This window comes from Paenirhizobium selenitireducens ATCC BAA-1503 (assembly GCF_900492185.1).
Taxonomy (GTDB): Bacteria; Pseudomonadota; Alphaproteobacteria; order Rhizobiales; family Rhizobiaceae; genus Allorhizobium; species Allorhizobium selenitireducens_A.
Map to the genome: position 1 here is coordinate 120,865 of NZ_UEYP01000005.1, position 56,139 is coordinate 177,003.

Sequence of the window (56,139 nt, forward strand, 5' to 3'; positions counted from 1 at the left end):
CGACCCGCTCCAGCCAGCCGCCCCAGATCGCGGCGGACGAGCCGAGCAGGACGAAGAACAGCGTGTAGATCCAGCCGAGGTCGGCAACGCGCCAGTCGCAGCTGGTGGTGAACAGTGCCGACGCCAGCGTCAGATCGGGACAGGCCACGGACTGGCTGATACCCAGCGACTTGGTGAGCGGCAGCCAGAAGACCGAAAAGCCATAGGCCATGCCGATGCAGAGATGGATGGCAAGGGCGGCCGGCGGGACCAGCCAGCGATTGAAACCCGGTTTGGCAATGATGCGTTCGCGGTCGAGAAGGCCACCGCCTCCATAGCCGCCCGTCAATGTTTCTGTCGCAGCAGACATATTTGATATCCTCCCTCCCATCGGTCGTCGCCGATGGATCTTTTCCCCGACCCGGTCATCTGCGGTTGTCCGCGCCTTGTTGCTCCTTCGACAAGGCACACCGCGAGACCGGTCCAAACAAGAAGCGGCATATCGCCGTTTCCTCCCTGTTCCCGTCCGCATCCCGTCTCCAGGTTAAGCGTTGGGAACACGGACCCCTTTGCAACCACCGTGCCAACTCAAATTTACCATTTTTCAATAACTTAGTCGGGACGGCGGCACAAACACGGACAGAATGTCCGAACGCCACGGACATTCTGTCCATCAAGGCGTCAATCAGTCGGCTTCAGGAAGCCAGATGGAGAAGGTCGTGCCCTTGCCCGGTTCGCTCTCGACGGTGAGCGATCCGCCCTGCCGCCTCACAAGCGTCTGGCTGATCGACAGACCAAGACCGGTACCCTGGCGGCGTTTGGTGGTGAAGAATGGATCAAAAATCCGGGAAAGCACGTCGGGCGCCATGCCGATGCCGGTATCCACCACGTCGACGCGAATGCCGTCGCGGCCGTCACGTGTCTCGTCGCGGCTGATGAGGCGCAGCCTGCCGCCATCGGGCATGGCATGGATGGCATTGACAATCAGGTTGATGAGCACCTGCTGCAACTCGGTCCGGTTCATCAGAACCTGTCGGCTCGCGCCATCGTCCCTCTCAATGTCGATATCGGCCTTGCCAAGCAGATGCTGCACCAAAGGCAGGCAGTCCGAGATCACGTCGGCCACGCGATGGCGCTCGACATAGCCGGCATATTCCTCCGGCTTGGCGAATTGCAGCAGCTTGGTGACGATCTGGCTGACGCGATGGATTTGCTCGTCGATCAACCGGAGTTCGGTGGAAAGATCGCTCGCCCTGTCGCCAAGCACGCTGCGCACCACGTCGAGATTGCCCTGCATGACGGCGATCGGGTTATTGATTTCGTGTGCAACGCCCGCCGTGATCTCGCCGATCGCCGCCAGCTTTTCCGACATGACGAGTTGTTTGGTCGTCGCCTCCAACTGCCGGTTCGCCAGCTCAAGCTCGCGCGTGCGCTCGGCCACGCGATCATTGAGCTCGTCGTTCCAGCGCCTCAGATCCCGGTCGCGCTGCTGCAACTGGTCGAGCAGGCTGTCGAGATGGACGGCCACCCGGCCGATCTCGTCGCTGCCGTCGGTGAGACCCGAACGTGCGCCGAGATCGCCCTCTTCCACCCGTGCAATTGTGCCGGTCATCCGTTCCAGCGGCTTGAAGATCGCCCGCGCCCAACGCAGGAAGATCGGCACGCTGGCGGCCGTCACCACGAGGAAAGCGACGATGATGCCGATGATCGTCTCGGTCTTGGCACGGGCGAACGGCGCTTCGAGAAAACCGACATAGAGCATGCCGACCCGCTCGCCGAAGCTGTCGCTGATTGGCTCATAGGCGGAGACGTACCAGTCGTTGACGACGAAGGCGCTGTCGAGCCAGACGAGCCCATCGCCCAGCACCGTCTGGCGAACGGCCGCCGAGACACGCGTGCCGAGCGCCCGCTTGCCCTCGAACAGCCGGACATTGGTGCTGATCCGGACATCTTCGAGGAAGAGCGTCGCAGTGCCCTGACTGCCCTCCGGCAGGCTCGCGGCGCGATAGACGAGATCATTGATGGTGTCGATGAAGACGAGATTCTGGTTGAGCAGGATGCCGCCGACAAGAGCGGCGTCTCCCCCGTCCGGCAGCAAGGCAGGACTGGCCGAATGCACGACCATGCCGCGCGTTTCGCTGGCTCGGTCGGTCGCCACTGCATTCGGCGTCGGCACGAGTTCGAGTTGCGCCCGTGCGGCGAGTTCCGGCGAAATGGCCGCCAGCTCCTGCTTTGAGAAGATGTCGATCGCCGTCTTCGGCTTTCCCGCCAATGCGGCGTCGAGGACCGGCCAATCCGTTCGCAGCCCCCCTTGCCCCAAAGGCCCGACAGGCTTTGTCACCGACCCCTGCCGTTGCACCAGGAAGAGAAAGTCGAGCCCGAGGCGCTGCCGATTTTCATCCAGATAGGCTGCCAGTCCGGCCCCGCCGTCGCGCGTTGCCGCATCCCGGAAGGCGACGGAACCGGTCAGTGCCGCGAGATGCTCACCGGTATTCTCCAGGATCCGTGCCAGATATTGATGCGCGATGGTGAGGTCGGCATTGACCTTCGACGTCAGGAGCGCATCGAACTTCGTCTCCCAGCGTGCCATGGTGGCGACCAGCAGAAGTGGCAGGATGACGAGCGTCGGCAGAAGGGCGATGGCAAGGAGGCGGTAGCGGATCGATCGCCCGCGGCGCAGCCCCAGCTCGTGGGTCTCGGCCTCAGGCATTCCACGACACGAGCTTGCGGTCGATGGTCTTGCGCGAGATGCCGAGCCTTCGGGCCGTCTCCTCGCGATCCCCGCCGGTCTCTTCCAGCACCGCCAGGATATGGCGTCGTTCCACCTCCTCCAGCGTTCCCGACGGCGCGGCCACCGAAGCCGGCCGCTGGCCGCGGAAATCTTCCGGGAAGCCGCCCAGGATGAGCGAGCGCTCGATCAGGTTGCGTAGCTCGCGCACATTGCCCGGCCATGCATAGGCAGACAGTGCAGCCTTCGTTGCCTTGTCGATCGGCACGGGCGGCATGCCGAGCTGTTGCGACAGCTTGTGCATGAAGAGGCTGGCAAGTTCGAGAACATCGTCGCCCCGGTCGCGCAGCGGCGGCAGCTTCAGCTGCATGACATTGATGCGGTAGTAGAGATCCGGGCGGAAGCCGCCTTGCTGCACGAGCTTTTCCAGATTGGCATTGGTGGCGAAGACAAAGCGCAGGTCGACCGGCACTTCACGTTCCGCCCCGACCGGTCGCACCCGGCGATCCTCGATGACGCGCAGGAGCTTGCTCTGCGTGGCGAGCGGCATCTCGCCGATTTCGTCGAGGAAGAGCGTGCCGCCCTGGGCATGCAGGAAAAGGCCCTCACGCCCGGCTTCAGCCCCGGTGAAGGCGCCCCGAACATGACCGAACAGTTCGGATTCGATGACATCCGGCGGAATGGCCGCACAATTGACCGGCACGAAGGGTTTGGCCGAACGGTCGGAAAGGGCATGCAGCGAGCGGGCCGCGACCTCCTTGCCCGTGCCGGATTCACCGGTCAAAAGCACGGTCGTCGGCAGGGGCGCGACGCGCGCCAGCGTCTCGCGCACCTGCTGGATCGCAGCCGAACCGCCGATCAGCTTGTCGCGCAGCAGGATATGGTCGGCCGTCGCCCGGAGTTCGTAGCGCAGCACGAAGTTTTCCCGCTGCAAACGCATGCGGTCGAGGCAGCGCGCCACGGCGTTGAGGATCTGGTTGGAGCGGAACGGCTTCAGCACGAAATCGACGGCGCCGGCGCGCAAGGCACGGATCGCCGTTTCGAGATCCGCATAGGCGGTCATCAGGATTGCGTCGGCAAAGAATCCGATTGCCCGCTGCTCGATCAGCCAGTCGACGCCGTTCTTGCCCGGCATGATATTGTCGAGAATGACGACGTCGAAATGGTGCTGGTCGAGCTTGCGCGACGCCTCTTCGGCATCGGCCGCTTCCTCGATCCGCTTGCAGCGGGGACTGAGCGTGCGCACGAGAAAATTGCGCATGCCGGGCTCGTCATCGACGACGAGGATCGTCGCCTGCGCCAGCCAGGGACCGAACTCGGGATCCCTCTCGCCTGCCGGAGCCTTTCGTACCGTTTCCCCTCTCACCCTGTCGCCCGCCTCCCTCGCTCACGTCGGACCTTGATAGCAGAGGCGGTGCGAAACGCCAAAGCGAACCGGACGCCTCTGGCGTTCAGGCCGCGATCGGGCGCTTGATGACCCTGGATGCCTCCATCACCAGCGGCAGAAGCCCCTCGCCGCCCTTGTCGATATGCTCGAACAGCTCTCGGCGCATGCGCGGCTCCCAGAACTTGTTGATATGGTTCGCCACACCTTCGATGCGCACCGCTTCCGGCTGCGACAGGAAGAAGGTGGCGATCTGGTTCGCCATGCGGACGAGCTTCTCGGTGGTGTCATGCGACATGGGCGGTCACTCCGGAAATGATGCGATCGGGCCTGGTGAAGATTTCGAACTCGTCGCCCCTGGCAATGCCGACGAGGGTCATGCCGGCTTCATCGGCCGTGCGAATGGCAAGGGCCGTCGGCGCCGATACCGCGATGAGTATGGGGCATTTCAGCGCCGCCGTCTTCTGCACCATTTCAACCGACAGGCGGCTGGTGACGACGACGGCACCCTGGCGGCCAGAATAGCCGGCCCGGATCACCGCACCCGAAAGCTTGTCGAGCGCATTGTGGCGACCGACATCCTCGCGCAGCGCGACAAGACCCTGGCCGGGTACGAAGAATCCGGCGCCATGCACGGCGCGCGTTTCGCGGTTGAGGCTCTGCCCGTCCCCGAGCAGCTTCACGGCCTCGGCAATCTGCGCCGGCGTCAGGCAGAAATCGGCGGCCTCGACAGACGGAACCTGCCGCACCGCCTGCTCGATCGATTCGATGCCGCACAGGCCGCAGCCGACGGGACCGGCCATGTGACGGCGGCGCGAGGTCAGCGCCTCCGCGGTAACGTCCGCCAGGACGACTTGCACATCGATGCCGTCGCCGGCCATCACAGCTTCGATCGAGAGGATGTCGGCGGGTCCGGAAATAATGCCCTCAGACAGCGAGAAACCAAGGGCAAAATCCTCCAGATCGGCGGGCGTCGCCATCATCACCGCATGGGTCGAACCGCCATAGGAAAAGGCGATCGGCACTTCCTCCGGAACGATGCGGTTACCCGTAGCCAGAATGCCGTGGCGGTACTGCAGTTCGGGAATGGAGGTGGAGGTCTTCATGACGGGTAGCCTCTGCCCCTCACCCTGACCCTCTCTCCGCAGGCGGGGAGAGGGAACCGAGGCGTATCGACAAGCCACCTTCTCCCCGCAAGCGGGGAGAAGGTGCCGGCAGGCGGATGAGGGGCAGTATCGGCCATTTCCTACTCCGCCGCTTCCAGCTTGCCGGCGATGCGGCGCGACTGGCGCGACAGGTCCTCATAGTCCTGCTGCCATTCGGACGGGCCGTTGGACGGCGCGACCTGCACGGCGGTCACCTTGTATTCCGGGCAATTGGTCGCCCAGTCGGAGAAGTCCGTGGTGATGACGTTGGCCTGCGTCTCGGGATGATGGAAGGTCGTGTAGACGACGCCCGGCGAAACACGTTCGGTGATCTCCGCCCGAAGCGTCGTTTCCCCTGCCCGGCTGGCAAGACGCACCCAGTCGCCTTCCTTAATGCCGCGCTGCTCGGCATCGTGCGGATGGATTTCGAGACGATCCTCCGCATGCCAGGCGACGTTCTCGGTGCGACGCGTCTGGGCGCCGACATTGTATTGCGACAGGATGCGACCGGTGGTCAGAAGCAGCGGGAAGCGCGGGCCGGTGCGTTCGTCGGTCGCCACATATTCCGTGCGGATGAACTTGCCCTTGCCGCGCACGAAACCGTTGACGTGCATGATCGGCGAGCCTTCGGGGAACGTCTCGTTGCACGGCCACTGCACCGAACCCATCTTTTCCAGATAGTCATAAGTGACGCTGGCAAAGCTTGGCGTCGTGGCGGCGATCTCGGCCATGATCTCGGAGGGATGGCTGTAGTTCCACGGCAGGCCCATGGCCTGGGCAAGCTTCTGGGTGACCTCCCAGTCGGCAAAACCGTTCTTCGGGCTCATCACCTTGCGCACGCGGTTGATGCGGCGTTCGGCATTGGTGAAGGTGCCATCCTTTTCCAGGAAGGTCGAGCCCGGCAGGAAGACATGGGCATAATTGGCCGTCTCGTTGAGGAACAGGTCGTGCACCACCACGCATTCCATGGCGGCAAGGCCCGCCGAGACATGCTTGGTGTCCGGGTCGGACTGCAGGATGTCCTCGCCCTGGATGTAGATGCCCTTGAACGAACCGTCGACGGCAGCATCAAGCATGTTCGGAATGCGCAGGCCCGGCTCGCTGTCGAGCTTGACGCCCCAGAGCTTCTCGAACGTATCGCGCGTCGCGTCGTCGGAGACGTGGCGATAGCCCGGCAGTTCGTGCGGGAAGGACCCCATGTCGCACGAGCCCTGCACGTTGTTCTGGCCGCGCAGCGGGTTCACGCCGACGCCCGCGCGGCCGATATTGCCGGTTGCCATGGCAAGGTTGGCGATCGCCATGACGGTCGTCGAGCCCTGGCTATGCTCGGTGACGCCGAGGCCGTAATAGATCGCGCCATTGCCGCCCTTGGCATAGAGCCGGGCCGCGCCGCGCACGAGATCGGCCGCGACACCGGTGAACTTTTCCGTTTCTTCCGGGCTGTGCTGCGGCTCGGCGACGAAGGCGGCCCAGTCCTCGAACTCGGACCAGTCGCAGCGCTCGCGGATGAAGGCCTCGTTGAACAGGCCTTCGGTGACGATGACATGCGCCAACGCGGTGATGACGGCGACATTGGTGCCGGGCTTGAGCGGCAGGTGATAGTCCGCCTTGGCGTGAACCGAGGTAACCGTCTCGGTCTCGCGCGGGTCGAGCACGATCAGCTTGGCGCCCTGGCGAATGCGCTTCTTCATGCGCGAGGCGAAGACCGGGTGCGCCGCCGACGGATTGGCGCCGATGACCATGATGACGTCGGAATGTTCGACCGAATCGAAGTCCTGCGTGCCGGCCGAAGTGCCGAAGGCCTGGCCAAGGCCATAGCCGGTCGGCGAATGGCAGACGCGGGCGCAGGTATCGACATTGTTGTTGCCGAAGCCGGCGCGGATCAGCTTCTGCACCAGGAAGGTTTCCTCGTTGGTACAGCGCGACGAGGTGATGCCGCCGATCGAGTCCTTGCCGTATTGGTATTGGAGCCGGCGGAACTCGGACGCCACATGGGCCAGCGCCTCTTCCCAGGTCACTTCACGCCAGGGATCGGTGATCTTCTCGCGCACCATCGGATTGAGAATGCGGTCCTGGTGGGTGGCATAGCCATAGGCGAACCGCCCCTTGACGCAGGAATGGCCGCGATTGGCCTTGCCGTCCTTGAAAGGAACCATGCGCACCAGTTCCTCGCCACGCATTTCCGCCTTGAAAGAGCAGCCGACGCCGCAATAGGCGCAGGTCGTGACGGCCGAATGCTCCGGCTGGCCGATGGCGATCACCGACTTCTCGGTCAGCGTCGCGGTCGGGCAGGCCTGTACGCAGGCGCCGCAGGACACGCATTCGGAAGAGAGGAAATCCTCGTGCATGCCGGGCGATACCCGGCTGTCGAAACCGCGACCCTCGATCGTCAGCGCGAACGTGCCCTGCACTTCCTCGCAGGCCCGCACGCAGCGCGAACAGACGATACATTTCGACGGGTCGTAGGTGAAATAGGGATTGGACTCGTCCTTCGGCATCCACTTGGCGTTGATATCGCCGTCGTTGCGCGCCCTGACGTGATTGTCGCCCTCATAGCCGTAGCGCACGTCGCGCAGGCCGACGGCGCCCGCCATGTCCTGCAACTCGCAGTCGCCATTGGCGGCACAGGTCAGACAGTCGAGCGGATGGTCGGAGATATAGAGCTCCATCACCCCCTTGCGGATCTGCTTCAGCCGTTCCGTCTGGGTGTGGACCACCATGCCGGGCGCGCAAGGCGTCGTGCAGGAGGCCGGCGTGCCGTTGCGGCCCTCGACCTCGACGAGACAGAGGCGGCACGAACCGAAGGCATCCACCATGTCGGTGGCGCAGAGCTTGGGTACCTGGATGCCGGCCTCCATCGAGGCGCGCATCACCGAGGTGCCGGCCGGAACGGTGATCTGGCGGCCGTCGATGGTGAGCGTCACCGTCTCGGTGGATCGGGACGCCGGCGTACCGTAGTCGATTTCAGAAACGAGGGGCATGACGTGCCTCCAGGGCTGGGAGATTCATACTGAGAGCAAGCAAGGGCAGTGCGCGCCCCTCATCCGCCTGCCGGCACCTTCTCCCCGTGAACGGGGAGAAGGGACGAGGGGCACCGCCGTGGCCGTCCCCTCTCCCCGCTTGCGGGGAGAGGGGCAGGGTGAGGGGCAAACCTGCCAGGTAATGAACGCTCATTCCGCCGCCTCCACCATGGGTGCCGGGGCAAAATCCTCGGGGAAGTGATGGAGCGCGCTCATCACCGGATAGGGCGTGAAGCCGCCGAGCGCGCAGAGCGAGCCGAACTTCATGGTGTTGCAGAGGTCGGTGAGCAGCGCCCGGTTCTTCTCCGGCTCGATGCCGCGGGCGATCCGGTCGACCGTTTCCACGCCGCGTGTGGAACCGATGCGGCACGGCGTGCATTTGCCACAGCTCTCGATGGCGCAGAATTCCATGGCAAAGCGTGCCTGCTTCAGCATGTCGGCGGTGTCGTCGAACACGACGATGCCGGCATGGCCGATCAGGCCCTCCTTCGCGGCGAAGGCCTCGTAGTCGAAGACGGTGTCGAACAGCGACGGCGGGAAGTAGGCGCCGAGCGGGCCACCGACCTGCACGGCCTTGACGGGCCGGCCGCTCGCCGTACCGCCGCCGATGTCGTAGATGATCTCGCCCAGCGTCAGGCCAAAGGCGGTCTCGTAGAGACCCCCATGCTTGATATTGCCGGCTAGCTGGATCGGGATCGTGCCGTGCGAACGGCCGACGCCGTAATCGCGGTAGAAGCCCGCGCCGCGGTCGAGGATGACCGGCACGGAGGCGAGCGAAATCACGTTGTTGACCACGGTCGGCCGGCCGAACAGGCCCTGCAGCGCCGGAAGCGGCGGCTTCGCCCGGACGATGCCGCGCTTGCCCTCGAGCGAGTTGAGCAATGAGGTCTCCTCGCCGCAGACATAGGCGCCGGCGCCCATGCGCACCTCGATGTCGAAAGCATATGCGGAGCCTAGGACCGATGGCCCGAGAATGCCGGCGCCTCGGGCGACCTCGATCGCCGCACGCATGGTCTTGATGGCATGCGGATATTCAGAACGGGTGTAGACGTAGCCCTTGGTGGCGCCGGTGGCGATGCCGGCGATGATCATGCCTTCGATCAGAACGAAGGGATCGCCCTCCATGATCATCCGGTCGGAGAAGGTGCCGCTGTCGCCTTCGTCGGCATTGCAGACGATATATTTCTGTGCGCCCGGCGCGTCCGCGACGGTCTTCCATTTGACGCCGGTCGGAAAGCCCGCGCCGCCGCGACCACGCAGACCGCTGTCGGTCACGGTCCTGACGATATCGGCCGGATCCATGGCGACGGCCTTTTCAAGGCCTTTGAGCCCCTCATAGTGGCGATAGTCGGCGAGCGACAGGGGATCGGTCACGCCACAGCGCGAGAAGGTCAGCCGGGTCTGCCGAGCGAGATAGGGAATTTCCTTGGTGAGCCCGTGACAGAGCGGATGCGCGCCGCCGGCCAGGAAATCGGCCTCGAACAAGCCGGGCACATCGGCGACCGTGACCGGGCCATAGGCGATGCGGCCGCGACCAGTGCGCACCTCGATCAGGGGCTCGAGCCAGAGCAGTCCGCGCGATCCGTTGCGAACAATGGCAAGCTCGATGCCGCGCAAAGCAGCCTCGCGCTCGATCGCTTTGGCGACCTTGTCGGCGCCGACGGCAATCGCGGCGGCATCGCGGGGGATGAAGATCGTCGCACTCATCGGCGGGCCTCCGCGACGAGCGCCTCGAGACAGTCGGCATCAAGCCTTCCGTGCAGGTCATCGTCGAGCATGGCGGCCGGCGCGCAGGCGCAGAGACCGAGACAGTAGACCGGCTCGAGCGTCACGGCGCCATCCGGCGTCGTCTGATGAAAATCGATACCGAGCAATTGGCGCACCCGGTCGGCCAGAGCGTCGCCGCCGCGCGACTGGCAGGCCTCGGCGCGACAGAGCTTCAGCACATGGCGACCGGCGGGATGAGCGCGGAAATCATGATAGAAGCTGACGACACCATGCACCTCGGCGCGCGACAGGTTGAGTGCCTCGGCGAGCACCGGCTTGACCTCGTCCGGCACGTAGCCGAAGGCCTCCTGCACCGCATGCAGGATCGGCAGCAAGGGACCATCGAGCGCCTTGAACTCGGCGACGATCGCATTTGTGCGAGAAACAAAATCATCCGCAGACGATCGAATATTCATGATCAGCCCTCCCAAACCGACACGAACTGGCCCAAGAGGCCGACACGTGGAAAGCGAATGTCCAGTCGGTTTTTTAATTCAATGCGCCGACGCAGTCCGCTTTCCCGTCGAACTCTTTGACGTGGTGACAGAATGACCGCGCTCCCCGGGGGCGGTCAATAAAGCAGTCCCGTTCAACGATAGAAGAAATCTATTGAAATGCCTGGATATCGGCGAGCCGGCGAGCCTCGTGCAGAAGTGCGGAGACGAGCGGCGTAAACGGCTCCCGGTATTGCGCGACAAGCCCGACGGAATGCTCCGCTTCCGGCTCGCTGATCGGGATCAGCCGTATTTCCGCGGAGAAGCCGAAGGATTCGGCCACGTTGCGCGGCATGATCGAGGCCCAGCGGCCGGTGCGGATGTGGGAGAACAGCACGATCATCGAATTGGATTCGAGCGTCGGCTTCACGGAAACGCCGGCATCGGCCATGTGCTGATTGATGATGCGGCGGTTCTGCATGTCCGCAGTCAATAGACAAAGCCGAAGATCGGCAACCTCCCGCCACGTCACCTGCTCACGATCGCTGAGCGGCGTCCCCGCAGCGGCAATCAAATGATAGCGCTCGGCGTAGAGCGGCACCGAGGTGACGCGGCCGAGGGGTTCATTGTCGAGATAGGTGATCCCGGCATCGATCTCGAGATTTTCCAGAAGGCTCAGAACCTGTAGCGAGGTACGGGAACTGACGGAGAAGGTAACGTCGGGATGCTTCTCCTGGAACGGTCCGGTGATCCGCGGAACCATGGAGAGAGCCGTGGGTATGACCGCGAGGCGGATATGGCCGGCGAGGCCGCGTCGCGCCGCCCGCATCTCCTCGCGCATGGTGCGCGTATCGCCGACGATTCGCCGCGCCCATTCCAGCACGCGCTGGCCCTCGGGGGTCAGGCCCTGATAACGTGAGCCGCGATTGACCAACATCACGCCGAGCTGGTCTTCCAGTTGCCGTATCGCCGCGGACAGCGTTGGCTGGGTAATGCCACACTCCTCCGCCGCGCGGCCGAAATGCTGGGCACGGGCGAGCGCGATGAAGAATTCAAGCTTGTCGATCATGGGCGTTCCTCGTGCCCGAGACTAGGCCGAAAGCCACGCAAGCGCAAACCGGCGCAACGGCTGCCGCCCAGGGAAGGTTCAGAAAGACACCCGCAGCTCAATCGTCCGCGGAGGAATCCCTGATAACGAGCGGTGCCGCCTTGGGCCCGCAGAACATGTCGTAGAGAACCGACACCAGACCGGTCAGTGAAGGATCGGAAATTCTATAGTAGATCAGGCGACCCTCGCGTCGCGTCTCGACGATCTGCTCGAGCCGGAGCCGCGCCAACTGCTGCGAGACGACGGCCTGCTGCAGGCCGAGGATCGCCTCGATCTCACCGACGGTCTTTTCCCCCTGGCTGAGGATGCACAGAATGAGCAGGCGGGTTTCATGCGACAGGGCCTTGAGAAGCGTACTGGCGTCACGGGCTTTCGCCATGAAGCCTTCCAGTTGCTCCCTTTCCATTCCGGCCTTGATCTGCGGCATATCCATAAAACCATCCAGAAATCGCGCCACCGCATCGAAACATACATCTCTATTGCAGTGCAATTACGGCATAAGTGCCAATAGCGCGACCGCTGCCGCCGTCAAAGCGAAATCTTCATCGTCAGCGGGGGCGCACAAGCCCTGCCGGCGGCATTGACGGCCTCGGCGCTAGACCAGCTTCACGGACTCGACGCGCTCCTTGAGAAGGGCGGCACTGCGGCCGAGAGCGGCATGCTCCTCCGCATCGAGGTCGGGGAAGAGATCGGCCACCACTCCGGCAGCCCCGATGATCCGCGGAACCGACAACGCCACATCCTCGATATCGGCCACACGCGGGGTGACGATCGAAACCGACAGCACGTCCCTCTGGTCCTGCGCGATGGCCTTGACGATCCGCGCGAGCCCCGCGCCTATGCCGTAATAGGTCGCACCCTTGCCGTTGATGATCTTGTAGGCGGCATTGCGCACGCCATCGTCGATAGCCCGCCGATCATCCTCTGTCAGCGGCTTGCCGACCTGCTCGGCGAAGGAACGAAGGGCGACCGATCCGGCCCGCGCATTCGACCAGGCCAGCACCTCGCTGTCGCCATGCTCGCCCAGCACATAGGCATGCACCGACTGCGGCGCGATGCCGAGATGGCGGCCGACGAGGCTGCGGAACCTGGCCGTATCGAGAATGGTGCCCGAGCCGATCACCCGCTGCGGCGGAAGGCCGGACAGCCGCGTGGCGATCTGCGTCATGATGTCGACCGGATTGGAAGCGATCAGCAGGATCGCATCGGGAGAGGCGCGCAGAACTTCGGCCACCACCTCGCGAAACACGGCCGCATTGCGCTCCAGAAGTTCGAGCCGGCTTTCGCCGGGCTTCTGGCTGACGCCGGCCGCAATGATCACCACCCGCGTCCCGGCCAGCGCATCATAATCGCCGGCAATGACCGTCGTCGCCGACACGAAGGGAACGGCATGGGATATGTCCTCGGCCTGGGCAATGGCAAGCCCCGTATTCCTGTCGACGAACACGATGTCGCTGGCAATTCCCATCATGGCCAGCGCATAGCCGGCCGAGCTGCCGACCATGCCCGCTCCGACGATCCCGACCTTCATGCGCTCACCTCCGTTTGCGTTGCAGCATATCAGAGAGCACGAAGCTTTCAATTGTATGGCAGGGCGTCAAGCAGCCTTTGACCGCGCGGCAAAGGCGCATGGAATAGGGTCATGCGGCGGAGACACTGCAGGGAGGACAGCCACAAGGCACAAAAAAAGCGGCCTCGAAGGCCGCTCTTAGTCCGTCGGTATTTCTTGCGCCCGGCTCAGGCCGGAACCAGAACGCCGTTCAGATGGGTCAGCTCAGCGAGGTACTGTTCGAGACGCGTCTTGTGCTCGTGACCTTCGACGGCGTTCAATTCGGCGCGGGCCGCCTCGATGCGCTTGGTCAGCGTGTCGCGATTGAGTTCGCTGAGCGCCACGGCGGATTCGGCGAGCAGGGTGCAGCCGGTCGGAACGATATCGGCAAAGCCGCCGAACACGACATACTTGGTCACCTGGCCCGAGGCCAGCTTCACCGAAACCACGCCCGGCTTGATGGTCGTCATCGTCGGCGCGTGATGGGCCATGACGGTCATTTCGCCTTCGGTTGCCGGGATGACAACTTCGCTCACCTTTTCGGAAAGCAGCAGGCGCTCGGGCGAAACGAGTTCAAAATTGAAATTGTCGGCCATGGTTGTTCACTTCTTCGATAGAGGCGGGAACGGCGCGCGCCTCAAGCGCGCGCCAGGTCCGTCATCAGGCAGCTTCGGCAGCCAGCTTCTTGGCCTTCTCGACGGCTTCTTCCATCGAACCGACCATGTAGAAGGCGGCTTCCGGCAGATGGTCGTATTCGCCGTTGACCAGGCCCTTAAAGCCCTTGATCGTGTCTTCGAGCGCAACCAGCTTGCCCGGCGAACCGGTGAAGACTTCGGCGACGAAGAACGGCTGCGACAGGAAGCGCTCGATCTTGCGGGCGCGGGCAACCGCGATGCGGTCGTCTTCGGACAGCTCATCCATGCCGAGAATGGCGATGATGTCCTGGAGAGCCTTGTAGCGCTGCAGGGTCGACTGGACCTTACGGGCGACTTCATAGTGCTCTTCACCGACGACCAGCGGGTCGAGCATGCGCGAGGTGGAGTCGAGCGGGTCAACGGCCGGGTAGATGCCCTTTTCGGCGATCGAACGCGACAGAACGGTCGTTGCGTCCAGGTGGGCGAACGAGGTTGCCGGCGCCGGGTCGGTCAAGTCGTCGGCGGGGACGTAAATGGCCTGAACCGAGGTGATCGAACCCTTGGTCGTGGTGGTGATGCGTTCCTGCATCTGACCCATGTCGGTGGCGAGCGTCGGCTGATAACCAACGGCCGACGGGATACGGCCGAGAAGTGCGGACACTTCCGAACCGGCCTGGGTGAAGCGGAAGATGTTGTCGACGAAGAACAGAACGTCCTGGCCCTTGTCGCGGAAGTCTTCGGCGATCGTCAGACCGGTCAGAGCGACGCGAGCGCGGGCACCCGGCGGTTCGTTCATCTGACCGTAAACGAGAGCAGCCTTGGAGCCTTCGCCGCCGCCATGCTTGTTGACGCCCGACTCGATCATTTCGTGATAGAGGTCGTTGCCTTCGCGGGTACGTTCGCCAACACCGGCGAATACCGAGTAACCGCCGTGCGCCTTGGCGACGTTGTTGATGAGTTCCATGATGAGAACCGTCTTGCCGACGCCGGCGCCGCCGAACAGGCCGATCTTGCCGCCCTTGGCGTAAGGCGCGAGAAGGTCGACGACCTTGATGCCGGTGACGAGGATCTGCGCTTCGGTCGACTGCTCGACATAGGTCGGCGCTTCCTGGTGGATGGCGCGCTTGCCGGAAGTGACCAGCGGACCGGCTTCGTCGACGGGCTCGCCGATGACGTTCATGATGCGGCCGAGCGTTTCCGGGCCGACCGGAACGGTGATCGGGGCGCCGGTATCAGACACCGCCTGTCCGCGAACCAGACCTTCGGTCGAGTCCATGGCGATCGTGCGAACCTGGCTTTCGCCGAGGTGCTGGGCAACTTCGAGAACGAGGCGGTTGCCGCCGTTCATCGTTTCCAGCGCGTTCAGGATCGCAGGCAGCTCGCCGTCGAACGCAACGTCGACGACAGCACCGATGACCTGAGTAACCCGGCCTGCGGAGCCGGTTGCGACCTTCGCCGCGGTAGATTTCGGGGTAGCTGCCTTAGCCATGTTTCTTACCCTCTTTCCTTAACCTCAGAGCGCTTCCGCGCCCGAAATGATTTCAATGAGTTCCTTGGTGATCTGAGCCTGGCGCTGACGGTTGTACGAAAGCGTAAGCTTGTTGATCATCTCGCCAGCATTACGCGTCGCATTGTCCATCGCGCTCATCTTGGCGCCCATTTCACCGGCGACGTTTTCAAGCAGGGCCCGGAAGATCTGCACCGAGATGTTGCGCGGAATGAGATCCTCGAGGATCGCACCGGCATCGGGCTCATATTCGTAGACGGCCGACGCACCGGTTGTCGCAACCGCTTCCGGAGCCGCAGCCGGAATCAGCTGCTGTGCGGTCGGCACCTGGCTGATGACGGACTTGAATTCCGAATAGAACAGGGTCGCAACGTCAAACTCGCCCTTGTCGAACATCGAGATGACCTTGCGGCCGATCGTGTCGGCATTCTCGAAAGCGACGCGCTTGACTTCGCGGAGGTCGGTGCGCTCGACGATGTTGGCGGCGAACTCGCGACGCAGGCTGTCATAGCCCTTCTTGCCGACGCAGAAGATCTTGACGGTCTTGCCGGCCGCCAGAAGCTTGCGCGCGTGGTCGCGGGCAAAGCGGGCGATCTGCGAGTTGAAACCGCCGCAAAGGCCGCGCTCGGCGGTGCAGACGATGAGCAGATGCACATCGTCCTTGCCGGTCCCGGTCATCAGCCGGGGTGCGCTGTCGTCGCTGCCGACCGCCTGGGCGATATTGGCAAGGACGGCACCCATGCGCTGCGAATAGGGACGAGCGGCCTCGGCCGCCTCCTGCGCACGACGCAGCTTCGCCGCGGCGACCATTTTCATCGCCTTGGTGATTTTCTGCGTCGCCTTGACGGAGGCGATCCGGTTTTTCAGATCCTTAAGTGAAGGCATCCGTTATCCGTCCTTGGCTTGAGGCCCGATTACGCGAAAGACTTGGCGAACTGATCCAGAGCAGCCTTGAGCTTGCCCTTGGTATCGTCGCTGATGGCTTTCTCCGTGCGGATGGCGTCGAGAATGGCCTTGCCTTCCGAGCGAAGGTAGGAAAGCAGACCCTGCTCGAACTTGCCGATCTGGTTGACGGCGACCTTATCGAGGTAACCGTTGACGCCGGCGAAGATCACGGCAACCTGTTCTTCCGTCTTCAGCGGCGAGAACTGCGGCTGCTTGAGGAGTTCGGTCAGGCGTGCACCGCGGTTCAGCAGGCGCTGCGTCGACGCATCCAGGTCGGAACCGAACTGGGCGAAGGCGGCCATTTCGCGATACTGGGCAAGCTCGCCCTTGATCGAGCCGGCAACCTGCTTCATCGCCTTGATCTGTGCGGCCGAACCGACGCGCGAAACCGACAGACCGACGTTAACGGCCGGACGGATGCCCTGGTAGAACAGGTCGGTTTCGAGGAAGATCTGGCCGTCGGTGATCGAGATCACGTTGGTCGGAATGAAGGCCGAAACGTCGTTACCCTGGGTTTCGATGACCGGCAGAGCGGTCAGCGAGCCGGCGCCACGTTCGTCGGAGAGCTTTGCAGCACGCTCGAGCAGACGCGAATGCAGGTAGAAGACGTCGCCCGGATAGGCTTCGCGGCCCGGCGGACGGCGCAGCAGCAGCGACATCTGGCGGTAAGCGACGGCCTGCTTGGAAAGGTCGTCGTAGCCGATCAGCGCGTGCTGGCCGTTGTCACGGAAGTATTCGCCCATGGCGCAGCCGGCGAACGGCGCGATGTACTGCATCGGGGCCGGATCGGAAGCCGTTGCGGCAACGATGATCGAGTACTTGAGCGCGCCGCGCTCTTCGAGAACCTTGACGAACTGGGCAACCGTCGAACGCTTCTGGCCGATTGCGACGTAGACGCAATAGAGCTTTTCCGAGTCCGGGCCATTGTCGTGAATGGCCTTCTGGTTGAGGATCGTGTCGAGAATGATCGCGGTCTTGCCGGTCTGGCGGTCACCGATGACCAACTCGCGCTGGCCGCGGCCGACCGGGATCAGAGCGTCGATGGCCTTGAGGCCGGTCGACATAGGCTCATGAACCGACTTGCGCGGAATGATGCCCGGAGCCTTGACGTCGACACGCGAGCGCTTCGCAGCGTTGATCGGGCCCTTGCCGTCGATCGGATTGCCGAGCGCGTCGACGACGCGGCCGAGCAGTTCGGGACCGACCGGAACGTCGACGATGGCGCCGGTCCGCTTGACGGTGTCGCCTTCCTTGATGTCACGGTCCGAACCGAAGATAACGACGCCGACATTGTCGGCTTCGAGGTTCAGCGCCATACCCCGGATGCCACCGGGGAACTCGACCATTTCGCCGGCCTGGACATTGTCGAGGCCGTAGACACGGGCAATACCGTCACCGACGGAGAGCACCTGGCCGACTTCGGAGACTTCCGCCTCTTTGCCGAAGTTTTTGATTTGATCTTTCAGAATTGCGGAAATTTCCGCGGCGCGGATATCCATCAGCCAACCTCTTTCAGTGCAAGCTTAAGGGTGGAAAGTTTGGTGCGAAGAGACGTGTCGATCTGGCGCGAGCCGACCTTGACGATCAGGCCACCGAGAATGGACGGGTCGATCGAAACCGCGATCGCAACGTCCTTGCCGGTGACGCTCTTCAGCGCCGCCTTCAATTCGTTTTCCTGTTCGGTAGTAAGTGCGTGCGCCGACGTCACCTCAGCCGAGAGCTCACCGCGATGGCGGGCGGCGATCTGACGGAACGAGGCGATCATGCCGGAAATGACAAACAGACGGCGATTGCCGGCGACGACCTTCAGGAAGTTCGCCACAAGAGCACCGAGACCGGCCTTCTCACTGAGGGCAACAACCGCCTTGGTCTGATCCTCGGCCGAGAAAACCGGCGAGAGCACCAACCGCTTCAGGTCGTCGCTCGAATCGATCATCGCCTGGAAACGATTGAGATCGGCGCCGACCGCGTCGAGCGAGCCAGCCTCGAGGGCAAGCTCGAAAAGCGATGACGCATAGCGCTCCGCCACGCCTGAAATGACTTGGGATGTGTCTGCCACGGGCAAAATATTCCCTGCTTTTGACCCAGGATGCCCGCCACCCCTGAATGGGACAAACATCATCCTGAAATCGTTAGGTTTTTCTTGAAAAACACAAAGGTCGCCCGCTTGTGTTTTTCGAATTTCGCGGTCCGTCTAGCATAGGAACTGTGGACTCGCAACACGCGTAATAACGGAATAAGCCTTAAGGACAAGGCCTTGGCGCCAAAATTCTCCGAATCCGCGCCAAATTGGTGTGAGCATGCGGTGAAGGCATGGACTTTCTCTTCAGAGGAGTCCGAAAACGTAGGAAAGCGGCATTGCCGCAAGGATTACCTCTACTACCAGAAGTAGCAGATTGCGAAGGGTATTTCCTCGATCGGACATGATCGACAGGATCCGCCCGAACGCCGCGAGGGCCATTGCTGCCCCGAAGGCGAGATAGAGCGTCGGCTGGGCCAGCATGAGGGCCGTTCCGGAAAATCCGACGACCAGTCCGCCTGCGGCACGCACCGCGCCAAGTCCCTCCGGGCGCAGGTTCCGAGGTTCAAGGGCAAAGAATTTGAGGGTCAGACCCGGCGCGAACATCGCCAATGCACCGATCAGGGCGGCGACTGCCGCCGCGCCGAAGGCGAGCTGCTCGCCGAATTCCGTCGGAAAATAGAACTCCATCCTTGTTCCTCGTCTCAAAGCAAATCGAACGCGGCGCTTATCGCACAAAGCGGCGCCTGGAGATATTGCGGACCGGCATTTTCCGTCGCTTTCCGATGCGGTCGCAGCACCCCGTGGCGCGGCTCAAAGGAAGCTCTGCGGATCGACGTCGACCTGTACCTGGATCGAGCGGCGTTCCTTGGGGCCATTGGCAAGCATCGCCCGGACGAAACCCTGCATGTCGCTGCTGCGCCGGCCATGCACCAGAAGCCGGAAGCGGTGACGACCCCGGATCAGGGCGAGCGGCGCTTCCGCCGGGCCGAGAATGGCAATGTCGCGCTCGACCGGCGCCGTCTGGCGCAGCTGCCGCGCATGGGTTTCCGCTTCGGCGCGGCTGTCGGCGGAAACGATGATCGAGACCAGCCGGCCGAAGGGCGGAAGGGCCGCCCGCTCGCGCTCGGCGATCTCGCGCTCGTAGAAGGCCGAGGCATCGCCGGAGACCAGCGCCTGCATCACCGGATGCATCGGCTGGAAGGTCTGCAGCAAGCCATGGCTCTTGCGACCGGTGCGGCCAGCGCGGCCGGTCACCTGCGACAGAAGCTGGAAGGTGCGTTCAGCCGCGCGCGGGTCGCCATTGGCAAGGCCGATATCGGCGTCGACGATGCCGACCAGCGTCATCAGCGGGAAATTATGGCCCTTGGCGACGAGCTGGGTGCCGATGACGATATCCGCCTCGCCATTGGCGATCGCTTCGAGCTCGAGTCTGAGCCGTTTGACGCCCCCGAGGTCGGAGGAGAGCACCAGTGTGCGCGCATCGGGGAAATGCTTCTCCACCTCCTCGGCAATGCGCTCGACGCCGGGCCCACAGGCGACGAGATGGTCGAGCGTGCCACATTCCGGGCAGGCCTGCGGCGTCGGTTCGGAATAGCCGCATTGGTGGCACTGGATCTGGCCCCGGAAACGGTGTTCGACCAGCCAGCTCGAGCATTGCGGGCACTGGAACCGGTGACCGCAGACGCGGCAAAGGGTGAGCGGCGCATAGCCCCGTCGGTTGAGAAACAGCAGCGCCTGCTCCTTGCGCTCGATTGTCCTGCCGACGGCCCGGAGTAGCAGCGGCGAAAGAAAGCCGCCACGCTCCGGCGGATGGCGGCGCATGTCGATCAGATGCAGATCCGGCAGCGCTGCATCGGCAAAGCGCGTCGGCAGATGGATGCGTTTATAACGCCCGGCCTGGCAGTTCACCTGGCTCTCCACCGAAGGGGTCGCGGAAACCAGCACGACCGGGAAGCCGGCGATCCGCGCCCGCACCACCGCCATGTCGCGCGCATTGTAGAAGACACGATCTTCCTGCTTGAAGGCCGGGTCATGCTCTTCGTCGACGATGATCAGCCCCAGATCCTCGAACGGCAGGAAGAGCGCCGAGCGCGCCCCGGCAACGACGCGGATCTCGCCGGTCGCCGCTTGCCGCCAAACCTTTTCACGGGTGCGGGTCGCCAGATCCGAATGCCACTCGCCGGGCTTGGCGCCGAAGCGATCCTGAAAACGCTCGAGGAAATTGGCGGTGAGCGCGATTTCCGGCAGCAGGATCAGCACCTGGCGTCCCTGCCGCAACGTTTCGGCGATCGCCTCGAAATAGACCTCCGTCTTGCCCGAGCCCGTGACACCGTCGATCAGCGCCACAGAGAAGCCACCCTTGCGGATGCCGTCGAGAATCTCGTCCGCGGCCTCCTTCTGCGGCCCGGCGAGACGGTGTTCGGCAAAATCGGGGTCGGGTCTCGCCACCAGCGGCGGCGGCGGCAGGAAGACAGTCTCGAACACGCCCTGGGCGGCGAGACCGTCGATCACGCTGGTCGACACACCGCTCGCATGGGCAAGACCGCTCTTCGTCCAGGAAAGCCCGTCGCCGGCGAGATCGAGTACCTTGCGCCGGGCCGGCGTCATCCTTTCCGGCTCCATGCCGGAGAAGCGGAAGCCCTCGACCATCGGCTCAGGGTCCAGAGCGGCCGGCGCGCGCAGCGCCATGCGGGCCACATAGCCCGGCGGCGATAGCGTATAGGCGGCGACCCAGTCGAGAAAGGTTCGCATGGGCCCGTCGAGCGGCGGGCAGTCGAACACCTTGGTGATCGATCGCAGCTTCTTCGGATCGACGCTGCCGGCCTCCGGGCCATCCCAGACGACGCCGATTACCTGGCGCGGTCCGAGCGGCACCTGCACGACCGAACCCGGCTCCACGGGCATGCCATCGGGCACCGCATAGCTATAGGCGACGGGCGCCGGCATGGGCACCAGAACGGGCACGACACGGGAAGAGGGCAGCGGGCCGAACAGTCCGGGCGAATCGTCTTTCATGGGACGTCATGTTTGCCCCTCCCCGATCGTAAAGAAAACCGAAAAGGCTGGGGGCGAGCGACGAAGGGAGGCGAGTCCCGGGGAGCCGAAGTCTCAGCCGCCGAAACGGAACTGCGCATTGCCGTCGGCGGCGAGTGCGTGGACGGTATGCCGCTCCAACGCGGCCGTCACCTCGACCGGATCTCCGCCAAGACGGTCGGGTTCGATCAGGTTGCCGATGGTGAAGTCGAAGCGGTCACCCTTCTTGTTGAGCAGTTCGTAGAACACCGTCATGTCGCGAAGCTCGGTCGACCACTTGGCGAACCAGTAGAACAGGCCGGAATTGCGGGCCAACATGTTGACCGGCAGGATCGGCAGATTGTACTTGCGGGCGAGCCCCACGGCCGAGGTCTTCCACGGCCGCTCGTTCAAGCGTCCGTTCGCCCAGTAGGCGATGCGCCCGGAGGGGAAGAGCACGGTCGCCTTCTGCTCCTGCACGGCTCGCGTGGTAAGCTGAAGGGTTTCACGCGCCTTGAGCTTGGACTTGTGTTCCTCGCGCCATTCCACCGGGATGATGATCTCGGCGAAACGCGGATTGACGCGGATCGCATCGCGATTGGCGAAGAACATCATGTCGGGGCGGGTATTCTTCAAAAGATCGAACACGGCCACGCCGTCGGCGATGCCGGTCGGGTGGTTGCTGACCATGATGAAGCCGCCCTGGCCGGGGATGCGTTCGCCATAACGGACATTGATGTCGAGCTGGAGGATGCCGCTCAGATAGTCGAAGGCCTGGAAGCCCGGCATGTTGGCGATGTCGTTGGCGAACTCGATCGCCTTGGCATAACGCAGCAATGTGTAGAGAAACGGCCGCATGACCGGCCAGAGCGGGTTGTGAACGATCTTCTCGCCCCGCTCGGCGATCAAAGTATCGACGATATGGCCCGGCTTCCCCTGGGAGACCAGCGCGACCGCCTCGGCGAACTGCCCGAAGGTCGTCATCGAATCACGGCGCGTCATCTGGAACTCCGACTATTTTCGATCAATTTCTATTGCAGTCCAATGTGATCGAAGCATGACAGACAGAACCGCGTTAGCCATTCCCTAACGCTGGGGGTGCATGTTGGCGGAGCATTCAAAATAAGTAAAGGAAGCGGGTGTGGACGAGTTGTTGATCCTCGCGGCCGACGATCTGATGGCCGAACGCGGCGCCTGGCTTGCAAGCCTTGGCGGAGAACGGCGCCTTTCGGGCAATACGCTGGAGGCCTATGAGCGCGACACGCGCCAGTTCCTGCGCTTCCTCACCACCCATGTCGGCGGGCCTGCGACCATCAAGGACGTCTCTGCCCTTCGCCCGGCGGACCTGCGCGCCTTCCTTGCCTTCCGCCGCAAGCAGGGCGCGGGCGCCCGCTCGCTCGGCCGGCATCTGGCGGGCCTGCGCTCCTTCCTCAGGCACCTCGAGCGCAAGGGGCTGGTCAACGCCGCCGGTGCCGGCGCGATACGGTCACCGAAACAACCGAAGTCGCTTCCAAAACCCCTGAGCGGCACCCAGGCGATGAACGTGGTCAGCCAGGAAGCACAGATGAATGAGGAGCCTTGGATCGCCGCGCGCGACGCCGCCGTGCTGACCCTGCTCTACGGCTGCGGGCTGCGCATCTCCGAGGCGCTCGATCTCACCCCTTCGGCTTTCGCCGGCAATCCGACCTCGCTTCGCATCACCGGCAAGGGCGCGAAGACCCGGCTGGTCCCGTTGCTGCCGGTCGTCAACGAGGCGGTCGCGACCTATGTCAAACTCTGCCCCTACCATCTGGAGGCCGGTGAACCCCTGTTTCGCGGCGCGCGCGGCGGAAAGCTGCAGCCGGCGATCATCCAGCGCGAGATGCAGCGCCTGCGTTCGGCGCTCGGCCTGCCGGACTCGGCGACGCCCCACGCGCTGCGCCACTCCTTTGCCACTCACCTTCTCGGCAGCGGCGGAGATCTGCGCACCATCCAGGAACTGCTCGGCCATGCCAGCCTGTCGACCACCCAGGTCTATACCGGCGTGGACGCCGCACGGCTCCTCGACGTCTACGAACGCGCCCATCCTCGCGCCTGAGCACGGCGCCGTTAACCACATGCGTTAAGGGAACGTGAGTAGGCGGGCCACTAGATTGCCGCGATTGAAACGGACATCCCCATGATCGCGCACTCCTTCGACCGGCTTCGCCAGCGAATTCCTTTTTCCTCTGCCGGCGACGTCGCGCTCTGGCTGATCGCCGCGCTGCATGTGGCCCTGTTCATCGCCACCGCTTTCGTGCTGTTCTCCGTCTCCCCGGCGAGAGCGGCGGAACCACCGACCTGCACGGGCGAAGACCTGTTGCCCGCCCTGCAAAAGACCGATCCCGCGGCCTACGACAAGATCGTCGCCGAGGCAGCCAAGACGCCGAACGGCAAGGGCATATTCTGGAAGATCGAGAAGGCGGGCGTCCAACCTTCATACCTTCTTGGGACCATGCACGTCACCGACCCGCGCGTGCTGACCATGCCGGAAGCCGCGCGCAAAGCTGCGGCCGAAGCCTCGACCATCGTCATCGAATCCGACGAGATTCTCGACGAGAAGAAGGCTGCGGCGGCAATGCTGATGCATCCTGAACTGACCATGTTCACCGACGGCACGACGATCCGCGATCATCTGTCGAATGAAGATGCCGAAAAGCTGGAGAAGGGCCTCAAGGCCCGCGGCCTTTCCCTTGCCGCGGTCGCACGCATGAAGCCGTGGATCCTGTCGAGCTTCGTCGCCCTTCCCGCCTGCGAACTGGCTCGCAAGGCGGCGGGAGCTTCCTTCCTCGACAAGCAGATCGCCGAAGACGCGATCAAGGCGGGAAAGAGGGTCGCAGGCCTGGAGACCCTGGCCGAACAATTGCAGGCGATGGCCGACCTGCCGGTCGAGTTCCATCTGCAGGCGCTGATCGAAACGCTCGAACTCGGCGACAGGATGGACGACGTCATCGAGACCATGACCGCGCTCTATATCGCCGGCGACATCGGCATGACCATGCCCACGCTTGAGGCCGTTGCGCCCACTGAACTCGGCAAGGACGAAAGCGCCTATGCCGCCTTCGAGAAACGAATCGTCACCGACCGCAACAGGATCATGGCGGAACGTGCCGCGCCGATACTGTCGGAGGGCAACACCTTCATCGCTGTCGGGGCCCTGCACCTTCCGGGCGACGAGGGCCTGGTCGAACTCATCCGCCAACAGGGTTTCACGGTCAGCGTCATCGAGTGACGGCGCCGACCGCGTCGCTTGCAGTCTCAGCCCTTGGTCATGCGTTGGGCCACAGGCGTCTTCCAGACGAACTGGTGGACCAGAACCGCGCCGACATGCACGACGATCAGCACCCACATGACGAGCTTCATCGGGCCTGCATGCGGTCCGCCGGCAGCCTCCACGCCGCCGTAATAGGCCAGCGCACCGCTGATCGGCATGGCGAAGAACAGCAGATAGAAGGCGCCGTGGGCGACCTTGGCGGCAAGCCTTCCCAGCGGCGGCTCTTCGGCGAGGGCCTCCGGCGCGCCATGGGTGAGGCGCAGAACCACCCGGATGACAGCAAGACAGAGCACGGCGATGCCGACATAGGCATGGATATTGGCCGAGGCGATCATGTCGGGCGTGGGGGTCTGCCCCTCCTCGACCGCCTCGGAGAGCTCTTCCATGGCTTCGGCAAAGAGCAGGTTGAAAAGGATGAGACCGGCCATCAGCCAGTGAATGAGACGCTGCGGGATGGAATAGGACAAAACGAGGGAGGACGCCATTTTCTTGCCTTTCGTCAATCGGTTAAGGGCAATTGCGTCCGGATGATAAAGGCCGCGTCCTGCATGGCAAGACGCGGCCCGGAAGATGGAGAAGATTTAACCTTCAGATGGCCAATTACATATGGATCGGCTTGAAGAAGGTGGCAAGCGCCGCCTCCTTGACGGCCTCCGACATGGTCGGATGCGCATGGCAGGTGCGGCCGAGGTCTTCCGACGAACCGCCGAACTCCATCAGGACTGCGGCCTCGTGGATCATCTCGCCGGCGCCGAAGCCGACGATGTGGACGCCGAGAACCCGGTCGGTGTCCTTGTCGGCCAGAACCTTGACGAAGCCATCGGTCGCCTGCATGGCGCGGGCGCGGCCATTGGCGGTGAACGGGAACTTGCCGGCCTTGTAGGAAACGCCAGCCGCCTTCAGCTCTTCCTCGGTCTTGCCGACGGAGGCGACTTCCGGCTGGGTGTAGACGACCCCCGGGATGACGTCATAGTTCACATGACCGTGCTGGCCGGCCAGGATCTCGGCCAGCGCCACGCCTTCGTCCTCGGCCTTGTGGGCGAGCATCGGGCCCTTCACCACGTCGCCGATGGCATAGATGCCGGCGACATTGGTGCGGTAGTAGCCGTCGATCTCGACGCGACCGCGACCGTCGAGCGCAACGCCGGCTTCGGCCAGGCCAAGACCCTCGGTATAGGGCTTGCGACCGGTGGCGATCAGCACGACGTCGGCATCGATCGTCTGGGCTTCGCCACCCTTGACCGGTTCGAAGGTGACCTTCGCGCCGTTTTCGGCCTTCTGGACGCCGGTGACCTTGGCGCCGAGGTTGAATTCCATGCCCTGCTTGGCGAGCATCCGCTGGAACTGCTTGGAAACATCGCCGTCCATGCCGCCGAGGATGGTATCGAGATATTCGACGACGGTGACCTTGGCGCCGAGGCGCATCCAGACCGAGCCGAGCTCGAGGCCGATGACGCCGCCACCGACGACCACCATCTTGCCCGGAACCTTGTCGAGCGCGATGCCCCCTGTCGACGAGACGATCACCTTTTCATCAATCTCCACGGCAACGCCGGGAATGCCGGCGACGTCGGAGCCGGTGGCGATGACGATGTTCTTCGTCTCGAGGATCTGCTCTTCGCCCTTGTCATTGGTGACGGAAACCTTGCCGGCGGAAACGATCTTGCCGGTGCCCTGGATGCCGTCGATCTTGTTCTTCTTGAACAGGAAGGAGACACCCTCGACGTTCGACTTCACGGTCGCATCCTTGTGCGCCATCATCTTTTCAAGATTAAGCTTCGGTGCGGCAACCTCGACGCCCAGCGTGTCCATGCCGTGGGCGGCATGGTGGAACATCTCGGAGGCGTGCAGCAGCGCCTTGGACGGAATGCAGCCGACGTTCAGGCAGGTGCCGCCATAGGTGGCACGCTTTTCGACCACGGCCACCTTGAGGCCAAGCTGGGCCGCCTTGATCGCGCAGACATAACCGCCCGGACCACTTCCGATTACCACCACATCATAAGCCATCGTATCGTTCCTTCGACTGTTACAGTGCCGTCGCCCGTCAGGCCTTGGGCGAACATTGTTTGAATGAGAAAATATCCCAGGGCGTGGTCGTCATGGCCGCGCCAAAGGCAGATGCCGCGATCACCGGGCCGAAGCCCGGCAGGATGAGGCTGTCCGGCGCATCGGCGCCTTCATCAGGGATCAAATCGACCTGCCCGGTCGCCTTGTCGGCCGCGTAGATAATGCCCTTCCAGATGGTGCAGGCGGCGATGTCCGCGCCCGTCACGTCGCCCTCAGGGCAATTGTCGAGCGCCATCGCCACGGGCCGTTCGATCTCGGGGTCGTAGAGCACATGCCCATCGACCTTCATCTTCGCATTCGACGAAACGAGCGTGAATCGATGGCTGAGGGGCGTATTCTCGCCACTTGCATCGAAACGAAGCTCAACACCGGCTTCCGGTTCCGCATAGACGGCACGTTCAATCGGGCAATCAGCGGCGGCGGCCGGGAAAGCGCCGGCGACCCAAGCAGCAGCGATGGACGACGTCAGGCGCATCTTCATCTCAGTTGGCCCTTGCCGCCGCGAGCTTCAGGCCGAAGGCAATGAACACGAGGCCCGAAGCCCGGTTGATCCATTTGCTCATGCGAGCAAAGACCGAGCGCATGCGCGGCGTGGTCATGAAGAAGGAGACGCCGACGAACCAGGCAATCAGGCAGGTCGCCATGACCAGGCCATAGCCGAACTTCACCGTGCCCGGCGTCGAGGCGCTGACCAGGGCGGAGAAGATCGACAGGAAGAACAGGACCGGCTTCGGATTGAGCGCATTGGCAAGGAAGCCGAGGCCGAAAGCGCGAAAGGCGCTCTGACGCGGGGCTTCCACCTCGCCGGTTGCGGGATCGAGATCCGTTTTGCCCGCGCGCAAGGCCATGACGCCCATGTAGATCAGGTAGGCGGCACCCACCCACTTGATGATGGCGAAGAGCAGCAGCGATTGCGAAATGATGAGCCCGAGACCGAGGATCGTATAGGTCACATGAAACATCAGCGACGTGCCGATGCCCACGCTGGTCAGGATCGCCGCGCGCCGTCCGTGCACCATGGCCTGGCGCATGACCATGGCCGTATCGGCTCCCGGCGCGACGATCGCGAAGGAGAAGACGGCCATCAGCGAGGCGAGTTCCAGGAGATAGGCGTGCATCTTCGCTTTCCTTCCGACGTCGTCGCGGCCCTTGGACCGACACTATGCCGGATCGAACGGGAGGCCACCAGAGGCAGCCTCCCAGAGGTTCGGTCTTAGAGATCGAGAACCAGACGCTCCGGATCTTCCAGGCTTTCCTTGACGCGCACCAGGAAGGTGACGGCTTCCTTGCCGTCGACGATGCGGTGGTCGTAGGAGAGCGCGAGATACATCATCGGCCGGATGACCACCTGGCCGCCGATGGCGACCGGACGCTCCTGGATCTTGTGCATGCCGAGGATACCCGACTGCGGCGCATTCAGGATCGGCGAGGACATCAGCGAACCGTAGACGCCACCGTTGGAGATGGTGAAGGTGCCGCCCTGCATGTCGGCCATCGACAGCGCGCCGTCACGGGCGAGCTTGCCGAGGCGGCCGATATCCTTCTCGATTTCGGCGATCGACATCTGGTCGGCATCGCGCACGATCGGCACGACGAGGCCCTTGTCGGTGCCGACGGCAACGCCGATATGGCAGTAGTTCTTGTAGACGATGTCGGTGCCGTCGATCTCGGCGTTGACCGCCGGGAGTTCCTTGAGCGCGTGGGTCACGGCCTTGGTGAAGAAGCCCATGAAGCCGAGCTTCACGCCATGCTTCTTCTCGAAGATGTCCTTGTACTTGTTGCGCAGGCTCATGACCGCCGACATGTCCACCTCGTTATAGGTGGTCAGCATGGCCGCGGTGTTCTGGGCATCCTTGAGGCGCTTGGCGATCGTCTGGCGCAGGCGGGTCATCTTGACGCGCTCTTCGCGAACCGCATCGTCGGCGGCCGAGGGCGCGCGCGGAGCAACTGCCGGGGCCGGGGCGGCAGCCGTCGTCACACCCTTGGCGACGGCAGCGATCACGTCACCCTTGAGAACCTGGCCGCGCTTGCCGGTGCCTTCGACCTGATCGGCCGAAAGATTGTTCTCAGCCAGCATCTTGGCCGCGGCCGGAGCGGCCGGCATGGAGCCGGAGGCAGCAGCAGGAGCGGACGCTACCGGTGCAGCGGGGGCGGGGGCGGCAGCGGCCGCAGGTGCAGCCGGCTTCGCCGGTTCTGCGGAAACAGCGCCGGCGGCGCCTTCGGCGATCTGGCCGAGGAGAGCGCCGAGACCGACGGTTTCGCCGTTCTGGGCAACGATTTCCGTCAGGACGCCGGACGCCGGCGCGGGGACTTCGACGGTGACCTTGTCGGTTTCCAGCTCGACGAGCGGCTCGTCGGCCTTGACGACGTCGCCGACCTTCTTGAACCAGGTGCCGATGGTGGCTTCGCTGACGGATTCACCGAGGGTGGGTACGCGGATTTCTGTTGCCATGATCTCAATTCCGTTGATCAGAGAATGTTTCTGTCGATGGGTCTCGGCGGTGGGAGGCATCAGCCCCCCAGCGCATCCTCGAGGAAGGCTTCGAGCTGGGCGAGATGCTTCGACATCAGGCCCGTCGCCGGCGACGCTGCGGCCGGACGACCCGTATAGCGCACACGCTGGTACTTGGCGTCGATATGGGCGAGCACCCATTCGAGATAGGGGTCGATGAACGACCACGCGCCCATGTTCTTCGGCTCTTCCTGGCACCACACCATCTCGGCATTGCGGAACCGCGAAAGCTCGTTGATCAGTGCCTTGGCCGGGAACGGATAGAGCTGTTCGATGCGCAGCAGATAGACATCGTCGATGCCGCGCTTTTCGCGCTCTTCCAGAAGGTCATAGTAGACCTTGCCGGTGCACATCACGACGCGACGGATCTTGTTGTCCTTCTGCAGCTTGATCGGGCCGTCCTTGATGATCTCGGCATCGTCCCAGAGCAGGCGGTGGAACGAGCTCTCGCCGGCCATTTCCGAAAGGCTCGACACCGCACGCTTGTGGCGCAGCAGCGACTTCGGCGTCATCAGGATCAGCGGCTTGCGGAAGTCGCGCTTCACCTGCCGGCGCAGGATGTGGAAGTAGTTCGCCGGCGTCGTGACGTTGGCGACCTGCATATTGTCTTCGGCGCACATCTGCAGCCAGCGCTCGAGGCGGGCCGAGGAGTGTTCCGGACCCTGGCCCTCATAGCCGTGCGGCAGCAGGCAGACGAGACCGGACATGCGCAGCCACTTGCGCTCGCCAGACGAGATGAACTGGTCGAAAACGACCTGCGCACCATTGGCGAAGTCGCCGAACTGGGCTTCCCACAGCGTCAGCGCATTCGGGCGGGCCAGCGAATAACCGTATTCGAAGCCGAGCACGGCCTCTTCGGACAGCATCGAGTTGATGACCTCGTAGCGACCCTGGTTGGGCGCCAGATTGGCGAGCGGAATGTAGCGATCTTCGGTTTCCTGATCATAGAGCACCGAATGGCGCTGGCTGAAGGTGCCACGTTCGCAATCCTGGCCCGAGAGACGGATCTTGGTACCCTCGACGCAGAGCGAACCGAAGGCAAGAGCTTCGCCCATGGCCCAGTCGATCCCCTCGCCCGTCTCGACCATTTGCGCGCGATTGTCCATGAAGCGCTGGATCGTGCGGTGCGCCTTGAAGCCCTCGGGAATGGTCGACAGCTTGCGGCCGATCTCTTTCAGCTGCTTCATCGGCACGGCGGTCTTGCCGCGGCGCTGTTCGTCGGCATTGTCGGCGGTCCTGAGACCCGACCAGGCGCCGTCCAGCCAGTCGGCCTTGTTCGGCTTGTAGGCCTGTCCCGCCTCGAACTCCTGCTCGAGATGAGCACGCCAGTCGGCCTTCATCTTCTCGAATTCGCCTTCGGTGATCAGACCTTCGGCGATCAGACGCTCGGCATAGAGCTGAACGACGGTCTTGTGCGCCCGGATCGCCTTGTACATTTTCGGCTGGGTGAACGCGGGCTCGTCGCCTTCGTTATGGCCGAAGCGGCGATAGCAGAACATGTCGACCACGACCGGCTTGTGGAACTTCATCCGGTATTCGGTGGCGATCTTGGCGGCGTAGGTGACCGCTTCCGGATCGTCGCCGTTGACGTGGAAGATCGGCGCTTCGATCATCTTGGCGACGTCGGACGGATAGGGCGACGAACGCGAGAAGGCCGGATTGGTGGTGAAACCGATCTGGTTGTTGATGATGAAGTGCATGGTGCCGCCGACGCGGTGACCGCGCAGGCCGGAAAGGCCGAGGATCTCGGCCACGACGCCCTGGCCGGCAAAGGCGGCATCGCCATGAAGCAGCAGCGGCAGAACCTTGACGCGTTCCTTGAGCGGAATGATGTCGCCGTCCCAGACCTTGGCCAACTGGTCCTGCTTGGCGCGCGCCTTGCCCATGACGACCGGGTTGACGATTTCCAGGTGCGACGGGTTGGCCGTCAGCGACAGATGGACCTTGTTGCCGTCGAACTCGCGGTCCGAGGATGCTCCGAGGTGATACTTGACGTCGCCCGAGCCTTCGACTTCGTCGGGCTTGAACGAGCCGCCCTTGAATTCGTGGAACACGGCGCGATGCGGCTTGTGCATGACATTGGTCAGCACGTTCAGGCGGCCGCGATGGGCCATGCCGAGAACGATTTCCTCCAGGCCTTCCTGGCCGCCGCGCTTGATGATCTGCTCCAGCGCCGGGATCAGCGCTTCACCGCCGTCGAGGCCGAAACGCTTGGTGCCCTTGTATTTCACGTCGATGAATTGCTCGAAGCCCTCGGCCTCGATGAGCTTCGACAGAATGGCCTTCTTGCCATTCGGGGTAAACTCCACGCCCTTGTCGGGACCTTCGATACGCTCCTGGATCCAGGCCTTCTCTTCCGGATTGGAAATGTGCATGAACTCGACGCCGAGCGTCGAGCAATAGGTCCGCTTCAGGATGTCGAGCATTTCCGGAATGGTCGCGTATTCGAGACCAAGCACGTTGTCGATGAAAATCTTGCGGCTGTAATCGGCCTCGGTGAAGCCATAGGCGCTTGGCGAAAGCTCGTTGAAGTCCTCGACCGGAGCGGCGATGCCGAGCGGGTCGAGATTGGCATGAAGGTGACCGCGCATGCGGTAGGCCCGGATCATCATGATGGCGCGGACCGAATCGCGCGTCGCCTGCAGCACATCGACGTCGCTCGCCGGCGTGCCGGTTGCGGCGGCGGTAGCCTCGACCTTTGCCTTGACCTTGGTTTCGATGGCCTTTTCGACCACGCCCCAATTGCCGTCGAGCGCGGAGACGAGGTCGCCATTGGCGGCGATCGGCCAGTTCTTGCGCTGCCAGGAGGCACCGGCGGCGGCTTTCTTCACATCGGCCGGGTTTTCGGCCAGCGCCTTGAAGAAGGCCTGCCATTCGTCGGGGACGGATTTCGGATCGTCCTCGTAACGCGCGTGGAGGTGCTCGATATAGGCAGCGTTCGAACCGTCGAGGAACGACGTGATCTGGAACTGCTCGTTGGCTTCTTGCCTTGCCATGGTGTCTTGCGAGCCTTTGCGCCCGCCTCCCGACTTGAGGTGATGACCGGGGACCGGTCTGCCGCTTGCTTGGATCGCCCCGTGACGACCCAGTAGTTAAAACGCCAAATCAGGCAGGCGGACCCTAAGCATGGTCCCCCTGCCTGCTGTTGTTAAGTGGTCTCAGCCCTTGAGGACTTCAACCAGGGTCTTGCCCAGGCGTGCCGGCGAAGGCGAGACCTTGATGCCAGCCGCTTCCATGGCCTCGATCTTCGATTCCGCATCGCCCTTGCCGCCGGAGACGACCGCGCCTGCGTGACCCATGGTGCGGCCCTTCGGCGCCGTGCGACCGGCGATGAAGCCTGCCATCGGCTTCTTGCGACCCTTCTTGGCTTCGTCGATGAGGAACTGGGCCGCGTCTTCTTCAGCCGCACCACCGATTTCGCCGATCATGATGATCGAGGTGGTGGCCGGGTCGGCCAGGAACAGTTCCAGTACGTCGATGAATTCGGTGCCCTTGACCGGGTCGCCGCCGATACCAACGGCCGTGGTCTGGCCGAGGCCCTCGTTCGAGGTCTGGAAGACGGCCTCATAGGTCAGCGTGCCGGAGCGCGAGACGATACCGACCGAACCCTTGCGGAAGATCGAGCCCGGCATGATGCCGATCTTGCATTCTTCCGGGGTCAGGATGCCGGGGCAGTTGGGGCCCAGCAGGCGCGACTTGGACTTGTCGAGCTTGGCCTTCACCCGCACCATGTCCATGACGGGGATACCCTCGGTGATGCAGGTGATGAACGGGATCTCGGCTTCGATCGCCTCGATGATCGCATCCGCAGCACCTGCCGGCGGAACGTAGATCACGGTCGCGTCGGCGCCGGTCTTTTCCTTGCCTTCGGCGACGGTGGCGAAGATCGGCAGGCTTTCGCCCTTGGAACCGGTCCAGGTTTCGCCGCCCTTCTTCGGGTGGATACCGCCGACCATCTGCGTGCCGTAATAGGCGAGCGCCTGCTCGGTGTGGAAGCTACCGGTCTTGCCGGTCAGGCCCTGGACGAGGACCTTGGTGTTCTTGTTGACGAGAATCGACATTGTTTCCGGTCCTTCAAATTAGCCGTTGATCGCCGCGACGATCTTCTTCGCCGCGTCGTCCAGATCGTCAGCGGCAGTAATCGCCAGACCGGACTCGTTGAGGATCTTCTTGCCGAGCTCGACATTGGTGCCTTCCAGGCGCACGACGAGCGGAACCTTGAGACCAACTTCCTGGACGGCTGCGACAACGCCCTCGGCGATGACGTCGCACTTCATGATGCCGCCGAAGATGTTGACGAGGATGCCCTCGACCTTCGGGTCAGCGGTGATGATCTTGAAGGCAGCCGCGACCTTCTCCTTGCCGGCGCCGCCGCCGACGTCGCAGAAGTTCGCCGGCTCCTTGCCGTACAGCTTGATGATGTCCATCGTCGCCATGGCGAGACCGGCACCATTGACCATGCAGCCGATATTGCCGTCGAGGGCGACATAGGCGAGATCCCACTTGGAGGCCTCGATTTCCTTGGCGTCCTCTTCGGTCTCGTCGCGCAGCGCGCGCACGTCGTCATGGCGGAACAGCGCATTGCCGTCGAACGACATCTTGGCGTCGAGAACGCGCAGATGATCGTTCTTCATGACGATCAGCGGGTTGACTTCGAGGAGAGCCATGTCCTTTTCGACGAAGGCCTTGTAGAGCGCCGGGAAGAGCGACTTTGCGTCCTCGGCGGCAGCACCGGTCAGTTCGAGAGCCTTGGAAATGGCGGCAATGTCCGCGTCCGTCACGCCGGCTTCCGGGTCGATGGCGATAGTGTGGATCTTCTCGGGCGTGTCATGGGCGACGGCCTCGATGTCCATGCCGCCTTCGGTCGAAACGACGAAGGCGACGCGGCCGACGGAGCGGTCGACCAGCAGCGAGCAATAGAGTTCGCGAGCAATGTCGGCGCCGTCTTCGATGTAGAGACGGTTGACCTGCTTGCCGGCTTCGCCGGTCTGGGCCGTCACCAGCGTATTGCCGAACATTTCCTTGGCATGTGCCTTGACTTCGTCGATCGAGAAGGCGAGGCGAACGCCGCCCTTGGCGTCGGGGCCGAGTTCCTTGAACTTGCCCTTGCCGCGGCCGCCGGCATGGATCTGGCTCTTGACCACGTAGAGCGGGCCGGGAAGCTGCTTTGCAGCAGCTTCGGCTTCTTCGGCGGAAAAGATCGCCACGCCTTCGGCGACCGGTGCGCCGTAGCCCTTCAGAAGAGCCTTGGCCTGATATTCATGAATGTTCATCGTCTAGTCCCTAGTTCTGGGCCGAATGGCGTTTACTTGAGGGCGGGGGCGATATTGATGCAGGCTTCGCAGAGGCCGGCAACGGCGCCGACGGACTTCTGGAAGGCTTCTTCTTCGGCCTTGTTGAATTCGACTTCGATGATGCGCTCGACGCCGCCGGCGCCGATGATCGTCGGGACGCCGACATACATGTCCTTCACGCCGTACTGGCCCGAAAGATAAGCGGCGCAGGGCAGGACGCGCTTCTTGTCCTTGAGGAAGGACTCGGCCATTTCGATCGCCGAGGCGGCCGGTGCGTAGTAAGCCGAACCAGTCTTCAAGAGGCCAACGATTTCGGCGCCGCCGTCACGGGTGCGCTGGATGATTTCTTCGAGGCGTTCCTTGGTGACCCAGCCCATCTTGACGAGGTCGGTGAGCGGAATGCCGCCGACGGTCGAATAGCGGGCGAGCGGCACCATGGTGTCGCCGTGGCCGCCGAGAACGAAGGCGGTGACGTCCTGAACCGAAACCTTGAATTCCTCCGAGAGGAACAGGCGGAAGCGCGCGCTGTCGAGAACGCCCGCCATGCCGACGACCTTGTTGGTCGGCAGGCCGGAGAACTTCTGCAGCGCCCAGACCATGGCGTCGAGCGGATTGGTGATGCAGATCACGAAGGCGTTCGGGGCATACTTCTTGATGCCGGCGCCGACCTGTTCCATGACCTTGAGGTTGATGCCGAGCAGGTCGTCGCGGCTCATGCCCGGCTTGCGGGCGACGCCGGCGGTGACGATGCAGACGTCTGCGCCTTCGATGGCGGCATAGTCGCTGGCGCCGGTCAGCTTGGCATTGAAGCCCTCGACCGGGGAGGACTGAGCGATATCGAGGCCCTTGCCCTGCGGGATACCGTCGGCAATGTCGAACAGGACAATATCGCCCAGTTCCTTGAGGCCGGCGAGATGCGCCAGCGTTCCACCAATCATTCCAGAACCGATAAGAGCGATCTTGTTGCGCGCCATTGAAGTGCTTCCTTTTAGATCCAAAACCAAAGCTGACGGCCTCGTTTAGCCGGGCATTGTGAAAATTCGCATAACGACAGTTGAGAAAAACTGCAACCGATTAATTCAGAGGCAATATTTTCAATCGGTTAGATCATAAAAATCTTACGTAAACGTCAAAACTTATGACGCATAAGCGTCACACTTCAGCGCGCCGACCATCGTGAAGCGTCAGATAGTCGGCACTGCGCATCTCGAACAACCGAGAAACGGTCCGGTCGAATTCGAAACCTTCCGTGCCCTTCTTCTCGGTGAGAAGCGCCTCCGGCATCACCACGGCGGAGGCGAACAGGCGAACGGACGCGTCGTAGAGTGCATCGATCAGGATAATAAAGCGTTTCGTCTCGTTGCGCCGGGCTGGTCCGAGATGGGGGATCTGGTCGATGAAAACCACATCGAAACGCTTTGCGATCTCCAGATAGTCGGAAGCGCCGAGCGGCTTCTCGCACAACTGCGCAAACGTAAATCGCGCAGCTCGCCCAACGGCGCGCGGGACGGAGACGGACCGCCCCTTCATCTCGATCTCGGTCGGCACTTCGGGACGCCCTTGGGTGATCCGCTCCCAGGCCAGGTCCATCAGACGGGTCGCCTCCGCATCGAGCGGCGCCACGTAGACGGGCAGGCTTTCCAGCTTCTCCAACCGGTAGTCGGTCGGCGAATCGAGGGTGGTGACTTCGACATGGCGCTTGAGCAACTCGATGAAGGGGAGAAACAGGCCCCGGTTCAGACCGTCGCGATAGAGATTGCCGGGTTCGACATTCGACGTCGCGACCAGCGTGCAACCCCGCGCAAAGAGTTCGGTGAACAGTCGCGACAGGATCATCGCGTCGGCGATGTCGGTGACGGTGAACTCGTCAAAGCAGAGAAGTTCGGCCTCCTCGCGCAAGGCCGCGGCAACGGGAGGAACAGGGTCGGCCTGGCGCGTCTCGCCATTCTTCAGCTTGATGCGATGGGCGTGGATGCGGGCATGCACGTCAGCCATGAACTCGTGAAAATGGGCGCGCCGCTTCTTATCGACGGGCGCCATCCTGAAGAACAGGTCCATCAGCATGGTCTTGCCGCGACCGACGCTGCCATGCACGTAGAGCCCGCGCACCGGTTGCAGCGGCTTGCGCTTCTGCGCGAACATCCAGCCGAGCGCGCTCTTCTTGGCGGCCGGCCGGCGCTGCTTCATCTCATGAAGTATGCGGTCGAGTTGCACGGCCACGGCCATCTGGGCCTTGTCAGCCTGGAGTGTGCCGGCCTCTGTCATCGAGCGCAACTGCTCGGCGACGCTCATCGCATAGTCTGGGATGGGCTGCATGCGCAGGCTCCGCTTGGGCAGACGGGCGGGATCGCCGGGGCGATCACCGCGCAAAGGATGAGGGATGGTGTTTAGCGGCTGAGGCTGATCGGCTGGCCGGTGTTGGTGGTGCCGTCATAACGCGCATCGGCGGACTTGTAGAGGCGGCCGAGCACATTGCCGCTGCGGTCCTTCAGCACCACCTGCTTGCCGGCGACTTCCCACGACCCCATGGTTGTCAGCGGGCCGGCACAACCGCGCGTGCCGCCGCGCGAACCGCTGCCGAGATTGGTGAGCGTCAGGAACATGTCGCACGAGGCGCCGGCGTTGGAGACACGCCAGTTGCCGACCATGGATTCCTTGGTGATGTCGAGCGCCGTGGCAGGCGCGACATCGGTTGCAGCCGTCTGGGTGGCGGGGGCGGGAGCTGCCGGGAAGCCGGATGGCGAAGTGGCGCCGGGCGGCGGCAACTGTCCCGACTGGACGGAAGGAACGGGTTGCGCTTCAAGCGGCGGCAGGGCGGAGGAACTGGATTCCATCCCGCTGAACGATGTACGCTGGCAGCCCGCCAGAGACAGAAGGATCGCGACGCCCGTCGCCGCATGTTTCAACTTCATCATCACACTCCCGGTTGACCGCATTTGGCCGGTTGTCGTCCCGAAACAAGGCGGAATTATCGCGAAAGGGACGATCGAATCAAGTCACTAGCAGATACATGAAACGGCGGGACCTCCAAAGGAGATCCGCGCCGGTCAGCACTTACATGGGTCGCGACATCAGAAAGGCAACCTGCGGGCCGCCTATTTGACCGATCAGACGCGACGCTCGACCATCATCTTCTTGATCTCCGCGATCGCCTTGGCCGGGTTGAGACCCTTCGGGCAAGTCTGCGCACAGTTCATGATGGTGTGGCAGCGATAGAGCCGGAAGGGATCTTCCAGATTGTCGAGACGCTCGCCGGTCGCTTCGTCTCTGCTATCGATCAGCCAGCGATAGGCCTGCAGGAGGACGGCCGGACCGAGATAACGGTCGCCGTTCCACCAGTAGCTCGGACAGGAGGTCGAGCAGCAGGCGCACAGGATGCACTCGTAGAGGCCGTCCAGCTTCTGGCGGTCCTCGTGGCTCTGCTTCCATTCCTTGGCCGGCGGCGGCGAAACCGTCTTCAGCCAGGGCTCGATTGAGCGGTGCTGGGCGTAGAAGTTTGTCAGGTCCGGCACCAGGTCCTTGACCACCGGCAGATGCGGCAGCGGATAGACCTTTACGGTGCCGCCGATCTCTTCCATGCCCTTGGTGCAGGCGAGCGTATTGGTGCCGTCGATATTCATCGCGCAGGAGCCGCAAATGCCTTCGCGGCAGGAACGGCGCAGCGTCAGCGTCGGGTCGATATTGTTCTTGATGTAGAGAAGGCCATCGAGAACCATCGGGCCGCAATCGTCGACATCGATGTAATAGGTATCGATGCGGGGGTTCTGGCCATCGTCCGGGTTCCAGCGATAGATCCGGTATTCGCGGACGTTCTTGGCACCGGCCGGCTTCGGCCAGACCTTGCCTTCACTGATCTGCGAGTTCTTCGGAAGAGCGAGTTCAACCATATCCAGTTCCTCTCGAGATCAGTAGACGCGAGCCTTGGGCGCGATCTTGTAGGGATCGATGCCTTCGGCGATGAGGTCGGTGTGGACCGGACGATAGTCGAGCTTCACGTCGCCGGCCTCGGAAACCCAGGCGAGCGTATGCTTGCGCCAGTTCTCGTCGTCGCGACCGGCGAACGGGCCGCTCGTATAGTCTTCGCGCGCATGGCTGCCGCGGCTTTCCTTGCGCGCTTCGGCGCCGTAGACCGTGGTGATGGCGTTTGCCATCAGATTGTGCAGCTCGAGCGTTTCGACCAGGTCGGAGTTCCACACCAGGGACCGGTCGGTGACCTTGATGTCCGGCAGTTCCTTCCAGATTGCCGAAATGCGGCGGCAGCCGCTTTCCAGCGCTTCCTGGGTGCGGAACACGGCCGCGTCTTCCTGCATGGCGCGCTGCATCTTGTCGCGCAGAACGGCGGTCGGCGTCGAGCCGGAGGAGTTCCGCAGGCTGTCGAAGCGCTCCATGATCCTGTCGCAGGCGGCGATGTCGAGCGCCGGGACCGGTTCGGACTTGTCAATCACCTGGCCGGCGCGGATGGCGGCGGCGCGGCCGAAGACCACGAGGTCGATCAGCGAGTTGGAACCGAGACGGTTCGCACCGTGCACCGAGGCGCAACCGGCTTCGCCGACCGCCATCAGGCCGGGCGCGATGCGTTCCGGGTTCGCACCGTCGGCGTTCAGCACCTCACCCCAGTAGTTGGTCGGGATGCCGCCCATGTTGTAGTGGACGGTCGGCAGGACCGGGATCGGCTCGCGGGTCACATCGACGCCGGCAAAGATCTTCGCCGATTCCGAGATGCCCGGCAGGCGTTCGTGCAGAACCGCAGGATCGAGGTGGTCGAGATGCAGGTAGATGTGGTCCTTGTTCTTGCCGACGCCGCGGCCTTCGCGGATTTCCAGCGTCATGCAGCGCGAGACCACGTCACGCGAGGCAAGGTCCTTGGCCGACGGGGCATAGCGCTCCATGAAGCGCTCGCCTTCGGAGTTGACCAGATATCCGCCTTCGCCGCGCGCCCCTTCGGTGATCAGACAGCCGGCACCATAGATGCCGGTCGGATGGAACTGGACGAATTCCATGTCCTGCAGCGGCAGGCCGGCGCGGGCGATCATGCCGCCACCGTCACCGGTGCAGGTATGCGCCGAAGTTGCCGAGAAATAGGCGCGGCCGTAACCGCCGGTCGCCAGCACGACCATCTTGGCCGAGAAGCGATGGATCGTGCCGTCATCGAGGTTCCAGGCGACGACACCGGTGCAGCGGCCATCCGGCGCCATGATCAGGTCGAGGGCAAAGTACTCGATGAAGAATTCGGCGTTGTTGCGCAGCGACTGGCCGTAGAGCGTGTGCAGGATGGCGTGGCCGGTACGGTCGGCGGCAGCGCAGGTGCGCTGCACCGGCGGGCCTTCGCCGTAGTTCTGCATGTGTCCGCCGAACGGGCGCTGGTAAATCTTGCCTTCCTCGTTGCGCGAGAAGGGAACGCCGTAGTGCTCAAGCTCATAGACCGCTTTTGGCGCCTCCATGGCGAGATACTGCATGGCGTCGACGTCGCCGAGCCAGTCCGAACCCTTGACGGTGTCATAGAGGTGCCACTGCCAGCAGTCCGGCGTCATGTTGGTGAGCGAAGCAGCAATGCCACCCTGGGCCGCAACGGTGTGCGAGCGGGTCGGAAAGACCTTGGTGATGCAGGCGGTCTTGAAGCCCTGTTCGGCCATGCCGAGCGTGGCACGCAGGCCGGCGCCGCCGGCGCCGACGACGACCACGTCATAGGAGTGGTCGACATACTTGTAGGCCTTGCCGTTCTGGGCGGGGGAGTTGATCGGTGCCATGGGGATTATCCTACGAATGCGATCTTCAGAAGGGCGAAAAGACAGAGCCCGCCAATCAAGATCGCGAAGAACATGTTGAGCATCAAGAGCGCGATCTTGGTGAACTCCTGATGGACATAGTCCTCGATGATCACCTGCATGCCGAGCTTCATGTGAATGACGCCGGAGAGGACGACCAGGCCCATGACCACGGCGACGACCGGATTGGCCAGTGCGCCGACGACTTCCGCATAGGGTGCGCCGCCATAGCAGACCAGGAAGCCGATGAAGAAGAGGATGAGCGGAATATTGGCGACGGCCGTAACCCGCTGACGCCAGAAATGATCCGTGCCTTCCTTGGCCGAACCGAGACCGCGGACCTTACCGAGCGGAGTGCGCATATCCATGTTCGTGATCCTCAGCGTACGGCGTAGGCGATCGCCCACACGAGAACGGTCAGCACCACCGAACCGATGATGTTGGCCTTGGCGAGCTTGGTGGAGAAGTGCTTGTCGAAGCCGTAGCCGACATCCCACATCAGGTGGCGCAGGCCGCCGAGCATGTGGTGAAGCAGGGCCCAGGTGTAGCCGAACAGCACGAGCCGGCCGATGATCGTCCCCATGAACCAGCTGACCCAGTCGAAATAGGCTGCACCCGTCGAGGCGGCGATCAGCCACCAGGCGACCAGGATGGTGCCGAAATAGAGTGCGGCACCGGTGATGCGATGCAGGATCGACATCACCATGGTGGGGATCGGCTTGTAGATTTGCAGATGCGGCGACAAGGGCCGGTTATTTGTCAGATTCGCCATCAGAACCTCGCGGCGTTTCAATGCGTTCCGAGAACTCGGACATCCTCCGGGCAATGCCTTGATCCCACACGTGGGTGCATTGCATCAATCGCGACGTTTAATCGCCGAAATGACCGACGACAAGCCCATTCGCGCGCCGATTCGATTTTAATCGATTGGGATGAATAGAACTTTATGCCAACGGACGGCGATTGATCATGTCCTGCTAAAAAATCACGCGCACCAATGACTTTGCCGGGGAAATCGGGCATGGTGGTCTTAACCTTTTGTTAACCACCCCGATCCCGACGGAGAGGCATTCATGGTCACGCGTCTTGCCCGCACCGGACTGGTCATTGCCGGCACCCTATCGCTTTTTGTCGGTGCAACCCAGTTGAACGCCGGTGAATACAGCCATTCCCGACATCCGGACCGGAGTGGCTACGATCGTCATTATCAGCAAAGTGTGGTCGGCGGCGCGGGACTGCCCTCCGTCGTTCCCGGTATCGGCACCTTTGCCGGATCGATCTCCGCCGTGCGGGTCCGCGGTTCCGGGATCTACTTCGCGATCGAGGGTTCCCGCAGCGACGTCGTCACCTATCGGCCGCCGGTTGCCCGGATCATCGAGGTCGATGCGGAAATGGACGACAGCGCCTGCTCGTACGAGGCCGGCGTCTGCGTCATCCGCCATCGCTGAGGAGGCCGGTCAGCGGAAACGCCAGACCGTCGTCCGCTTGATTTCGCAGTCCTCGAGAACCCGCGTGACCGGCACTTCGTAGGTGGCGAGCGCCTCGAGCCGCTCGGTCGGGCGATAGCTGCGTCCGGGATCGCCAACCAGCACCCGCCTCCCGCCAGCGGCAAGATGTGCGAACCACTCGGATAGCGCGCTGGCAAAATCCCGGTCATAGAAAACGTCGCCGGCCAGCACGATGTCGGTATCGATGGATCTTCCGATCAGGTTATCGGCGGTGAAGCCGATCTCCACGCCATTCTCGCGAGCATTGAGCCGTACCGCCGTTCCGGCCCACGGGTCGATGTCGGCAGCGACCACCTCGGCGGCTCCGGCGAGCTTCGCCGCGATCGCCACCAGCCCGGAACCGCTGGCGAAATCGAGCACGCGCTTGCCGCGCACCTCTTGCGGATTATCGAGGATGTAGCGGGCGAGCCCCTGCCCGCCGGCCCAGGCAAAGGCCCAGAATGGCGGCGGCAGACCGATTTCCTCGAGGTCTTCTTCCGTCTTCAGCCAGAGGTCATGAACCTCGCTGGCCAGCCGCAATCGGATTTCCGGTACATGCGGCGGCGCCATCAGGCTGGTGTTTGCGCAAATGAACGTCTCGGGATCGGTGTTCAAGCCATCTCCCTCAGCGCGGCGGATTGTCGAGCCCGCCCATGCGGCAGACTTCGAGATATTCCTCTTCCGTCACCGGCTGGACGGAGAGCCGCATCGAGGTGACCAAGGCCATATTGGCGAGCTTCGGATTGGCCTTGACGTCCTTCAGCGAGACGGGCTTCGGCATGTCGCAGACGGCGCGGATATCGACGCAATCCCAACGGGCATCCCCCTCGGCGGTGGAATCCGGATGGGAAAGCGCGCAGACTTCCGCGATGCCGACGACCTCCAGCCCCTCGTTCGAGTGATAGAAGAAGCCCTTGTCGCCGATCTTCATGGCCCGCATGTTGTTGCGGGCCAGATAGTTGCGAACGCCGGTCCACTCGGTGCCCTTGTCGCCTGCATCCTTCTGCATCTGCCAGGACCACTTGAAAGGTTCGGACTTGTAGAGCCAGAAAGCCATCTGCCCTCAAGCCTCCGGATTGTTGAAGACCCAGTTATAGGGCTTGATCTCGACATTGGCGAAAAGGCCGGCCTTGGCATAGGGATCCTGCGCCGCGATCGCCTTGGCACCTTCCATGTCGTCGGCGGCGATCAGTAGCATGGAGCCGCAGGGCTTGCCGTCGGCATCGAGGAAGGGCCCACCGATCTTCAGCGTGCCGGCGGCATTGAGACCGTTCAGCCATTCGAGATGGGTCGGACGTGTCTCCATGCGCAGGTTGAGATGGGCGGGCTTGTCGGCGCAGATCACGGCAAACAGCATGTTTCGTCTCTCCTTGGTTTCTTGTGCCCGTCACTCGGTGGTGATCGGACGCGACATCAGTTGTTCGATGGCGGTGGGAATGTCGAGACTGCCCTCGATGATCGCCGCCACGGCATCGGTGATCGGCATGCTGACCGACAGCCCCTCGGCCAGGCGCGAGGCGACGGCGGCGGCAAAGGCACCCTCGACCAGTTGCCCGCGCGAAAAATCGATCGGCTCGCCGCGGCCCAGCGCGATACCGAAACGCAGGTTGCGCGACTGGTGGCTGGTGGCCGTCAGGACCAGGTCGCCGAGGCCGGACAGACCACGAACGGTGTCCGTTTTGCCGCCCATGGCCGCGACCAGTCGCGACATTTCAGCAAGCCCGCGCGAGATGAGCGCGGCGCGGGCTGAATCGCCAAGCCCCATGCCTTCGACGATGCCGCAGGCGATCGCCAGCACATTCTTCAGCGCCCCGCCGAGTTGCACACCGATGCGGTCATCGGAAGCGTAGAGACGGAAAGTTCGGCCGGAAATGGCTTGCGCCAGCCGCTCGGCAATGGCCAGGTCGGAGGCCGCGATCGCCATTGCCGTCGGCAGGCCACGGGCGATGTCGGCGGCAAAACCGGGTCCGGAAAGCGCGGCCACGGCATGATGCGGCAGCGCTTCTTCGAGAACATCCGTCAACAGCCGCGTGGTGTTGCGGTCAATGCCTTTGGCACAGGTCACCACAGCCGCCCCTTCGCGGAGATGGGGTCCGTATTGTGCGGCCGCGTCCGCCTGGGCCTGCGAGGGCATGGCGAAGAGGACGATGTCGGCTGCGGCGATCACGCCGGGATCGGCGGAGAACCCCAAGGCGTCTGGCAGGCGAATGCCGGGCAAGGCGGCCTCATGGACGCGTGTCGTGTGCAGATCGGCGATCAGCGCGGCATCCCGGCCGAGGAGCGTGGTCTCGATCCTGCCCTCGGCCGCCATGACGGCGGCAAGCGCCGTACCGAAAGCGCCTGAACCGATGACGACGATGCGGTCAGCCCCGCTCATGCCTTTGCTCCCCGCTTGCCATAGGAAAGCAAGGCCTGCGCATCCGCGTCGAGCGGCCAGCGCGACCGCGGCTGCACATCGAGCGGGTCGGCCGGCATGCCAAGCGCCATGCGCTCCAGCCCCGCCCAGGCGATCATCACCGCATTGTCGGTGCAGAGGTGGTGTGGCGGAGCGACGAAGCGGAAGCCGTGCCGGTCGCACAGCGATTGCAGGGTGCGACGCAACTCCTGGTTTGCCGCAACGCCGCCGGCGACCACCAGGGCAGGAAGGCCATCAGTCTGGGGGAACTCGGTCCGGAACCGCAGCAGCCCCCGCCCGATCCGGTCGTCGAGGGTGCGCGAAATCGCGCGCTGGAAGGAGGCGCAAATGTCGGCGATGTCCCGCTCGCTCACCGGCGCGATGCTTTCCGCCGCCTGGCGAACGGCCGTCTTCAGGCCGGAGAAGGAGAAGTCGAGCCGGGCTTCGCCGACCAGCGGTCGCGGAAAGGCGAAACGCTTTTCATCTCCCGTCGCCGCCGCCTTCTCGACTTCCGGGCCGCCGGGATAAGGCAGGCCGAGCAGTTTGGCCGTCTTGTCGAAGGCTTCGCCGAGCGCATCGTCAATGGTCGTGCCCCAGCGCTCGTAGGATCCCACGCCGCGCACCAGCACAAGCTGGGTGTGACCACCGGAGACGAGCAGCATCAGGTAGGGGAAGCTCAGATTGTCGGTCAGCCGCGCCGTCAGCGCGTGGCCTTCGAGATGGTTGATCGCATAGAGCGGCTTTCCGGTCGCCCGCGCGATCGCCTTGCCGGTCATCAACCCAACCAGAAGGCCGCCGATCAGTCCGGGACCAGCCGTTGCAGCAATGGCGTCGATGTCGGCGAGCTTCACCTGCGCCCGTGTGAGGGCCTCCTCGATCAGGCTGTCGAGCGCATCGACATGGGCTCGCGCCGCGATTTCCGGCACGACGCCGCCATAGGCGCTGTGCTCGTCGAGTTGGCTCAAGACCACGTTGGCCTCGATCCGGCCGGTGCCGTCATCGAGTCGGGAAACGACGGCCGCGGCCGTCTCGTCACAGCTGGTCTCGATGCCGAGAATGCGTAGTTTGGCGCCCATTTGCCCTGTTCATTGATTGCGATGACCGTCAAACCGGTCTAGGAGGTCTGTCGGTAACAACGGATCAGACCGGATGCAAACAAAACCTTTCCGCATCGGCACGCGCGGCAGCCCGCTGGCGCTCGCCCAGGCCTACGAGACCCGCGACCGCCTCATGGCTGCCCATGGTCTGGCAGAACCGATGTTCGAGATCGTCGTGCTTTCCACCCAGGGCGACCGGATCACCGACCGGCCGCTGGCGGAACTGGGCGGCAAGGGGCTGTTCACCGAGGAGATCGAAGCACAATTGCGCTCCGGCGATCTGGATCTGGCCGTTCACTCTTCAAAGGACATGCCGACCAAGCTGCCTGAAGGCTTGTTTCTCTCCGCCTTCCTGCCGCGCGAGGATGTCCGCGACGCCTTCATCGGCAAGACAGCGCCGAAGCTGACCGAACTGCCGCATGGCGCGACCGTCGGCTCCTCGTCGCTGCGCCGCCAGGCACTCATTCGGCGCTTGCGCCCCGACCTCAACGTCATCACCTTCCGCGGCCAGGTCGATACCCGGCTAAGGAAGCTTGCCGAGGGCCAGGCCGACGGCACGCTGCTCGCCTATGCCGGGCTCAGGCGCCTGGGCAAGCTGGACGTGCCGACCGAGCTGCTAGATCCGAAGGACTTCCCCCCGGCACCCGCCCAGGGCGCCATCTGCATCGAGAGCCGGACCGGCGACGATCGGATGAATTCACTGCTTGCGGCGATCAACGATCACCCGACCTATGATGCAGTCACCTGCGAGCGCGCTTTCCTCGCAGCGCTCGACGGCTCCTGTCGGACCCCGATTGCAGGATATGCGGTATGTGACGGCGATCGCCTTTCCTTCTCCGGCATGATCCTCACGCCCGACGGCTCCCGCTTCCATGAGATCGACCTGGAAGGGGCCTGCGGTGATGCAGCCGAGATCGGTCGCGCCGCCGGCGAGGCGATCCGCGCCAAGGCTGGCCCCGACTTCTTCTCCAGTTGGAGTTGAACCATGCGCGTTCTGGTGACGCGCCCGGAACCGGCGGCGAGCCGCACGGCAGCCGAACTCAGGCGGCGTGGCCATGAACCTCTGCTGTTGCCGCTGGCGGTCGCCGAACACGATGTCGAAACGTTGGCCGCCGCCCTCGCGCGTCCCCATGCTGCGATTGCCGTTACCAGTGCCGAGGCATTGCGGGCGCTGGAAGCAGTCCCCGACATGCCGACCTCCATTCTCGACCTGCCTTGCTTCGCGGTTGGAGAAAGCACGGCCCATGCGGCCTGGACCCTGGGTTTTCGCAAGGTGAGTGTCGGAGGCAACGACGGGACGGCCCTCGCCCGGATCATCGGGGATCAGAAGGACATTGGCTTCTCCCCCGACCGCTCCCTTCTCTATCTCGCCGGAAAGCCGCGTGCCTCGGGCTTCGAAACCGAGCTCGCCGCCCTGCATATCCCGGTCGAGATCTGCGAATGCTACCGCATGCGCGCCCTTGCCCCTTCGCCGTCCGAAACCGAACGGATCATCGGCGAAGATTCTGTCGATGCGGTCCTGCTTTATTCGAGCGAAAGTAGCAGACGCCTCTTCGATCTGCCCGTGTTGAAATCGGATGCGGCCACGCTGTCGAGCACCCGGTTTCTATGCCTGAGCGAGAAAATCGTCGCTGCAGTACCGGAGCCGTTCCGTTCGAGTTGCCAGGTCGCGCCGGCCCCGACCGAGGCATCGCTGCTGTCCCTACTCTAAGGTCGAGGGGCAAATTTGATCTTCGCCCTTTCTTTCCCCGCCCCGACTGACTAGTTTTAGCGGACCGCAGGGAAATGAAGAGGTTGACATGGTTTCCGGAAAGCCGCCCCGCCGCTCGAAGTCGCCGAACGACCCGGTCACCATCGACCTGACGGCCGATCCGGTGGCCGCTGACAGCACGGCACAGACCGAGCCGACCGACCGTTCCGAGACGATCGAAAGCGATGGCATCGCCGCGACCAGCGCACCGTCCGAAGCGGACCAGGTAAGCTGGAATGGACCGTCAGATCCAGCTCCGGATGAAACGGCCGATCTGTCCGCATCCGATGCCGAAACCCCGATCGAACCGGCAACGACGGCCGCCGCCGAGACGCCGCCAAGCGAACCGACGCCCGCGGCAAGATCAGGTCCGGCGCTGCCCGCACTCATCGCCGCCGGCATTTTCGGCGGCCTTGTCGCCCTCGCGGGCGCCGGCAGCATGCAATATGCCGGCTATCTGCCTGCCATCGGGCGAGAAACCACACCACCGGTGGACATGTCCGGCCTGTCCGCCGATGTCGAAGCGTTGAAGACGCAGCTTGCCGGCTTGGCCGATGCCCCGGCAGCCACCGCCGATCCGCGCCTTGAGGAGAGGCTGGCGGCGCTGGAGACCGCCGTCACCAACCAGGCCAGCACCGCGGCAGACACCGCGGCACTGGACGAATTGCGCCAGAGGCTCGCCCGGACCGACGAGGCGCTCGCCGCGCTCAAGGGCGAGACCGCCGGCAATGCCAGTGCGCTCACCGAGACCGAGACCCGCCTGACCGAACGCCTGGCGGCAGCAGAGAAGAAGCTCGAAGAACCCCGCACCGACGTCGAGATGGCCAAGGCGATCGCGCTCACTGCGTTGAAATCCGCGACCGAGCGCGGCGGCCCCTTCATGGCCGAGCTCGATGCGCTGGCCAGCATCACCCCCGACGATCCGGCGGTCGAGCGGCTTCGTCCGTACGCCGCGACCGGCGTTGCTTCTCGAGCAGAACTCGTGCGCAAGTTCGGCGATGTCGCCGACACCATCCTTTCGGCGATTCACCAGCCTGACCCCAACGAGGGTATCGGTCAGCGCCTGCTGTCGAGCGCGCTCTCCGTCGTCAAGGTTCGCCCCGTCGGCAATGTCGAGGGGACGACGCCGGAGGCGATCCTCGCGCGCATGGAAGACAAGCTGCAGAACGGCGATCTCAAGGGAGCCTCGCTCGAATGGGAAAGCCTGCCGGAGCAGGGCAAGGCGGTTTCGACCGACTATGTGTCGACGCTCAAGACCCGCATTGAGATCGAGACAGTGGTCGGCGACGCGCTCGCCACCGTCGTCGCCGGCAAGAAGGGCTGAGGTCGCAAATCCATGCTGATAATCCTGTTCTTCATCCTGACCATCCTCTCGCTCGGTTTTGGCTTTGCCTGGCTCGCCGATCGGCCCGGCTCGCTGTCGATCGTCTGGCAGGGCCAGTTGATCGAGATGAGCCTGATGGTCGCAGCCTCGGCCATGCTGGCGATCGTCGCCACCATCATGATCCTCTGGTGGTTCGTCCGCACGCTATGGACATCACCCCATTCCGTTCGCCGCTATTTCCGTGCCCGCACCCGCGACCGTGGCTACCAGGCGCTGTCGACCGGTTTGATCGCAGCCGGCGCCGGCAATGCGGCCCTTGCCCACAAGATGAGCACCCGCGCCCGCAGCCTGCTGCGGGCGGACCAGGAACCGCTCATTCTAGTCCTCGAAGCCCAGACTGCCGTGATCGAAGGTCGCCACGACGAGGCCCGCAGGCTCTACCAGCAAATGGCCGATGATCCGGAAACCCGAGAACTCGGCTTGCGCGGTCTTTACGTCGAGGCCGACCGGCTCGGCGCCCACGAGGCCGCCCGGCAATATGCCGAAACGGCGGCGGAAAGCGCGCCCTATCTGCCCTGGGCCGCCAAGGCGACGTTGGAACACCGCTGTCGCGTCGGCAATTGGGACGATTCGATCCGCCTGCTCGACCAGCAGCGTGTCGCCCATGTGCTCAACCGTGCCGAGGCCGACCGCTTGAAGGCCGTGCTTCTGACGGCCAAGGCCGAGGACCGGCTCGAAAGCGAACCGGTGGCTGCCCGCGACGACGCGCTCCATGCCCTCAAGCTCGCCAAGGATCTCGTTCCCGCCGCGATCGTCGCCGCCAAGGCCTATCTGCGCGAGGACAACCTGCGCAAGGCATCCAGCGTGCTGGAGCAGGTTTGGAAACTCAATCCGCATCCGGAAATCGCCAAGGCCTATTTGCGCGCCCGAAGCGGCGACAGCGCCGTCGACCGCTTGAAGCGTGCCGAGCGGTTGGAATCGCTGCGCACCAACAATGTCGAATCGCTGCTGGTCGTTGCGGAAGCCGCGCTCGATGCCCAGGAGTTCACCAAGGCACGTGCCAAGGCGGAAGCAGCTGCCCGGATGAATTCGTCCGAGCGCGTCTACCTCCTGCTCGCCGATATCGAGGAAGCCGAAACGGGCGATCAGGGCCGCATTCGCCACTGGATGGCGCAGGCCCTGAAGGCTGGTCGCGATCCGACCTGGGTCGCCGACGGCTATGTCTCCGACAAGTGGATGCCGCTGTCGCCGATCACCGGCAGGCTCGACGCCTTCGAATGGAAGGTCCCGTTCGACCAGCTGGAGGGACCAGCCGAGGAAGGCACGCCCGGACACGCTGCCATCGCGCTCGAGACCTTGCCGCCGGTCAGCACCACGGAGCCCCAACCTGCTCCCTTGGCTCCGGTCGCCGCCTCCGTTCCTGCCGCGCCGCTTGCCGAACAGGTGCCCGCGCCGGCTGCGCCTGTCGTGGCGAACAAAGTCGAGAGGAAGCCCAAGCCGGAACCGAGCCCGGAACCTTTCTTCGGCCGCCCACCCGACGATCCGGGCGTTCGCGAAGGTGCGCAGGCGTCAACCGATCACAAAAACCGACTGAAGCTCTTCTGAGGAAGCCGAATGCTCGATCGATTGCAGTCCTTTTTCCAGAGCCTGACCCAGTCCGCACCGCAGCAGCCGGCCTTCGCCCCGGACGATCCGCGCATTGCGGTGGCCGCTCTCTGCCTGCAGGTCATGGAGGCCGACGGCGTCGTGCACCAGGCGGAAAGGGTCAAGCTGCGCTCGCTGCTGCGTGAGCAATATGCGCTGGACGAGGAGGCGGTCGACGCACTGCTGGCCCAGAGCAGCGTGGCCGAGAGCGAGGCCGTCGACTATTACCGCTTCACCTCCGACCTGAAGCGCTCGCTGGACGAAAGCCAGCGTACGCAACTCGTCGGCATCCTTTGGGACATTGTCTATGCCGACGGCGCCCGCAGCGAGATGGAGGACCACGCCATCTGGCGGATCGCCGACCTGCTCGGCGTGTCGGGCCGCGACCGGGTGCACGAACGACAGGAAGCAGAGGCTCGAGCGGGTCTCGAGGGTGGCGACGATGCTGGATGATCCCCACCGAAGGCGGGATCGGCAGCCGGTCCTGATCGTTCTCCACCAGGAAAGGTCGAGCCCTGGCCGGGTCGGCCAGATGCTGATCGAGAAGGGCTTCCCGCTCGATATCCGCCGTCCGGTGCTCGGAGACCGGCTGCCGGCGACGCTGGAGGCCCATTCCGGCGCGGTGGTGTTCGGCGGGCCGATGAGCGCCAACGACCCGGACCCCTTCATCCGGACCGAAACGGACTGGCTCGCCGTGCCGCTCAAGGAGAACAAGCCCTATCTCGGCATCTGCCTGGGCGCCCAGATGCTGGTGCGCCATCTTGGCGGCAAGGTCGAGCCGGAGCCGGAGGGCCGCGTCGAGATCGGCTGGTATCCGATCCGCCCGACCGAGCACGGCCGCCTGCTGATGCGCTGCTGGCCGAAGATGGTTTATCATTTTCATCGCGAAGGTTTCGACCTGCCCCAGGGTTGCCAGCTTCTGGCCGAGGGCGACGTGTACCGCAACCAGGCGATCCGCTACGGCGACAATGCCTGGGGCCTGCAGTTCCATGCCGAACTCACACGCGCCATGATGCAGCGCTGGGTCGTGCATGGCGCGCATCGCTTCATCATGCCCAACGCCCAGCAGGGTCGTGACCATCTCGAAGGCCGGATGATCTTCGATGCGCCGCTCAAGGCCTGGCTTTCGGAAAGCCTCGACCTGGTCTTCATCAAGGCAAATCACTTCGCCTGAGTGTTGGGGGCGTCCAGGCTGTCGATCTTTCTCAATTGCGGGAAACCGAGCGCCCAGAGCACGGCGACGGCGAGCGTTCCCGCCCCGCCGATCACCACCGCCGGAACGGGCCCGACCACATGCGCCATTGTGCCGGCGCGAAACTCGCCAAGCTCGTTCGACGCGCCGACGAATACCATGTTGACGGCATTAACCCGGCCGCGCACTTCGTCCGGCGTCCACAAGGCGATCAACGTCTCGCGAACATAGACCGAGGCCATGTCGGCCGCGCCCATCAGCATCAGCGCGGCGATCGAGATCCAGGCGGTTTGCGACAGTCCGAAGATGATCGTGCCCGCGCCGAACAGCGCAACGCCGATGAACATGAACAGGCCGGCATTGTGCCTGATGGGGAAACTCGCGAGCGCCACGGCAACAATGATCGCCCCGATACCGGGTGCCGCCCGCAGAAGGCCGAGCCCGAGCGGTCCAAGCGTCAGGATGTCCCGGGCAAAGACCGGCATCAGCGCCACTGCGCCGCCGAGCAGGACGGCGAAGAGATCCAGCGAGATCGCGCCGAGCACCACCTTTTCGCCGAAGATGAAACGGAAGCCGGCCAGGATCGTGTTCCAGGAGACCGCCTTGGATGCGCTGCGCTGGTCGGGCTTCGCCACCATGAAGACGAGAATGGCGGCGGCGACGAAGAAGGCGAAGGAGACCGAATAGGCAAGCGTTGCGCTGACCCCATAAAGAAGGCCGCCCGCCACCGGACCGACGATCGACGCGGTCTGCCAAGACGAGGAGTTCCACGCGACGGCATTGCCCAGATCCGCAGGCGGCACGAGATTGGGCGCCAGCGACTGCACCGCCGGGGCGTTGAAGGCGCGTTCGACGCCGAACACCACCAGAATGGCGAAGACGATCAGCGGATCGAAGGCATCGAACATCGTCATAAGCAGCAGCGCGCCGCCGCACAGGGCGCTGATGATCATGCAGATCGCGACGATCGCCCGGCGATTGTAGCGATCCGCGACAGAGCCGGTGATCAGGATCAGCAGCAGCGACGGCAGGAACTGAACGAGACCGATCAATCCGAGATAGAGCGTGCTTCCGGTCTCGTCATACATCTGCCAGCCGACCGAAACCGACAGGATCTGCGTGGCAAAGGCGCCGAGGAAGCGGGCGAAGAAGAAGCGCAGATAGGCTACATGCCGAAAAGCGGCGAAACGATCACCGGACGGGATTTCTGCCATGTGAGGAACTTTCGCTTCGGACGCTCGGACAATGACCGGAGCCGACACGCCCGTTAAACATGAATCCCCATAGGCCGGCCCGCAGGACTTGTCCGTTTAGTCGCCAATGTCTACATGTCTGTCAACCAAGAAATGGAGACTTGCATGCTTGCGCTGTTTCGGACGATCGATCTGGCCTTGAACATTTATACCTGGGTGCTCATCGGCAGCGCCATCTTCTCCTGGCTCTATGCGTTCAACGTGATCAATTCCAGCAACCGCTTCGTCAACTCGCTCGGCACGTTCTTCTACAACGTGACCGAACCCGTGCTGCGCCCCATCCGCCGCATCCTTCCCGATCTTGGCGGCATCGACATCTCGCCGATCGTCGTGCTGCTGATCATCTTCTTCATCCGCTCCCTGATGTGGAACAGCATCGTCCCCCTGTTCTTGTGATCGCGCCTTACAAGGCCTTTGCCGATCATCTGCGGCTGGCCGTTCGGCTGACCCCGAACGGCGGCCGTGACGCGATCGATGGCGTCGAGCTGCTTGCCGAAGGCGAGGCGCATCTGAAAGCGCGCGTCTCCTGCGTTCCGGAAAAGGGCAAGGCCAACAAGGCCCTTGTCGTTCTGCTGGCCAAGGCGCTTGGCGTCCCGAAATCTTCCGTGTCCATCGTCTCCGGCGACACCGCCAGACAAAAAATCCTCCGGATCGACGGCGACCCGGAGGATTTGGCAAAACGGATCGACGGCCTTGTCGCCGACTGACCCTTACTTCTGGTCCTTGAACCGGTCGATGGCCTCGACGATCAGCTTCTTGGCAACGCTGACATCCTGCCAGCCGGCAATCTTCACCCACTTGCCGGGCTCCAGATCCTTGTAGTGCTCGAAGAAGTGCTCGATCTGCTTGAGCGTGATCTCCGGCATGTCGGTGTAGTTCTCGATCTTGTCGTAACGCTGGGTCAGCTTGTGCGACGGAACGGCGATGATCTTCTCATCCTTGCCACCGTCGTCTTCCATGATCATCACGCCGATCGGGCGGACATTGATGACGCAGCCGGGAACGAGCGGACGCGTATTGCAGATCAGAACGTCGATCGGGTCGCCGTCTTCCGAAAGCGTGTGCGGCACGAAACCGTAATTGCCGGGATAGGTCATCGGCGTATAGAGGAAGCGGTCGACGATCAGGGCGCCGGCTTCCTTGTCCATCTCGTACTTGATCGGGTGGCCGCCGACCGGCACTTCAACAATGACGTTCACGTCATCCGGCGGATTCTTGCCGATCTTGATTGCATCAATACGCATTTTCAGCCCCATGGGAGTGTTGAAATCCCGCGCTTCCTAATGGGAATTGGGATGCAATGCAACACGGCTTTGGGCGAAGGCCGCAAAAGCCGGCGATCCGCAGCGACCACATTTGCGGGCTTTTTAGCGCGCCCCCGCGCCATTCTTCGCGCATTCTGCTATATCGGGGCGAGCGCAGCCAAGGGGGATTGTCGATGCTCGCAATACGCTACCTGCCTACCGTCCTGTTCCTGGGATCCACCGCCCTCGCCCAACCGGCCGCGGCGAATGAGAGCGTCTACACGGACCTCAACCTCGATCGTTGCCAGACCATCGCCGCCGACGAGATGGGCGCCTCGATGAAATGCAAGGGCTACAAGGATTACCCCATCCATTTCGCCGAAGGCGACCTGCGCCAGAGCGTGCTCTACGGGCCGGTGCGCGCCGAACTGATCAAGGGCGCCTTCGAATCCTTTGCGGCCTTCAACCATATCAACACCAAGGTGGAATGGCGCCTCGACGCCTCGGGAAAACCGTTTGCCGCGATCCTGCGCTGGTTCATCGAGAATGTCGGCGACACCGGCATGCCGACGAAGGAGGCGGAAGGACAGGTCCTGGTGATCGCGCGCGTCGCCCAGCCGCAAGACGGCCTAAGCTGCGTCGTCGGCTATGTCGATGCACTGTCCAATACCAATGCCAACGAACTCGCCCGGGCGGTCGCCGACAGGGAAGCACGAGACTTTGCCTGCGGATTCCAGGAAGCCATGTGGTTTGGAAAACGAGGGGAGAAGGCGAGCGAAGAGACCCATGTCTGGCCCGAAGGTTTATCCGTCGAATAAGCCGCCGGGCGAGCCGTCAGTTCCAGATGAAGCCGAGCTTCTTCAACTGGACGTCGTCGAAATCCTCCATGCCCTCGACCGCGTCGATGCCGCCGTTGGAGCGGAAGAAATCAACCGCATGCTGGCTGTCTTCCAGGCACCAGACGGCCATGCCGTTGCAGCCGAGCGACTTCAGCAGGCGCCGCGCCTCGCCGAACAGCACATGGCCAAGGCCGATGCCCTGATATTCGGGGCGCATATAGATTTCGTAGATCTCACCTTCCTGGGGAAGGGCGCGGGCGCGGTTGAGGCCGAGCGTCGTGTAGCCGGCGATGGTGCCGGCGACGTCGACGACCAAAAGCGTCGCCGGCCCGCGCGTCGCCTTGCGCCACCAGATCTCGCCGCGCCGTTCGATCATCCTGGTGAGGGGTCGATGCGGAATAAGCCCTGCATAGGCATATTGCCATGCAGAGCGGTGCGCCTCGGCAATGGAGGCTGCATCCTGCGGCTCGGCAGGGCGCACATCGATCGACAACGTCTTCATAACGCTACTTCCGTCCGGCTGGGTCAAGGGATCGAGGCGATTGCACCGTTCCATCGACTTGCGAGCTTCATTTGGACCTAGAGCGAAATTAACGCATTCTTAAGGGGCGTCGCAAGCCCGGCCGTCTGGAATACACAAACAAAAACCCCGGCACGCGTGCCGGGGCTTGCAGTTTCCAATGGCTGGACGGATCACGCCTGAGCCGCCTGCGCCTTGGCGAAGCGCTTGCGATCGTTCGGGTCGAGATACATCTTGCGCAGACGGATCGACTTCGGCGTCACTTCCATCAACTCGTCGTCCTGGATCCACGACAGAGCGCGGTCGAGCGTCATACGGATCGGCGGGGTCAACTTGACGGCTTCGTCCTTGCCGGCGGCGCGGATGTTGGTAAGCTGCTTGCCCTTCAGGACATTGACTTCCAGGTCGTTGTCACGGGTATGAATACCGATGATCATGCCCTGATAGACCTTTTCGCCCGGCTCGATGATCATCGGGCCGCGGTCTTCCAGGTTGAACATGGCATAGGCGACAGCTTCACCCGATCCGTTCGACAGCAGAACGCCGTTCACACGACCGGAAATCGGCCCCTTGTAGGGCTGATAGTCATGGAACAGACGGTTCATGATCGCCGTGCCACGGGTGTCGGTCAAAAGTTCCGACTGGTAGCCGATCAGGCCGCGGGTCGGGGCAAAGAAGACCAGACGGACGCGATTGCCGCCGGAGGGCCGAAGCTCGGCCATCTCGGCCTTCCGCTCGGACATCTTCTGCACGACGATGCCGGAATGCTCTTCGTCCACGTCGATGACGACTTCTTCGATCGGCTCCATCAGCTGACCGGTCGCCTCGTCTTTGTGCATGACGACGCGCGGACGCGACACGGCAAGCTCGAAGCCTTCGCGACGCATGGTTTCGATCAGAACGGCGAGCTGCAATTCGCCACGACCGGAGACGAAGAACGAGTCCTTGCCCTCGGCCTCCTCGATCTTCAGCGCGACATTGCCTTCGGCTTCCTTGAGCAGACGGTCACGGATGACGCGGCTCGTTACCTTGTCACCCTCGGTGCCGGCCAGCGGCGAGTCGTTAACGATGAAGGACATGGTAACCGTCGGCGGATCGATCGGCTGGGCGGTCAGCGCTTCGGTAACCGACGGATCGCAGAACGTGTCGGCAACCGTTCCCTTGGACAGACCGGCGATGGCGACGATGTCGCCTGCATGGGCTTCGTCGATTGCGGTGCGCTCGATGC

General features: G+C 63.4%; 54 protein-coding genes and 1 pseudogene (2 of these 55 cut by a window edge). 12 read left to right on the forward strand and 43 right to left on the reverse strand.

The features are described 5' to 3' along the window. The 19 genes from RHIZ70P_RS10925 to RHIZ70P_RS11015 form a co-directional block, all read right to left on the reverse strand. On the reverse strand, positions 1-349 hold the start of the coding sequence (locus RHIZ70P_RS10925) for an OFA family MFS transporter (RefSeq protein ID WP_115670338.1). The gene continues 1,307 nt to the left of window position 1, outside the view; only the first 349 of its 1,656 coding nucleotides appear in the window; it begins with the start codon at positions 347-349; its stop codon lies off the left edge, out of view. A 315-nt stretch (positions 350-664) separates the two neighbouring features. After that, positions 665-2,689, reverse strand: a complete 2,025-nt coding sequence (locus tag RHIZ70P_RS10930) for a sensor histidine kinase (RefSeq protein ID WP_115670339.1) — start codon at positions 2,687-2,689, stop codon at positions 665-667. Continuing rightward, on the reverse strand, positions 2,682-4,073 hold the full coding sequence (locus RHIZ70P_RS10935) for a sigma-54-dependent transcriptional regulator (RefSeq protein ID WP_115670340.1): 1,392 nt from the start codon (positions 4,071-4,073) through the stop codon (positions 2,682-2,684). The genes RHIZ70P_RS10930 and RHIZ70P_RS10935 overlap by 8 nt, the downstream gene beginning before the upstream one ends. An 85-nt stretch (positions 4,074-4,158) precedes the next feature. Continuing rightward, the gene (locus RHIZ70P_RS10940; RefSeq protein WP_115670341.1) at positions 4,159-4,389 is read right to left on the reverse strand and encodes a formate dehydrogenase subunit delta; all 231 of its coding nucleotides are present in this window, start codon (positions 4,387-4,389) and stop codon (positions 4,159-4,161) included. Beyond that, on the reverse strand, positions 4,379-5,197 hold the full coding sequence (gene fdhD / locus RHIZ70P_RS10945) for a formate dehydrogenase accessory sulfurtransferase FdhD (protein WP_115670342.1): 819 nt from the start codon (positions 5,195-5,197) through the stop codon (positions 4,379-4,381). The genes RHIZ70P_RS10940 and fdhD overlap by 11 nt, the downstream gene beginning before the upstream one ends. A 140-nt stretch (positions 5,198-5,337) precedes the next feature. Next, positions 5,338-8,217, reverse strand: coding sequence for a formate dehydrogenase subunit alpha (gene fdhF / locus RHIZ70P_RS10950; RefSeq protein WP_115670343.1), 2,880 nt, complete (start codon positions 8,215-8,217; stop codon positions 5,338-5,340). A 189-nt stretch (positions 8,218-8,406) separates the two neighbouring features. Further along, a complete protein-coding gene (locus tag RHIZ70P_RS10955; protein WP_115670344.1) occupies positions 8,407-9,963 on the reverse strand; it encodes a formate dehydrogenase beta subunit in 1,557 nt (518 codons plus the stop codon). Then, the gene (locus RHIZ70P_RS10960; RefSeq protein ID WP_115670345.1) at positions 9,960-10,439 is read right to left on the reverse strand and encodes a formate dehydrogenase subunit gamma; all 480 of its coding nucleotides are present in this window, start codon (positions 10,437-10,439) and stop codon (positions 9,960-9,962) included. The genes RHIZ70P_RS10955 and RHIZ70P_RS10960 overlap by 4 nt, the downstream gene beginning before the upstream one ends. A gap of 190 nt (positions 10,440-10,629) precedes the next feature. After that, a complete protein-coding gene (locus tag RHIZ70P_RS10965; protein WP_115670346.1) occupies positions 10,630-11,526 on the reverse strand; it encodes a LysR family transcriptional regulator in 897 nt (298 codons plus the stop codon). 97 nt (positions 11,527-11,623) lie between these two features. Next, on the reverse strand, positions 11,624-11,998 hold the full coding sequence (locus tag RHIZ70P_RS10970) for an ArsR/SmtB family transcription factor (RefSeq protein ID WP_115670347.1): 375 nt from the start codon (positions 11,996-11,998) through the stop codon (positions 11,624-11,626). A gap of 162 nt (positions 11,999-12,160) precedes the next feature. Then, positions 12,161-13,096 (reverse strand): L-lactate dehydrogenase, encoded by a 936-nt coding sequence (locus tag RHIZ70P_RS10975; protein ID WP_115670348.1) that lies wholly within the window; start codon positions 13,094-13,096, stop codon positions 12,161-12,163. Positions 13,097-13,302: 206 nt separating this feature from the next. Continuing rightward, the gene (locus RHIZ70P_RS10980) at positions 13,303-13,710 is read right to left on the reverse strand and encodes a F0F1 ATP synthase subunit epsilon (RefSeq protein ID WP_115670349.1); all 408 of its coding nucleotides are present in this window, start codon (positions 13,708-13,710) and stop codon (positions 13,303-13,305) included. Between the two features lie 64 nt (positions 13,711-13,774). Beyond that, a complete protein-coding gene (atpD, locus tag RHIZ70P_RS10985) occupies positions 13,775-15,238 on the reverse strand; it encodes a F0F1 ATP synthase subunit beta (protein WP_115670350.1) in 1,464 nt (487 codons plus the stop codon). Positions 15,239-15,262: 24 nt separating this feature from the next. Next, positions 15,263-16,141, reverse strand: a complete 879-nt coding sequence (locus tag RHIZ70P_RS10990; protein WP_115670351.1) for a F0F1 ATP synthase subunit gamma — start codon at positions 16,139-16,141, stop codon at positions 15,263-15,265. A gap of 29 nt (positions 16,142-16,170) precedes the next feature. Further along, positions 16,171-17,700, reverse strand: coding sequence for a F0F1 ATP synthase subunit alpha (atpA, locus tag RHIZ70P_RS10995; RefSeq protein ID WP_115670352.1), 1,530 nt, complete (start codon positions 17,698-17,700; stop codon positions 16,171-16,173). Then, complete coding sequence (locus RHIZ70P_RS11000) at positions 17,700-18,266, reverse strand: F0F1 ATP synthase subunit delta (protein ID WP_115670353.1); 567 nt, start codon at positions 18,264-18,266, stop codon at positions 17,700-17,702. The genes atpA and RHIZ70P_RS11000 overlap by 1 nt, the downstream gene beginning before the upstream one ends. A gap of 261 nt (positions 18,267-18,527) precedes the next feature. Further along, on the reverse strand, positions 18,528-18,911 hold the full coding sequence (locus RHIZ70P_RS11005) for a DUF4345 domain-containing protein (protein ID WP_115670354.1): 384 nt from the start codon (positions 18,909-18,911) through the stop codon (positions 18,528-18,530). Between the two features lie 123 nt (positions 18,912-19,034). Next, positions 19,035-21,239 carry a primosomal protein N' gene (locus RHIZ70P_RS11010; RefSeq protein WP_115670355.1) on the reverse strand — a complete coding sequence of 735 codons (2,205 nt, stop codon included), beginning with the start codon at positions 21,237-21,239 and terminating at the stop codon, positions 19,035-19,037. 93 nt (positions 21,240-21,332) lie between these two features. Beyond that, positions 21,333-22,238: a GNAT family N-acetyltransferase gene (locus RHIZ70P_RS11015; RefSeq protein WP_115670356.1), complete on the reverse strand. Its 906-nt coding sequence runs from the start codon at positions 22,236-22,238 to the stop codon at positions 21,333-21,335. A gap of 139 nt (positions 22,239-22,377) precedes the next feature. On the opposite strand from RHIZ70P_RS11015, the gene RHIZ70P_RS11020 reads away from it, so the two are divergent. Both RHIZ70P_RS11020 and RHIZ70P_RS11025 read left to right on the forward strand, forming a co-directional pair. After that, positions 22,378-23,313 (forward strand): tyrosine recombinase XerC, encoded by a 936-nt coding sequence (locus RHIZ70P_RS11020; protein ID WP_181903998.1) that lies wholly within the window; start codon positions 22,378-22,380, stop codon positions 23,311-23,313. An 81-nt stretch (positions 23,314-23,394) separates the two neighbouring features. Next, positions 23,395-24,486, forward strand: a complete 1,092-nt coding sequence (locus RHIZ70P_RS11025; RefSeq protein WP_115670357.1) for a TraB/GumN family protein — start codon at positions 23,395-23,397, stop codon at positions 24,484-24,486. A gap of 26 nt (positions 24,487-24,512) precedes the next feature. Here the strand turns inward: RHIZ70P_RS11025 and RHIZ70P_RS11030 are convergent, their stop codons facing one another. The 15 genes from RHIZ70P_RS11030 to sdhC form a co-directional block, all read right to left on the reverse strand. Beyond that, entirely contained in the window at positions 24,513-25,013 is a 501-nt protein-coding gene (locus RHIZ70P_RS11030; protein ID WP_115670358.1) for a cytochrome b, read from the reverse strand. 115 nt (positions 25,014-25,128) lie between these two features. Further along, positions 25,129-26,535 (reverse strand): dihydrolipoyl dehydrogenase, encoded by a 1,407-nt coding sequence (gene lpdA, locus RHIZ70P_RS11035; protein WP_115670359.1) that lies wholly within the window; start codon positions 26,533-26,535, stop codon positions 25,129-25,131. Between the two features lie 37 nt (positions 26,536-26,572). Then, complete coding sequence (locus RHIZ70P_RS11040) at positions 26,573-27,076, reverse strand: hypothetical protein (RefSeq protein WP_115670360.1); 504 nt, start codon at positions 27,074-27,076, stop codon at positions 26,573-26,575. A gap of 1 nt (position 27,077) precedes the next feature. Further along, on the reverse strand, positions 27,078-27,713 hold the full coding sequence (locus RHIZ70P_RS11045; protein WP_115670361.1) for a LysE family transporter: 636 nt from the start codon (positions 27,711-27,713) through the stop codon (positions 27,078-27,080). A gap of 95 nt (positions 27,714-27,808) precedes the next feature. Further along, the gene (gene odhB / locus RHIZ70P_RS11050; RefSeq protein ID WP_115670531.1) at positions 27,809-29,047 is read right to left on the reverse strand and encodes a 2-oxoglutarate dehydrogenase complex dihydrolipoyllysine-residue succinyltransferase; all 1,239 of its coding nucleotides are present in this window, start codon (positions 29,045-29,047) and stop codon (positions 27,809-27,811) included. Between the two features lie 59 nt (positions 29,048-29,106). After that, positions 29,107-32,103, reverse strand: a complete 2,997-nt coding sequence (locus RHIZ70P_RS11055) for a 2-oxoglutarate dehydrogenase E1 component (RefSeq protein WP_115670362.1) — start codon at positions 32,101-32,103, stop codon at positions 29,107-29,109. 162 nt (positions 32,104-32,265) lie between these two features. Further along, complete coding sequence (gene sucD, locus RHIZ70P_RS11060) at positions 32,266-33,168, reverse strand: succinate--CoA ligase subunit alpha (protein ID WP_115670363.1); 903 nt, start codon at positions 33,166-33,168, stop codon at positions 32,266-32,268. Between the two features lie 18 nt (positions 33,169-33,186). Next, on the reverse strand, positions 33,187-34,380 hold the full coding sequence (sucC, locus tag RHIZ70P_RS11065; protein ID WP_115670364.1) for an ADP-forming succinate--CoA ligase subunit beta: 1,194 nt from the start codon (positions 34,378-34,380) through the stop codon (positions 33,187-33,189). Positions 34,381-34,412: 32 nt separating this feature from the next. After that, entirely contained in the window at positions 34,413-35,375 is a 963-nt protein-coding gene (gene mdh / locus RHIZ70P_RS11070) for a malate dehydrogenase (protein WP_115670365.1), read from the reverse strand. Positions 35,376-35,553: 178 nt separating this feature from the next. Next, a complete protein-coding gene (gene zapE / locus RHIZ70P_RS11075) occupies positions 35,554-36,717 on the reverse strand; it encodes a cell division protein ZapE (protein ID WP_115670366.1) in 1,164 nt (387 codons plus the stop codon). A gap of 71 nt (positions 36,718-36,788) precedes the next feature. Beyond that, positions 36,789-37,313, reverse strand: coding sequence for a protease inhibitor Inh/omp19 family protein (locus RHIZ70P_RS11080; protein WP_115670532.1), 525 nt, complete (start codon positions 37,311-37,313; stop codon positions 36,789-36,791). A gap of 195 nt (positions 37,314-37,508) precedes the next feature. After that, positions 37,509-38,288 (reverse strand): succinate dehydrogenase iron-sulfur subunit, encoded by a 780-nt coding sequence (locus RHIZ70P_RS11085; RefSeq protein WP_115670367.1) that lies wholly within the window; start codon positions 38,286-38,288, stop codon positions 37,509-37,511. An 18-nt stretch (positions 38,289-38,306) separates the two neighbouring features. Then, positions 38,307-40,148: a succinate dehydrogenase flavoprotein subunit gene (gene sdhA / locus RHIZ70P_RS11090; protein WP_115670368.1), complete on the reverse strand. Its 1,842-nt coding sequence runs from the start codon at positions 40,146-40,148 to the stop codon at positions 38,307-38,309. 5 nt (positions 40,149-40,153) lie between these two features. Further along, positions 40,154-40,534, reverse strand: coding sequence for a succinate dehydrogenase, hydrophobic membrane anchor protein (gene sdhD / locus RHIZ70P_RS11095; protein WP_115670369.1), 381 nt, complete (start codon positions 40,532-40,534; stop codon positions 40,154-40,156). Positions 40,535-40,545: 11 nt separating this feature from the next. Continuing rightward, entirely contained in the window at positions 40,546-40,938 is a 393-nt protein-coding gene (gene sdhC, locus RHIZ70P_RS11100; RefSeq protein WP_115670533.1) for a succinate dehydrogenase, cytochrome b556 subunit, read from the reverse strand. A gap of 301 nt (positions 40,939-41,239) precedes the next feature. Between sdhC and RHIZ70P_RS11105 the strand changes: the two genes are divergently transcribed. After that, positions 41,240-41,614 carry a hypothetical protein gene (locus tag RHIZ70P_RS11105; RefSeq protein ID WP_115670370.1) on the forward strand — a complete coding sequence of 125 codons (375 nt, stop codon included), beginning with the start codon at positions 41,240-41,242 and terminating at the stop codon, positions 41,612-41,614. Positions 41,615-41,623: 9 nt separating this feature from the next. Here the strand turns inward: RHIZ70P_RS11105 and RHIZ70P_RS11110 are convergent. The 5 genes and pseudogenes from RHIZ70P_RS11110 to tsaD all read right to left on the reverse strand — a co-directional run bounded on the left by RHIZ70P_RS11110 (position 41,624) and on the right by tsaD (position 45,124). Next, positions 41,624-42,327: pseudogene (locus RHIZ70P_RS11110) on the reverse strand (class I SAM-dependent methyltransferase). Continuing rightward, positions 42,279-42,710 (reverse strand): EVE domain-containing protein, encoded by a 432-nt coding sequence (locus RHIZ70P_RS11115; protein ID WP_115670372.1) that lies wholly within the window; start codon positions 42,708-42,710, stop codon positions 42,279-42,281. The pseudogene RHIZ70P_RS11110 and the gene RHIZ70P_RS11115 overlap by 49 nt, the downstream one beginning before the upstream one ends. A 6-nt stretch (positions 42,711-42,716) precedes the next feature. Further along, entirely contained in the window at positions 42,717-43,010 is a 294-nt protein-coding gene (locus tag RHIZ70P_RS11120) for a YciI-like protein (RefSeq protein ID WP_115670373.1), read from the reverse strand. A gap of 30 nt (positions 43,011-43,040) precedes the next feature. Then, positions 43,041-44,030, reverse strand: a complete 990-nt coding sequence (locus RHIZ70P_RS11125) for an NAD(P)H-dependent glycerol-3-phosphate dehydrogenase (protein ID WP_115670374.1) — start codon at positions 44,028-44,030, stop codon at positions 43,041-43,043. Further along, positions 44,027-45,124 carry a tRNA (adenosine(37)-N6)-threonylcarbamoyltransferase complex transferase subunit TsaD gene (gene tsaD, locus RHIZ70P_RS11130; protein WP_115670375.1) on the reverse strand — a complete coding sequence of 366 codons (1,098 nt, stop codon included), beginning with the start codon at positions 45,122-45,124 and terminating at the stop codon, positions 44,027-44,029. The genes RHIZ70P_RS11125 and tsaD overlap by 4 nt, the downstream gene beginning before the upstream one ends. Positions 45,125-45,197: 73 nt before the next feature. On the opposite strand from tsaD, the gene hemC reads away from it, so the two are divergent. From hemC to RHIZ70P_RS11160, 6 genes are all read left to right on the forward strand, one after another. Further along, positions 45,198-46,127 carry a hydroxymethylbilane synthase gene (gene hemC, locus RHIZ70P_RS11135; RefSeq protein ID WP_115670376.1) on the forward strand — a complete coding sequence of 310 codons (930 nt, stop codon included), beginning with the start codon at positions 45,198-45,200 and terminating at the stop codon, positions 46,125-46,127. A gap of 3 nt (positions 46,128-46,130) precedes the next feature. Further along, positions 46,131-46,856: a uroporphyrinogen-III synthase gene (locus RHIZ70P_RS11140; RefSeq protein ID WP_115670377.1), complete on the forward strand. Its 726-nt coding sequence runs from the start codon at positions 46,131-46,133 to the stop codon at positions 46,854-46,856. A gap of 88 nt (positions 46,857-46,944) precedes the next feature. Then, positions 46,945-48,219, forward strand: a complete 1,275-nt coding sequence (locus tag RHIZ70P_RS11145) for a COG4223 family protein (protein ID WP_115670378.1) — start codon at positions 46,945-46,947, stop codon at positions 48,217-48,219. Positions 48,220-48,231: 12 nt separating this feature from the next. Further along, entirely contained in the window at positions 48,232-49,824 is a 1,593-nt protein-coding gene (locus tag RHIZ70P_RS11150; RefSeq protein ID WP_115670379.1) for a heme biosynthesis protein HemY, read from the forward strand. A gap of 9 nt (positions 49,825-49,833) precedes the next feature. Then, positions 49,834-50,316, forward strand: a complete 483-nt coding sequence (locus RHIZ70P_RS11155) for a TerB family tellurite resistance protein (protein ID WP_115670380.1) — start codon at positions 49,834-49,836, stop codon at positions 50,314-50,316. Next, positions 50,306-51,037, forward strand: a complete 732-nt coding sequence (locus tag RHIZ70P_RS11160; RefSeq protein WP_115670381.1) for a glutamine amidotransferase — start codon at positions 50,306-50,308, stop codon at positions 51,035-51,037. The genes RHIZ70P_RS11155 and RHIZ70P_RS11160 overlap by 11 nt, the downstream gene beginning before the upstream one ends. On the opposite strand, the gene RHIZ70P_RS11165 is transcribed toward RHIZ70P_RS11160, so the two are convergent. Further along, a complete protein-coding gene (locus tag RHIZ70P_RS11165) occupies positions 51,025-52,269 on the reverse strand; it encodes an MFS transporter (RefSeq protein WP_115670382.1) in 1,245 nt (414 codons plus the stop codon). The genes RHIZ70P_RS11160 and RHIZ70P_RS11165 overlap by 13 nt on opposite strands. 114 nt (positions 52,270-52,383) lie before the next feature. Here RHIZ70P_RS11165 and RHIZ70P_RS23255 point away from each other — a divergent pair, with 114 nt between their 5' ends. Both RHIZ70P_RS23255 and RHIZ70P_RS23260 read left to right on the forward strand, forming a co-directional pair. Then, on the forward strand, positions 52,384-52,704 hold the full coding sequence (locus RHIZ70P_RS23255) for a YggT family protein (protein WP_235842208.1): 321 nt from the start codon (positions 52,384-52,386) through the stop codon (positions 52,702-52,704). Beyond that, positions 52,701-53,015, forward strand: coding sequence for a DUF167 domain-containing protein (locus RHIZ70P_RS23260; protein WP_235842209.1), 315 nt, complete (start codon positions 52,701-52,703; stop codon positions 53,013-53,015). Before RHIZ70P_RS23255 ends, RHIZ70P_RS23260 begins: the two co-directional genes overlap by 4 nt. A gap of 3 nt (positions 53,016-53,018) precedes the next feature. Here RHIZ70P_RS23260 and ppa read toward each other — a convergent pair whose 3' ends face one another. Then, a complete protein-coding gene (ppa, locus tag RHIZ70P_RS11175) occupies positions 53,019-53,552 on the reverse strand; it encodes an inorganic diphosphatase (RefSeq protein ID WP_115670534.1) in 534 nt (177 codons plus the stop codon). Between the two features lie 194 nt (positions 53,553-53,746). Between ppa and RHIZ70P_RS11180 the strand changes: the two genes are divergently transcribed. Beyond that, positions 53,747-54,370: a hypothetical protein gene (locus RHIZ70P_RS11180; RefSeq protein WP_115670384.1), complete on the forward strand. Its 624-nt coding sequence runs from the start codon at positions 53,747-53,749 to the stop codon at positions 54,368-54,370. Between the two features lie 16 nt (positions 54,371-54,386). Here RHIZ70P_RS11180 and RHIZ70P_RS11185 read toward each other — a convergent pair whose 3' ends face one another. After that, on the reverse strand, positions 54,387-54,893 hold the full coding sequence (locus RHIZ70P_RS11185; RefSeq protein WP_115670385.1) for a GNAT family N-acetyltransferase: 507 nt from the start codon (positions 54,891-54,893) through the stop codon (positions 54,387-54,389). 191 nt (positions 54,894-55,084) lie between these two features. Beyond that, positions 55,085-56,139: the 3' portion of a translational GTPase TypA gene (gene typA / locus RHIZ70P_RS11190; protein ID WP_115670386.1), read on the reverse strand. It continues 778 nt past the right edge of the window; the window shows 1,055 of its 1,833 coding nt (coding positions 779-1,833); its start codon lies off the right edge, out of view; the stop codon is at positions 55,085-55,087.

Excerpts from the sequence above, each read along its gene's own strand:
- RHIZ70P_RS10930 (WP_115670339.1), bottom strand. The coding sequence starts at position 2,689 with ATGCCTGAGGCCGAGACCCACGAGCTGGGGCTGCGCCGCGGGCGATCG.
- RHIZ70P_RS10940 (WP_115670341.1), bottom strand. The coding sequence starts at position 4,389 with ATGTCGCATGACACCACCGAGAAGCTCGTCCGCATGGCGAACCAGATC.
- fdhD (WP_115670342.1), bottom strand. The coding sequence starts at position 5,197 with ATGAAGACCTCCACCTCCATTCCCGAACTGCAGTACCGCCACGGCATT.
- fdhF (WP_115670343.1), bottom strand. The coding sequence starts at position 8,217 with ATGCCCCTCGTTTCTGAAATCGACTACGGTACGCCGGCGTCCCGATCC.
- RHIZ70P_RS10955 (WP_115670344.1), bottom strand. The coding sequence starts at position 9,963 with ATGAGTGCGACGATCTTCATCCCCCGCGATGCCGCCGCGATTGCCGTC.
- RHIZ70P_RS10960 (WP_115670345.1), bottom strand. The coding sequence starts at position 10,439 with ATGAATATTCGATCGTCTGCGGATGATTTTGTTTCTCGCACAAATGCG.
- RHIZ70P_RS10965 (WP_115670346.1), bottom strand. The coding sequence starts at position 11,526 with ATGATCGACAAGCTTGAATTCTTCATCGCGCTCGCCCGTGCCCAGCAT.
- RHIZ70P_RS10970 (WP_115670347.1), bottom strand. The coding sequence starts at position 11,998 with ATGGATATGCCGCAGATCAAGGCCGGAATGGAAAGGGAGCAACTGGAA.
- RHIZ70P_RS10975 (WP_115670348.1), bottom strand. The coding sequence starts at position 13,096 with ATGAAGGTCGGGATCGTCGGAGCGGGCATGGTCGGCAGCTCGGCCGGC.
- RHIZ70P_RS10980 (WP_115670349.1), bottom strand. The coding sequence starts at position 13,710 with ATGGCCGACAATTTCAATTTTGAACTCGTTTCGCCCGAGCGCCTGCTG.
- atpD (WP_115670350.1), bottom strand. The coding sequence starts at position 15,238 with ATGGCTAAGGCAGCTACCCCGAAATCTACCGCGGCGAAGGTCGCAACC.
- RHIZ70P_RS10990 (WP_115670351.1), bottom strand. The coding sequence starts at position 16,141 with ATGCCTTCACTTAAGGATCTGAAAAACCGGATCGCCTCCGTCAAGGCG.
- atpA (WP_115670352.1), bottom strand. The coding sequence starts at position 17,700 with ATGGATATCCGCGCCGCGGAAATTTCCGCAATTCTGAAAGATCAAATC.
- RHIZ70P_RS11005 (WP_115670354.1), bottom strand. The coding sequence starts at position 18,911 with ATGGAGTTCTATTTTCCGACGGAATTCGGCGAGCAGCTCGCCTTCGGC.
- RHIZ70P_RS11010 (WP_115670355.1), bottom strand. The coding sequence starts at position 21,239 with ATGAAAGACGATTCGCCCGGACTGTTCGGCCCGCTGCCCTCTTCCCGT.
- RHIZ70P_RS11015 (WP_115670356.1), bottom strand. The coding sequence starts at position 22,238 with ATGACGCGCCGTGATTCGATGACGACCTTCGGGCAGTTCGCCGAGGCG.
- RHIZ70P_RS11025 (WP_115670357.1), top strand. The coding sequence starts at position 23,395 with ATGATCGCGCACTCCTTCGACCGGCTTCGCCAGCGAATTCCTTTTTCC.
- RHIZ70P_RS11030 (WP_115670358.1), bottom strand. The coding sequence starts at position 25,013 with ATGGCGTCCTCCCTCGTTTTGTCCTATTCCATCCCGCAGCGTCTCATT.
- lpdA (WP_115670359.1), bottom strand. The coding sequence starts at position 26,535 with ATGGCTTATGATGTGGTGGTAATCGGAAGTGGTCCGGGCGGTTATGTC.
- RHIZ70P_RS11040 (WP_115670360.1), bottom strand. The coding sequence starts at position 27,076 with ATGAAGATGCGCCTGACGTCGTCCATCGCTGCTGCTTGGGTCGCCGGC.
- RHIZ70P_RS11045 (WP_115670361.1), bottom strand. The coding sequence starts at position 27,713 with ATGCACGCCTATCTCCTGGAACTCGCCTCGCTGATGGCCGTCTTCTCC.
- odhB (WP_115670531.1), bottom strand. The coding sequence starts at position 29,047 with ATGGCAACAGAAATCCGCGTACCCACCCTCGGTGAATCCGTCAGCGAA.
- RHIZ70P_RS11055 (WP_115670362.1), bottom strand. The coding sequence starts at position 32,103 with ATGGCAAGGCAAGAAGCCAACGAGCAGTTCCAGATCACGTCGTTCCTC.
- sucD (WP_115670363.1), bottom strand. The coding sequence starts at position 33,168 with ATGTCGATTCTCGTCAACAAGAACACCAAGGTCCTCGTCCAGGGCCTG.
- sucC (WP_115670364.1), bottom strand. The coding sequence starts at position 34,380 with ATGAACATTCATGAATATCAGGCCAAGGCTCTTCTGAAGGGCTACGGC.
- mdh (WP_115670365.1), bottom strand. The coding sequence starts at position 35,375 with ATGGCGCGCAACAAGATCGCTCTTATCGGTTCTGGAATGATTGGTGGA.
- zapE (WP_115670366.1), bottom strand. The coding sequence starts at position 36,717 with ATGCAGCCCATCCCAGACTATGCGATGAGCGTCGCCGAGCAGTTGCGC.
- RHIZ70P_RS11080 (WP_115670532.1), bottom strand. The coding sequence starts at position 37,313 with ATGAAGTTGAAACATGCGGCGACGGGCGTCGCGATCCTTCTGTCTCTG.
- RHIZ70P_RS11085 (WP_115670367.1), bottom strand. The coding sequence starts at position 38,288 with ATGGTTGAACTCGCTCTTCCGAAGAACTCGCAGATCAGTGAAGGCAAG.
- sdhA (WP_115670368.1), bottom strand. The coding sequence starts at position 40,148 with ATGGCACCGATCAACTCCCCCGCCCAGAACGGCAAGGCCTACAAGTAT.
- sdhD (WP_115670369.1), bottom strand. The coding sequence starts at position 40,534 with ATGGATATGCGCACTCCGCTCGGTAAGGTCCGCGGTCTCGGTTCGGCC.
- sdhC (WP_115670533.1), bottom strand. The coding sequence starts at position 40,938 with ATGGCGAATCTGACAAATAACCGGCCCTTGTCGCCGCATCTGCAAATC.
- RHIZ70P_RS11105 (WP_115670370.1), top strand. The coding sequence starts at position 41,240 with ATGGTCACGCGTCTTGCCCGCACCGGACTGGTCATTGCCGGCACCCTA.
- RHIZ70P_RS11115 (WP_115670372.1), bottom strand. The coding sequence starts at position 42,710 with ATGGCTTTCTGGCTCTACAAGTCCGAACCTTTCAAGTGGTCCTGGCAG.
- RHIZ70P_RS11120 (WP_115670373.1), bottom strand. The coding sequence starts at position 43,010 with ATGCTGTTTGCCGTGATCTGCGCCGACAAGCCCGCCCATCTCAACCTG.
- RHIZ70P_RS11125 (WP_115670374.1), bottom strand. The coding sequence starts at position 44,030 with ATGAGCGGGGCTGACCGCATCGTCGTCATCGGTTCAGGCGCTTTCGGT.
- tsaD (WP_115670375.1), bottom strand. The coding sequence starts at position 45,124 with ATGGGCGCCAAACTACGCATTCTCGGCATCGAGACCAGCTGTGACGAG.
- hemC (WP_115670376.1), top strand. The coding sequence starts at position 45,198 with ATGCAAACAAAACCTTTCCGCATCGGCACGCGCGGCAGCCCGCTGGCG.
- RHIZ70P_RS11140 (WP_115670377.1), top strand. The coding sequence starts at position 46,131 with ATGCGCGTTCTGGTGACGCGCCCGGAACCGGCGGCGAGCCGCACGGCA.
- RHIZ70P_RS11145 (WP_115670378.1), top strand. The coding sequence starts at position 46,945 with ATGGTTTCCGGAAAGCCGCCCCGCCGCTCGAAGTCGCCGAACGACCCG.
- RHIZ70P_RS11150 (WP_115670379.1), top strand. The coding sequence starts at position 48,232 with ATGCTGATAATCCTGTTCTTCATCCTGACCATCCTCTCGCTCGGTTTT.
- RHIZ70P_RS11155 (WP_115670380.1), top strand. The coding sequence starts at position 49,834 with ATGCTCGATCGATTGCAGTCCTTTTTCCAGAGCCTGACCCAGTCCGCA.
- RHIZ70P_RS11160 (WP_115670381.1), top strand. The coding sequence starts at position 50,306 with ATGCTGGATGATCCCCACCGAAGGCGGGATCGGCAGCCGGTCCTGATC.
- RHIZ70P_RS11165 (WP_115670382.1), bottom strand. The coding sequence starts at position 52,269 with ATGGCAGAAATCCCGTCCGGTGATCGTTTCGCCGCTTTTCGGCATGTA.
- RHIZ70P_RS23255 (WP_235842208.1), top strand. The coding sequence starts at position 52,384 with ATGTCTGTCAACCAAGAAATGGAGACTTGCATGCTTGCGCTGTTTCGG.
- ppa (WP_115670534.1), bottom strand. The coding sequence starts at position 53,552 with ATGCGTATTGATGCAATCAAGATCGGCAAGAATCCGCCGGATGACGTG.
- RHIZ70P_RS11180 (WP_115670384.1), top strand. The coding sequence starts at position 53,747 with ATGCTCGCAATACGCTACCTGCCTACCGTCCTGTTCCTGGGATCCACC.
- RHIZ70P_RS11185 (WP_115670385.1), bottom strand. The coding sequence starts at position 54,893 with ATGAAGACGTTGTCGATCGATGTGCGCCCTGCCGAGCCGCAGGATGCA.